Origin of the sequence: Massilia scottii (assembly GCF_030846495.1) — a bacterium.
GTDB lineage: Bacteria > Pseudomonadota > Gammaproteobacteria > Burkholderiales > Burkholderiaceae_D > Telluria_A > Telluria_A violaceinigra.
On record NZ_JAVCWM010000026.1, the window covers coordinates 1 to 56253 of the forward strand.

At 64.0% G+C, this 56253-nt stretch carries 51 protein-coding genes and 1 tRNA gene (1 of these 52 only partly in view); 17 read left to right on the forward strand and 35 right to left on the reverse strand.

Annotated elements, in window-relative coordinates:
- Nucleotides 1-418: transposase (locus RBA41_RS26515; protein ID WP_306627332.1), on the forward strand; the 418-nt coding region annotated here is incomplete at its 5' end.
- 28 nt (nucleotides 419-446) lie between these two features.
- Here RBA41_RS26515 and RBA41_RS26520 read toward each other — a convergent pair.
- Nucleotides 447-878 (reverse strand): DUF29 domain-containing protein, encoded by a 432-nt coding sequence (locus tag RBA41_RS26520; RefSeq protein WP_306627334.1) that lies wholly within the window; start codon nucleotides 876-878, stop codon nucleotides 447-449.
- 151 nt (nucleotides 879-1029) lie between these two features.
- Here RBA41_RS26520 and RBA41_RS26525 point away from each other — a divergent pair, with 151 nt between their 5' ends.
- Nucleotides 1030-1224 (forward strand): hypothetical protein, encoded by a 195-nt coding sequence (locus RBA41_RS26525; RefSeq protein ID WP_306627336.1) that lies wholly within the window; start codon nucleotides 1030-1032, stop codon nucleotides 1222-1224.
- Entirely contained in the window at nucleotides 1221-1379 is a 159-nt protein-coding gene (locus RBA41_RS26530; protein WP_306627337.1) for a hypothetical protein, read from the forward strand. Before RBA41_RS26525 ends, RBA41_RS26530 begins: the two co-directional genes overlap by 4 nt.
- A gap of 87 nt (nucleotides 1380-1466) precedes the next feature.
- Here RBA41_RS26530 and RBA41_RS26535 read toward each other — a convergent pair whose 3' ends face one another.
- Entirely contained in the window at nucleotides 1467-1667 is a 201-nt protein-coding gene (locus tag RBA41_RS26535) for a cysteine-rich CWC family protein (protein ID WP_306627338.1), read from the reverse strand.
- Between the two features lie 253 nt (nucleotides 1668-1920).
- Between RBA41_RS26535 and argB the strand changes: the two genes are divergently transcribed.
- Together argB and RBA41_RS26545 are read left to right on the forward strand one after the other, a co-directional pair.
- On the forward strand, nucleotides 1921-2847 hold the full coding sequence (gene argB / locus RBA41_RS26540) for an acetylglutamate kinase (protein WP_206091089.1): 927 nt from the start codon (nucleotides 1921-1923) through the stop codon (nucleotides 2845-2847).
- Between the two features lie 158 nt (nucleotides 2848-3005).
- Nucleotides 3006-3080 (forward strand) — tRNA-Thr (locus RBA41_RS26545).
- A gap of 42 nt (nucleotides 3081-3122) precedes the next feature.
- Here the strand turns inward: RBA41_RS26545 and RBA41_RS26550 are convergent.
- Nucleotides 3123-4013 (reverse strand): TraB/GumN family protein, encoded by an 891-nt coding sequence (locus RBA41_RS26550; RefSeq protein ID WP_306627339.1) that lies wholly within the window; start codon nucleotides 4011-4013, stop codon nucleotides 3123-3125.
- A gap of 48 nt (nucleotides 4014-4061) precedes the next feature.
- Here RBA41_RS26550 and RBA41_RS26555 point away from each other — a divergent pair, with 48 nt between their 5' ends.
- From RBA41_RS26555 to pabB, 3 genes are read left to right on the forward strand one after another with little or no spacing between them, the layout of a single operon-like run.
- Nucleotides 4062-4790 (forward strand): pyrimidine 5'-nucleotidase, encoded by a 729-nt coding sequence (locus tag RBA41_RS26555; protein WP_306627341.1) that lies wholly within the window; start codon nucleotides 4062-4064, stop codon nucleotides 4788-4790.
- Between the two features lie 28 nt (nucleotides 4791-4818).
- A complete protein-coding gene (gene slmA, locus RBA41_RS26560) occupies nucleotides 4819-5397 on the forward strand; it encodes a nucleoid occlusion factor SlmA (protein WP_306627342.1) in 579 nt (192 codons plus the stop codon).
- Between the two features lie 14 nt (nucleotides 5398-5411).
- Nucleotides 5412-7220 carry an aminodeoxychorismate synthase component I gene (gene pabB / locus RBA41_RS26565; RefSeq protein WP_306627343.1) on the forward strand — a complete coding sequence of 603 codons (1809 nt, stop codon included), beginning with the start codon at nucleotides 5412-5414 and terminating at the stop codon, nucleotides 7218-7220.
- Here pabB and RBA41_RS26570 read toward each other — a convergent pair.
- The gene (locus RBA41_RS26570) at nucleotides 7217-7894 is read right to left on the reverse strand and encodes an ArsR/SmtB family transcription factor (RefSeq protein ID WP_306627344.1); all 678 of its coding nucleotides are present in this window, start codon (nucleotides 7892-7894) and stop codon (nucleotides 7217-7219) included. The genes pabB and RBA41_RS26570 overlap by 4 nt on opposite strands.
- 75 nt (nucleotides 7895-7969) lie before the next feature.
- Here RBA41_RS26570 and RBA41_RS26575 point away from each other — a divergent pair, with 75 nt between their 5' ends.
- The gene (locus RBA41_RS26575) at nucleotides 7970-8608 is read left to right on the forward strand and encodes a DUF6058 family natural product biosynthesis protein (RefSeq protein WP_306627345.1); all 639 of its coding nucleotides are present in this window, start codon (nucleotides 7970-7972) and stop codon (nucleotides 8606-8608) included.
- 25 nt (nucleotides 8609-8633) lie between these two features.
- Here the strand turns inward: RBA41_RS26575 and RBA41_RS26580 are convergent, their stop codons facing one another.
- A complete protein-coding gene (locus tag RBA41_RS26580; RefSeq protein WP_306627346.1) occupies nucleotides 8634-8909 on the reverse strand; it encodes a hypothetical protein in 276 nt (91 codons plus the stop codon).
- A gap of 108 nt (nucleotides 8910-9017) precedes the next feature.
- Nucleotides 9018-9977: a transcriptional regulator FtrA gene (gene ftrA, locus RBA41_RS26585; protein WP_306627347.1), complete on the reverse strand. Its 960-nt coding sequence runs from the start codon at nucleotides 9975-9977 to the stop codon at nucleotides 9018-9020.
- Between the two features lie 94 nt (nucleotides 9978-10071).
- On the opposite strand from ftrA, the gene RBA41_RS26590 reads away from it, so the two are divergent.
- Entirely contained in the window at nucleotides 10072-10461 is a 390-nt protein-coding gene (locus RBA41_RS26590; protein ID WP_306627348.1) for a rhodanese-like domain-containing protein, read from the forward strand.
- Between the two features lie 3 nt (nucleotides 10462-10464).
- Here RBA41_RS26590 and RBA41_RS26595 read toward each other — a convergent pair whose 3' ends face one another.
- From RBA41_RS26595 to RBA41_RS26635, 9 genes are all read right to left on the reverse strand, one after another.
- Entirely contained in the window at nucleotides 10465-12183 is a 1719-nt protein-coding gene (locus RBA41_RS26595; protein WP_306627349.1) for a ShlB/FhaC/HecB family hemolysin secretion/activation protein, read from the reverse strand.
- A gap of 46 nt (nucleotides 12184-12229) precedes the next feature.
- Entirely contained in the window at nucleotides 12230-21178 is an 8949-nt protein-coding gene (locus tag RBA41_RS26600) for a YDG domain-containing protein (protein ID WP_306627350.1), read from the reverse strand.
- Nucleotides 21179-21248: 70 nt separating this feature from the next.
- Entirely contained in the window at nucleotides 21249-21656 is a 408-nt protein-coding gene (locus RBA41_RS26605) for a DUF6916 family protein (protein ID WP_306627351.1), read from the reverse strand.
- A complete protein-coding gene (locus RBA41_RS26610) occupies nucleotides 21653-22165 on the reverse strand; it encodes a GNAT family N-acetyltransferase (protein ID WP_306627352.1) in 513 nt (170 codons plus the stop codon). Before RBA41_RS26610 ends, RBA41_RS26605 begins: the two co-directional genes overlap by 4 nt.
- A gap of 2 nt (nucleotides 22166-22167) precedes the next feature.
- Complete coding sequence (locus RBA41_RS26615) at nucleotides 22168-22692, reverse strand: phage tail protein (RefSeq protein ID WP_306627353.1); 525 nt, start codon at nucleotides 22690-22692, stop codon at nucleotides 22168-22170.
- Between the two features lie 13 nt (nucleotides 22693-22705).
- Nucleotides 22706-23227: a phage tail protein gene (locus tag RBA41_RS26620; RefSeq protein WP_306627354.1), complete on the reverse strand. Its 522-nt coding sequence runs from the start codon at nucleotides 23225-23227 to the stop codon at nucleotides 22706-22708.
- Between the two features lie 18 nt (nucleotides 23228-23245).
- Nucleotides 23246-23758 carry a phage tail protein gene (locus RBA41_RS26625; RefSeq protein ID WP_306627355.1) on the reverse strand — a complete coding sequence of 171 codons (513 nt, stop codon included), beginning with the start codon at nucleotides 23756-23758 and terminating at the stop codon, nucleotides 23246-23248.
- Between the two features lie 50 nt (nucleotides 23759-23808).
- Nucleotides 23809-24093 carry a DUF6916 family protein gene (locus tag RBA41_RS26630; RefSeq protein ID WP_306627356.1) on the reverse strand — a complete coding sequence of 95 codons (285 nt, stop codon included), beginning with the start codon at nucleotides 24091-24093 and terminating at the stop codon, nucleotides 23809-23811.
- A gap of 254 nt (nucleotides 24094-24347) precedes the next feature.
- The gene (locus RBA41_RS26635; protein ID WP_306627358.1) at nucleotides 24348-24947 is read right to left on the reverse strand and encodes a glutathione peroxidase; all 600 of its coding nucleotides are present in this window, start codon (nucleotides 24945-24947) and stop codon (nucleotides 24348-24350) included.
- A gap of 199 nt (nucleotides 24948-25146) precedes the next feature.
- Here RBA41_RS26635 and RBA41_RS26640 point away from each other — a divergent pair, with 199 nt between their 5' ends.
- Nucleotides 25147-26505, forward strand: coding sequence for an HD-GYP domain-containing protein (locus tag RBA41_RS26640; RefSeq protein ID WP_306627360.1), 1359 nt, complete (start codon nucleotides 25147-25149; stop codon nucleotides 26503-26505).
- Between the two features lie 21 nt (nucleotides 26506-26526).
- On the opposite strand, the gene RBA41_RS26645 is transcribed toward RBA41_RS26640, so the two are convergent.
- The 4 genes from RBA41_RS26645 to RBA41_RS26660 all read right to left on the reverse strand — a co-directional run bounded on the left by RBA41_RS26645 (nucleotide 26527) and on the right by RBA41_RS26660 (nucleotide 30217).
- Nucleotides 26527-27363, reverse strand: coding sequence for a PPK2 family polyphosphate kinase (locus RBA41_RS26645; RefSeq protein WP_306627361.1), 837 nt, complete (start codon nucleotides 27361-27363; stop codon nucleotides 26527-26529).
- Nucleotides 27360-27779: a CoA-binding protein gene (locus tag RBA41_RS26650; protein ID WP_306627364.1), complete on the reverse strand. Its 420-nt coding sequence runs from the start codon at nucleotides 27777-27779 to the stop codon at nucleotides 27360-27362. The genes RBA41_RS26645 and RBA41_RS26650 overlap by 4 nt, the downstream gene beginning before the upstream one ends.
- Nucleotides 27780-27840: 61 nt before the next feature.
- Nucleotides 27841-29235, reverse strand: coding sequence for a serine hydrolase (locus RBA41_RS26655; protein WP_306627365.1), 1395 nt, complete (start codon nucleotides 29233-29235; stop codon nucleotides 27841-27843).
- Nucleotides 29236-29401: 166 nt separating this feature from the next.
- Nucleotides 29402-30217, reverse strand: a complete 816-nt coding sequence (locus RBA41_RS26660) for a hypothetical protein (RefSeq protein ID WP_306627366.1) — start codon at nucleotides 30215-30217, stop codon at nucleotides 29402-29404.
- A gap of 249 nt (nucleotides 30218-30466) precedes the next feature.
- Between RBA41_RS26660 and RBA41_RS26665 the strand changes: the two genes are divergently transcribed.
- Together RBA41_RS26665 and RBA41_RS26670 are read left to right on the forward strand one after the other, a co-directional pair.
- Nucleotides 30467-32374 carry a M6 family metalloprotease domain-containing protein gene (locus tag RBA41_RS26665; protein ID WP_306627367.1) on the forward strand — a complete coding sequence of 636 codons (1908 nt, stop codon included), beginning with the start codon at nucleotides 30467-30469 and terminating at the stop codon, nucleotides 32372-32374.
- A 296-nt stretch (nucleotides 32375-32670) separates the two neighbouring features.
- Nucleotides 32671-34932 (forward strand): M9 family metallopeptidase, encoded by a 2262-nt coding sequence (locus tag RBA41_RS26670; RefSeq protein ID WP_306627369.1) that lies wholly within the window; start codon nucleotides 32671-32673, stop codon nucleotides 34930-34932.
- A 103-nt stretch (nucleotides 34933-35035) separates the two neighbouring features.
- On the opposite strand, the gene RBA41_RS26675 is transcribed toward RBA41_RS26670, so the two are convergent.
- The 15 genes from RBA41_RS26675 to RBA41_RS26745 all read right to left on the reverse strand — a co-directional run bounded on the left by RBA41_RS26675 (nucleotide 35036) and on the right by RBA41_RS26745 (nucleotide 50893).
- Nucleotides 35036-37834, reverse strand: a complete 2799-nt coding sequence (locus RBA41_RS26675; RefSeq protein WP_306627370.1) for a type VI secretion system Vgr family protein — start codon at nucleotides 37832-37834, stop codon at nucleotides 35036-35038.
- 234 nt (nucleotides 37835-38068) lie between these two features.
- Entirely contained in the window at nucleotides 38069-38491 is a 423-nt protein-coding gene (locus RBA41_RS26680; protein WP_306627371.1) for a F0F1 ATP synthase subunit epsilon, read from the reverse strand.
- 56 nt (nucleotides 38492-38547) lie between these two features.
- Entirely contained in the window at nucleotides 38548-39948 is a 1401-nt protein-coding gene (gene atpD / locus RBA41_RS26685) for a F0F1 ATP synthase subunit beta (RefSeq protein WP_099873371.1), read from the reverse strand.
- Between the two features lie 32 nt (nucleotides 39949-39980).
- Nucleotides 39981-40856, reverse strand: coding sequence for a F0F1 ATP synthase subunit gamma (gene atpG / locus RBA41_RS26690; RefSeq protein ID WP_099873369.1), 876 nt, complete (start codon nucleotides 40854-40856; stop codon nucleotides 39981-39983).
- Nucleotides 40857-40987: 131 nt separating this feature from the next.
- Nucleotides 40988-42529: a F0F1 ATP synthase subunit alpha gene (gene atpA / locus RBA41_RS26695; protein WP_099873367.1), complete on the reverse strand. Its 1542-nt coding sequence runs from the start codon at nucleotides 42527-42529 to the stop codon at nucleotides 40988-40990.
- Between the two features lie 80 nt (nucleotides 42530-42609).
- On the reverse strand, nucleotides 42610-43143 hold the full coding sequence (locus RBA41_RS26700; protein WP_099873365.1) for a F0F1 ATP synthase subunit delta: 534 nt from the start codon (nucleotides 43141-43143) through the stop codon (nucleotides 42610-42612).
- Between the two features lie 2 nt (nucleotides 43144-43145).
- Nucleotides 43146-43616 carry a F0F1 ATP synthase subunit B gene (locus RBA41_RS26705; protein WP_306627372.1) on the reverse strand — a complete coding sequence of 157 codons (471 nt, stop codon included), beginning with the start codon at nucleotides 43614-43616 and terminating at the stop codon, nucleotides 43146-43148.
- Between the two features lie 79 nt (nucleotides 43617-43695).
- On the reverse strand, nucleotides 43696-43941 hold the full coding sequence (atpE, locus tag RBA41_RS26710; protein WP_038494309.1) for a F0F1 ATP synthase subunit C: 246 nt from the start codon (nucleotides 43939-43941) through the stop codon (nucleotides 43696-43698).
- Nucleotides 43942-44035: 94 nt separating this feature from the next.
- Nucleotides 44036-44875 (reverse strand): F0F1 ATP synthase subunit A, encoded by an 840-nt coding sequence (gene atpB / locus RBA41_RS26715; protein ID WP_306627374.1) that lies wholly within the window; start codon nucleotides 44873-44875, stop codon nucleotides 44036-44038.
- Nucleotide 44876: 1 nt separating this feature from the next.
- Nucleotides 44877-45215: an ATP synthase subunit I gene (locus RBA41_RS26720; RefSeq protein WP_099873359.1), complete on the reverse strand. Its 339-nt coding sequence runs from the start codon at nucleotides 45213-45215 to the stop codon at nucleotides 44877-44879.
- Between the two features lie 367 nt (nucleotides 45216-45582).
- A complete protein-coding gene (locus tag RBA41_RS26725; protein ID WP_306627375.1) occupies nucleotides 45583-46461 on the reverse strand; it encodes a ParB/RepB/Spo0J family partition protein in 879 nt (292 codons plus the stop codon).
- A gap of 19 nt (nucleotides 46462-46480) precedes the next feature.
- Nucleotides 46481-47251, reverse strand: coding sequence for a ParA family protein (locus RBA41_RS26730; RefSeq protein ID WP_289311216.1), 771 nt, complete (start codon nucleotides 47249-47251; stop codon nucleotides 46481-46483).
- A 114-nt stretch (nucleotides 47252-47365) separates the two neighbouring features.
- On the reverse strand, nucleotides 47366-48013 hold the full coding sequence (gene rsmG, locus RBA41_RS26735; RefSeq protein ID WP_306627377.1) for a 16S rRNA (guanine(527)-N(7))-methyltransferase RsmG: 648 nt from the start codon (nucleotides 48011-48013) through the stop codon (nucleotides 47366-47368).
- A complete protein-coding gene (mnmG, locus tag RBA41_RS26740) occupies nucleotides 48010-49941 on the reverse strand; it encodes a tRNA uridine-5-carboxymethylaminomethyl(34) synthesis enzyme MnmG (protein WP_306627379.1) in 1932 nt (643 codons plus the stop codon). The genes rsmG and mnmG overlap by 4 nt, the downstream gene beginning before the upstream one ends.
- A 187-nt stretch (nucleotides 49942-50128) precedes the next feature.
- Complete coding sequence (locus RBA41_RS26745; protein WP_306627381.1) at nucleotides 50129-50893, reverse strand: sulfite exporter TauE/SafE family protein; 765 nt, start codon at nucleotides 50891-50893, stop codon at nucleotides 50129-50131.
- Between the two features lie 143 nt (nucleotides 50894-51036).
- Between RBA41_RS26745 and RBA41_RS26750 the strand changes: the two genes are divergently transcribed.
- Nucleotides 51037-52203 (forward strand): iron-containing alcohol dehydrogenase, encoded by a 1167-nt coding sequence (locus RBA41_RS26750; RefSeq protein ID WP_306627383.1) that lies wholly within the window; start codon nucleotides 51037-51039, stop codon nucleotides 52201-52203.
- Between the two features lie 3 nt (nucleotides 52204-52206).
- Here the strand turns inward: RBA41_RS26750 and RBA41_RS26755 are convergent, their stop codons facing one another.
- Complete coding sequence (locus RBA41_RS26755) at nucleotides 52207-53010, reverse strand: L-iditol 2-dehydrogenase (RefSeq protein ID WP_306627384.1); 804 nt, start codon at nucleotides 53008-53010, stop codon at nucleotides 52207-52209.
- 260 nt (nucleotides 53011-53270) lie between these two features.
- Here RBA41_RS26755 and RBA41_RS26760 point away from each other — a divergent pair, with 260 nt between their 5' ends.
- From RBA41_RS26760 to RBA41_RS26770, 3 genes are all read left to right on the forward strand, one after another.
- Entirely contained in the window at nucleotides 53271-54593 is a 1323-nt protein-coding gene (locus RBA41_RS26760) for an ABC transporter substrate-binding protein (protein ID WP_306627385.1), read from the forward strand.
- A 77-nt stretch (nucleotides 54594-54670) separates the two neighbouring features.
- Nucleotides 54671-55531 (forward strand): carbohydrate ABC transporter permease, encoded by an 861-nt coding sequence (locus RBA41_RS26765; RefSeq protein ID WP_306627387.1) that lies wholly within the window; start codon nucleotides 54671-54673, stop codon nucleotides 55529-55531.
- Nucleotides 55532-55541: 10 nt separating this feature from the next.
- Nucleotides 55542-56253 carry the 5' portion of a carbohydrate ABC transporter permease gene (locus RBA41_RS26770; RefSeq protein ID WP_306627388.1) on the forward strand. 107 nt of this gene lie beyond the right edge of the window, so only the first 712 of its 819 coding nucleotides appear in the window; it begins with the start codon at nucleotides 55542-55544; its stop codon lies beyond the right edge, outside the window.

Here is a 56253-nt window from a genome sequence, read left to right on the forward strand (position 1 = left end):
ACGCTCTTCGCGCTCTGGAACGCACGAACAGCGAGTCAACGTCATGGCGGCATTGCGCCATGACCGATCACTGGTATGGCGCATGCACGACCAGCGCACAACACGCGAGGACGTGATGGCGTTCTTCGATGACTTGGCAAGCGAACCGCACCGCGTGCCGCGTATTGTGGTGCTGGACAACGCGGGCATCCACAAGGGCGAACCGATGCGGATCAAGCGCCAGCAATGGGAGCGGCAGGGCTTGTACCTGTATTACCTGCCGCCCTATAGTCCTGAACTGAACCGTATCGAAATACTCTGGAAGCAAGCGAAGTATTTCTGGCGATGCTTTCGTTACATGGCCGGTGATAGCCTGCGCGACGAAGTCTGCTCCATCATGGAAAATTATGGAAAAGCATTCACGGTAAATTTTGCGTAATTACTTAAAGGGTGAACGTGAGCGTTCCCTATGCGGGGAAAAACGTCGAGTCCAGCACTTGCGCGGTGGTCCATACAGGCATGCGCGGGAACTGGTAGAGCCCCGTGTCATTGAAGGCAATGACCAGCGCGTCTTTCCAAATCTCTACAAACCACGCGTCATCAGCTAAGGTGTGCTTCAGGCTCGGCACTTTAGCGAGCTTTATTGCAATGCTCTCGCGCTGCACGTCGATCGTTGCGCGCCAGCTTTTGCTGCGCAATTGCGGTTGAAACTGCCACTTGAGCAGGTGGGCAATCAGCACGGCCATCCGACTGCCCAGTTCGCGCCGCACGCTATTGCCCACGTCCTCGATCTCCTCGGCAATGTTCTCAATATCGAGCGCGGACCACTGGCGTTCGCGTAACAGCGCCGCCTGTTCGATTGACCAGGCAAGCACGTCCATGTCGTACAGACTAGCCATCATCAACTCCTTGTGACTGCCCCAATATGAAGTAAGCATACCTACCGGACTTCGACACACCTCAATCGTGCGCCAGCGCGAACGGGGAACTTGAACACTCCCGTGAGGTCTATAACTGGAGTGATTCAATTCGATCGAGAGGAGGCTTCCCATGTTCGCATTCCTGACAACTATTTCGGAAGAAGACCTACGACATGTTGTGAAAAAAATATCCAGCAATGTAGAGACCAAATCACCGCTCTCTCCACGCAGCCAGGAAATCCTCAGATCGGTGCGTTTTACCTCCCATGAGATGAAACAGGCGGGAATCGTCGCCGCCATGAAGATCGCTGCGAGAAGCAAATGACGCGTATTGTCGGGTCGATTCTGACGGGCTATGTCGGACTGGCCAAACTGACGGCTACTACCGAGAAGGCGGTGGGCATCGGCGCCAACCCTGCACATAAACCGGCGTTTGGAAAGCCCGTATCGACGCCGTCCACACCTCAGGAAGGGGATTAGCCTCCGCTCGCCCAACCCTCGTACACCAGCACCGAAGGTGCGCGCGCTCCAGCGTTCCCAAGCTGATCCGCGCCTGGCTACCCGCACTTATTCGCGCACCGGCCCGGCCAAACTGGCTCGCTGGGCCTCGATATGCGCCTTCAGGCAAGCCGGACACCAGCAAGCAGCCGCGCCGCCCTCGACCGGCACCGCTACCGCCGGCGGCAATTCCGTGCACCAGCACGGCCCCGCAGTGCCGTCGGCCATGGCGCAGCCGAACTGCGCCCCACAGCGGCTGCAGGTACTCATGGCGCGCCGCTTTCCGGCGAGGTCAGCCACAATGGGAGAAGACACGTGCGGGCGCTGCCATTCATGGACATGTTTCCTGATCAATAGGTGCACTGCGTCAGGCGCCGCGAAACGGGGCTGGAGCGCCGAGGGAATTCATTTAAGGCCAGCCTAACGGATCAAAAATGAAAATACAACAAGATAGCCCTATAATGCCCACAAGCTTCTCCCTGTTGCCTGTAAAATCTCGCAAAATTTCATTTTCGGACCCGCCATGACCGCTCCTTTGCCCAAACTGAAGACCGACCATCAAGACGACCTGACCGCGGTTTCCCCGCAGATCAAGGCGCAGATCCTGGCCGAGGCACTCCCGTATATCCGCAATTTCCATGGCAAGACCATTGTCATCAAATACGGCGGCAATGCGATGACCGACGAACGCCTCAAGCACGGCTTCGCGCGCGACGTCATCCTGCTCAAGCTGGTCGGCATGAACCCGGTCGTGGTGCACGGCGGCGGTCCGCAAATCGACAATGCCCTGAAAAAAATCGGCAAGCAAGGCAGCTTCGTGCAAGGCATGCGCATCACCGACGAAGAAACCATGGAAGTGGTCGAATGGGTGCTCGGGGGCGAAGTCCAGCAAGACATCGTGATGCTGATTAACCACTACGGCGGCCAGGCTGTCGGCCTGACCGGCAAAGATGGCGGCCTGATCCGCGCACGCAAGATGGCCATGCCCGACAAGGAAAACCCGGGCGAGTTCCTCGACATCGGTTTTGTCGGCGAAATCGACGCCATCAACCCGGCCGTGGTCAAGGCGCTGCAGGACGACGCCTTCATTCCGATCATTTCGCCGATCGGCTTCGGCCAGGATGGCCAGGCCTACAACATCAATGCCGACGTCGTCGCAGGCAAGATCGCGGAAATCCTGAAAGCCGAAAAGCTGATCATGATGACCAACATCGCCGGCGTGCAAGATAAAAAAGGCAAGCTCGTGACCGATCTGTCGGCGCGCGAGATCGATGAAATGTTCGCCGACGGCACCATTTCGGGCGGCATGCTGCCTAAAATTTCATCGGCGCTCGATGCGGCCAAGTCGGGCGTGAACACGGTTCACATCATCGACGGACGAATTGAGCACTCTTTGCTGCTCGAAGTCTTGACCGAACAGGCTTTTGGCACTATGATCCGGTCGCACTAAAATTTTTACGGCGGCATCAGCCGCCGCCAGGGGCCTCGCAAAACCGTAGCGAGCGGTGCAAGTTTCGTCAGAGAAGCGCAGCCGTACGAAGGTACGGTGAGCATCGCAGGACGAAAATTGCGCCGCGCAGTAGGTTTGGCGAGGTTCCCGACAGTACCGCCCTTTTAGCTCAGTGGTAGAGCACTCCCTTGGTAAGGGAGAGGCCACGTGTTCAATCCACGTAAAGGGCACCATTCCTCCCGCGGCACCCTCCCCCAAGCCCTGCACTATCCAGATCAGTACACCCGCTCGACCGTCAGCCCGCGCGCGCGCAGCAATGCCGGTACGCTATTCTTGCCGATCAGATGCAATACCCCGATCGCCGCCACGCTCTTGTCCTGTTTGACCAGCAAGGCGGCCAGCTTGTCCGCCAGCGGGCCGTTGCGTTCGTCCAACAGAACTTTTTGCATGAATTTGCCGGATACGCTGGTGTCGTTCTCGACCTTGGCCGCTACCGCGTCGAGCCCGGCCTTGTCCGCCGTGCCCCAGGCGTCGACGATCTGGCGCATTTCGGCGCGCTGCTTGCCGGTCTCCATCATGCCCACGCTCTCTTCCAGGAACTTCCACTGCTCCTCCGCGCCCAGCCGGTCGAACATCGCGAACTGGGCGCCGATCGATTCGAGCTCGATCACCGGCACCTTGCTCGCGCGCGCCATCTGCGCCAGCTTGATGTCGACCGCCAGCTCGGCCTGGTAACCCTCGGCCGCGTACTCGGCCAGGGTGAGGGTGGTCGCCACCAGCCACGGCTTGAAGCGCGCCACCGCGGCCGGATCGATCTTCGCCTTTTTCAAGGCCTGTTCCACGCGCTTGCGAAAGGCCGGCGAACGGTCCTGAAAGCCGGGCTTGCCGGGCGCGAGCAAGGCATGCGCCTGCATCGCCGCACCCAGCTTGGCGGGATCCTGCAGCAGGTCCACTTCCAGCGCCAGCGCCGAGGCATCCTTCACGGCCGCGGCAATGCGCGGTTCGAGCGGATAGAACTCCGGCAAGCCCACATGCATGGTGCCGAACAAATGCATCGTATGGCCGCTGCCGCTGATCTTGAACAGCGCGCCGCGCTCGGCGCCCCAGGCTGCCGGCAGGGCCAGCATCAGCAAACTGAGGAACACCACTATAATCGGACGTCTCATGCCTTATTTCCTTGTTGGTTCGTTACCGCGTTTTTAATCAGGTCCCCTGTGTCCAATCTTACCCGCTCCGCCCCGCTCTGGTTGTTCGATCTCGACAATACCCTGCACAACGCCTCGCACGCGATTTTCCCCACCATCACCGCCAACATGAACGTGTTCATCGCGCGCGTGCTGGGCGACGGCGTCACGCCCGCCAGCGCGGACGTGGTCAACGCCGCCCGCCTCGACTACTGGAAACGCTACGGCGCCACCCTGCTCGGGATGATCAAGCACCACCAGGTCAGCGCCGCCGACTTCCTGCACGAAACCCACCAGGTCGAGCGGCTGGAAGACATGATCCGCTACGAACGCGGGCTGGCGCGCCTGCTCAAGCGCCTGCCGGGGCAAAAAATCCTGCTGACCAACGCGCCGACCCGCTACTCGACCGACGTGATGCGGCATCTGGGGTTGCGGCGCCACTTCAGCCACCACATCGCCATCGAAAACATGCACGTGCACGGCCAGCTGCGGCCCAAGCCGTCCAAGCTGATGCTGCGCCGCCTGCTGCGCAAGCACGGCGTGGCCGCGCAGCGCTGCATCCTGGTCGAAGACACGCTGGCCAACCTGCGCACCGCCAAACAGGTGGGCATGCGCACCGCCTGGGTCACCCAGTACCTGCGCATGGCCGATCCGATCGGTGTTGCGCCGTTGCCAAAAAAGTTAAAACGCCCCGCTTATGTCGATGTCAAAGTAAAATCCGTGCTTCAGTTGCCGAGATGCATGAATCGACTGCGCTGACATCGTCAACCCACCTCATCGAGAACACATGGCAAGCACCAAGCCGGGCCAGCGCAAGCTGCAAATCCTCCAGGCTCTGGCCACCATGCTGGAGCAGCCCAAAGGCGAGAAAATCACCACGGCGGCACTGGCGAAACGGCTGGACGTATCCGAAGCGGCGCTGTACCGCCACTTCGCCAGCAAGGCGCAGATGTTCGAAGGCTTGATCGAATTTATCGAATCGAGCGTCTTCGGCCTGATTAACCAGATCGCCGAAAACGAGCAGGGCGGCGTCGACCAGGCGCACGCCGTGCTGCAGATGCTGCTCGGCTTCGCAGCCAACAATCCCGGCATGACGCGCGTGCTGATCGGCGACGCCCTGGTCAACGAAGACGAGCGCCTGCAGCTGCGCATGAACCAGTTCTACGACAAGGTCGAACTGGCGTGCAAGCAGTCGCTGCGCCTGGCCGTCACCCAGGGACACGGCCAGGAAGCCGACGTCGCCGCGCGCGCCAGCCTGCTGGTGAGCTACGTGGTCGGACGCTGGCACCGCTACGCCAAGAGCGGCTTCCGCCACAACCCGACCGAGGGCACCGCCCTGCAGATTTCCCTGCTGCTGGCGGCCTGACCGCGCGTACACCGATGAACCCCGTGGACTGCTTTGCCCTGCTCGACGACGCCACCGGCGGCGGTTCGCGCCTGTACACGGGCCATGCGGGGGCCTTGCGCTGCGACGATGCCGGCACCTGGCCGGACCTGCTGGCGCAGTTGCAGGCGGCGCTCGGACGCGGCCTGCATGCCGTGGCGGTGCTCGGTTATGAACTGGGCGGGCACCTGCTCGGCATCGGCACGCACCATGCCGCCGGTCCGCTGGCGCAGCTGCTGCTGTTCGACACCTGCACCCGGCTCTCCTCCGACGAGGTGGCGGCCTGGCTGGCCGCGCACGCGCCAGCGCAGGAGGGCCCGGCCGGCATCGCCGGCGTGCGCGCCAACGTCGGCGAAAAAGCGTTCAGCGACGCGTTAGCGCGCATCCACCACTACATTGCTGCCGGCGACACCTACCAGGTCAACTACACCTACCGCCTGCACTTCGACGCCTTCGGCTCGCCCCACGCGCTGTATGCCCGCCTGCGCGCGCGCCAGCCGGTGCCCTACGGCGCCCTGATCGCCCTGCCCGACGGCGGCGCCGTGCTGTCGCTCTCGCCCGAACTGTTCGTGCGCCACCAAGACGGTGAGCTGGTGGCACGCCCCATGAAAGGCACCGCCCCCGCCAGCGATGACGATGCCGAAAATGCGCGCCGCGCCAGCGCCCTGGCGGCCGACGCCAAGAACCGCGCCGAAAACCTGATGATCGTCGACCTGCTGCGCAACGACCTGGGACGCATCGCCGTCACCGGCAGCGTCGAGGTGCCGGCGCTGTTCGACGTGCAGCGCTTTGCCAGCGTGCTGCAGATGACGTCCACCGTGCGCGCCCGCCTGCGCCCGCACGCCACCCTGGCCGATATCTTCGCCGCGCTGTACCCGTGCGGCTCGATCACCGGCGCGCCCAAGCGGCGGGCGATGGAAATCATCCGCGAGCTCGAACCGGCCGCGCGCGGTGTCTACACCGGCGCCATCGGCTGGTTCGATCCAGCTTCCACGCCTGGGGCGATCGGGGACTTTTGCCTGTCGGTGCCGATCCGCACCCTGACGCTGCAGGCGCAGCACGGCGGCACGCGGCGCGGCGAGATGGGCGTGGGCGCCGGCATCGTGTACGACAGCGACGCCGCCGACGAATATGCCGAGTGCCAGCTCAAGGCGCGCTTCCTGACCGGCCTGCAAAATGAGATCGAGGTCTTCGAGACCCTGCACGCCACGCGCGAAGATGGCTGCCGCCACCGCGCGCCGCACCTGGCGCGCATGGCGCGGTCGGCGCGCTACTTCGGCTTCCCGTTCGACCAAGCCGGCGCCCACGCGGCGCTGGACGCCGCCTGCGCCGCGCTGGCGCCCGGGGTGGCCTCGCGCATGCGGCTCGCGCTCGGCCCGTCCGGCGCGTTCGGCGTGCAAAGCGGCGCGCTGGCCGCGCTGGCGCAGCCGGTGCGCGTGCTGCTGGCAGAGGACGCGACGCGCGCCGACGATCTGTTCCTGCGCCACAAAACCAGCGTGCGCACGCGCTACGACGCGGCCTGGCGCGCGGCCGAGGCGCAAGGCGCTTTCGATATGCTGTTCTTCAACGAGCGCGGCGAACTGACCGAGGGAGGCCGCAGCAATGTGTTCGTGCAGGTCGACGGGCGCTGGCGCACTCCTGCCCTGGCGTGCGGCCTGCTGCCCGGGATCATGCGCGCGCTGGTGCTGGCCGATGCCCGCTGGGATGCGGAAGAAGGCATCGTCACGCGCGCCATGCTGGACCGCGCCACCGGCCTGATGCTCTGCAATGCCCTGCGCGGACCGATGATGGCGCTGCTGGCCTAAGCCAGCCAGACGCGCAAATCCTGTTCGCCGGCATCGCTGAACGCGACCACGCGCGAATCGAGCGAGCGTTTGGCCCAGCCGATTTCCTCGAAGCGTGCCAGCAGTGCGTCGCCCAGCGCGCCGGCCAGGTGGTGGCGGCGCTCGCTCCAGTCGAGACAGGTACGGCAAAAGGCGCGCCGCGTGCCGGCCGCCGCTGCCGTGTCGACGCCGATCGCTTTGATCATGGCGCTGCCGGCGCCGGTCAGGCGCAGGCCATCCGCATCGGGAAGGAAAGCGCCATGCGCCAGCAGGCGCTCATACACCAGCACACCGAGTTCGCCGGCCAGATGGTCGTAGCACACGCGCGCCTTGCGCAAGGCCGGCTCGCGCGGGCTGGAACGCAGCCGCACCGCGCCGGTGCGAAAGGCGACATTCATCAGCGATTCGAGCAGCTGCGCCACATCGTCGTCGGCCAGGCGGAAGTAGCGGTGGCGGCCCTGGGCTTCCACCGCGAGCAGGCCGGCGTCGACCAGCTTGGCCAGATGGGCGCTGATGGTCTGCTTGGTGACGCCCGCGATATCGGCCAGTTCGGTAGCGGTAAGGGCCATGCCCGACATGAGGGCGGTCAATACTTCGGCGCGCGCGTGATCGCCGATCAGGGCGGCAATGCCGATAATGTTGGGGCCGTCTTTCATGGTTCGATGGTAGCCGAACCGTGCAGGCCGCACAAGCTTGTATAGTAGGTTGTATCGACTAACGAAAGAGTGGCCATGGAACTGATCCGATACCTGAGCGATTGCTTCTTCACCGAGCAACAGCTGCTGGCGGTGTCCGGCATCGATGCGGAAGAGCTGGCGGCGCTGCAGCGGCGCTCGATGATGCCGCGCGCATCCTACCGCCTGCGCCTCGACGTGAGCTGCGACTCCTTTTTTGGCCAGCACGAGGAGCACAAGGAGATAGCCTACTATGCCAGGGGCTACGCTTCGTGGATCGGGCTGCTGCAGTCGCTGCACGCCGACGCCGACGCCTTCCGCGTGTTCGCCGAGCGTTACCGCGCCCGGCTGACGCAGTTGAAGGCGGCCGGCTTGTGCACCGACAACCCCAAGCTGGGCGCGGGCCTGGATGAGCACCTGCGCGAAGAGTGGCGCCACTTTCTCGACGGCACCTATGGGATATGCACCAAAACCGGGCTGCCGGAGGAAATCGCCTCGAAGGAACTGGCGACGATGATCATCGGCGACATCATCGGCAAGCCCGTTGAGCAGGCACTGTCGACACGCGACCGGGTCTGCCTGACCCTGGCGGTCGACCTGCTCGACACCGCCAGCGGCCAGTTCGCGCCCCATGAAAAAGAGCGCAGCTCGCGGCATTTGCTGATTGACGAGGTGCGCAAGAATTACCAGTTATAAGCGGCGCGGCCGGCGATGATATCGATCAGAGCCGGCAAGGCGCGGGAATGCCGCTGTCGCCGGATGCCATTGCGGCTGCCATCGCCACCAGGACCAAGCCGATGGGGAGGATGCGCGGGAGGTGGCCGAGGATGAACCGGCGCATGGTGTCGGCTTTGCCGAACTGGTCCGCAAATGCCGGTTCCCCGGTTTCCTGCGTAGCGAGCGCAGCCGGTGGCTTGCTGCGATCCCCAAGCCAGGAAACATCAACATTTTCCGCCAGCATGCCTTGGTCTTCAATAAAAAAGTCTCTCGCACTCATTGCATTCTCCTTAAAGATTCCCGCAAACAGCCGCTAGCCGGCTAGTCTAACCTTTTAGATCACAGTCGGCGATGTTGGTTCCGCATCCGCCATCGATAGCGCGGCCTTTCAGGCTGCGACACGCGCGAACTGGCGCCGGTACGCGCCCGGCGTGGTGGCGGCAAGGCGGCGGAAGTGATGCCGCAGCGATGCTTCCGACGTAAAACCGGCGCGCTCGGCCACCTGTGCCAGCGGCAATTCAGGATTTTCGAGCAAGTCCTTGACGATCGCGATGCGCTCGCGGATCAGCCATTCGTGCGCGCCGAAACCGGTGGCGTCATGGAACTGGCGCTGCAAGGTACGCTCGCTCATGGCCGCGCGCAGCGCCATGCTGGCCACCGTATGCGGCTCGGCCGGATGCACGCGCACCCAATCCATCAGCCGCGTCAGGCGTCCTTTCTCGTCATGCGCCATGGGCCGCGGCAGATACTGCGCCTGCCCGCCTTCGCGGTGCGGGGCGACCACCAGCCGCTGCGCCACCAGATTGCCGACCCGGGCCCCGTGATCGCGCCGCACCAGATACAGCAGCATGTCGATGCCGGCCGCCGAACCGGCCGAGGTGATGATCTGGCCGGCATCGGCATACAGGTCGTCCGGCAGCACCTCGACGGCGGGATAGCGGCGTGCCAGCCGGTCGGCATAGCGCCAGTGCGTGGTGGCGCGCAAGCCGTCGAGCAGGCCGGCCGCGGCCAGCACGAACACGCCCGAACAGATCGAACACAAACGCGCACCGCGCGCATGGGCGGCGCGCAGCAGCGCCAGCAAGGCGGCCGGCGGCACTTGGTCGGGATCGCGCCAGCCGGGGATGACGATGGTGTCGGCCCGCTCCAGCAGTTGCGGCGCGTAGGGCGCGCTGATGACAATGCCGCCAGCGGCGCGGATCGGCCCCGGTTCGGCCGCGCACACAGCGAATTCGTACCAGTCCACCTCCAGTTCCGGACGTTCGAGCGCGAACACCTCGACCGTGCAGCCGAATTCGAAGGTGCACAGGCCGTCATAGGCCAGGGCGACGACAAGATGCTTTTTCATGGCGTAATCTTAACGCAGAATGGCTTTTGCGCCACTTAGCAGGGCGCGAACGTCCGCCGATAATGGACGCTCTTTCACAACAAGGAGTCAGGCCATGTCCGCCGTTACCGATGTCGCACCCGCCCCATCCCCCGCCGCGCTGGCGCACTTTGAAGCGCAGTTCGCGTTCGAAACCGATTGCTGGGATGTACACGAGGCGCTGGCCGGCGGCAGAGCGGATTTCGTGCTGCTCGATGTGCGCGGCAGCGACAAATACGGCAGCGGCCACGTACCGGGTGCGCTCGATCTGGCCCATCGCAAGATCATCGGATCGGCCATCGCCCGGTATCCCGAGGGGACAATCTTTGTCGTCTACTGCGCCGGACCGCATTGCAACGGCGCCGCGCGGGCTGCGATCCGCCTCGCGCGGCTGGGGCGCCCGGTCAAGCTCATGACGGGCGGGATCGCGGGCTGGCTCGACGAGGGTTTCGCCCTGAGCGCCTGATGCTCAGAAGTACGCCGCCACCTGCAGCCACGCGCGGGTGCGCGAGCTGCTGCCGTCGGCATCCTTGCCGCTGGCGTTGCGCGCCGGGTTGCTGCCGATTTTACTCGCCACCTGCAGGCGCACGCTCACATTGCCCGGTCCGCGCCAGTTGATGCCCACGCCGACGCCTTTCAGGTCGTAGCTGTTGCCCGGCCCGCCGGCGGCCAGCGCGTTCGGATACAGCTCGCGATTGAGCTTGATGTGGCCGTAGTCGAAGAATGCGCCGACATCGGCCTTCCACGTCGGCAGTTCGTAGCGCGCCTCGATCGCCAGCACATGGCCTTCATCGCCACTGGCTTCGCCGGCCGGATAGGCGCGCACGCGGTCGGGGCCCCCGAGCGACATCTTCTCGCCCGCTTCCAGGTTTTTCGACGCCAGCTGGCCGCTCACGCTGGCCATGACAGACGCCGCGCCGCTGATCCGCTGCACGCGACCGACCTGATAGTTCGCGCGCGTGAAGCTGCCTTCGCTGCGCGGGCCGGCCGCATCAAACGCCTGCGAGGCCGCATTGCCCGACAAATCGACGCGGCCGGGTGTCACTTCCAGCGACGCGCTGGTGAGGCCTGCGCCAACCAGCTGGTCCTGGCGGCTCATGCTCACCGCCAGCGGCAGCACCCGTACCTGCTTGTCGCTGGTCTGCACGCCGTTGGCGCGGTTGACGAAGCGCTTGTCCTCGTAGCCGCCTCGCACTTGCACGCTGGCGTAGCGCGAGCGCAGCAGCGGATGCATCACCAGCAGTTGCGCCACGTTCGCCGTGCCGCGCGCGTCGAGCGATTTAAAATCGGCACCCAGGCGGTAACGCAGGCCGGAATACGCCAGTCCGACGCGGGTGCCCGCACCGCCCACCGGCAGCACCGCACCCACGCGCGCGTAATTGAAGTCCGAGCCGGTGCTGGCCGCCTGCAGCGACAGCTGCGAGCCGCTGCCGGCCAGATCGTTCACATTCACGCCGCCGGTGGCGCGCATGCGGCCGGTGTAGCGGTTCGAGGAGTTGTCGATGCCGGCATTGCCGTTAAAAAGAGCGCCTTCGCTCAGGGCGATGTCGATGGCGCTCTCGCCCAGCGCCGCACCGGGGCCGAGTTGCGCGCGCGCGGTGATGCCAGGCAGGTCCTGCGTCAGCAGCAAGGCGCGTTCGAGCTGCACTTCGTTCACCGGCGCGCCCGGCTTGACGAGCGCATCGAAGTAGCGCCGTGCCAGCGCGGGCGCCAGCCGCACCGAGGCGTCGGGCACGATGCTCACGGCCGACACGCGCCCTTCCAGCACCTGCAAGCGCACCTGGCCCTGGGCCAGGTCCTGTGCCGGCAGATAGGCCGAGGCGAGGAAGTAGCCGCGCGCGCGGTAGTACGCCGTGACCGCGGCGGCGGCCTGGTTCAGCTGCGCGAAGGTCAGCGCGCGGCCGGCATAGGGCGCCAGCAGCTCGCGCAAGGCCGCTTCGGGAAAGGCGCTCACGCCGGCGAACACGAAACCGTTGACCTGCACACGCTGGTCGCCTGCCTGCGCGGCGGCTGGCAGCGGCGCCGCGTCGGGCAGCACCTTGACGCCGGCCGCCGGTGGCGCAATCAGCGCCGGTGGACGGGTCGATTCCAGAATGCGGCCGGCGTCCGGCGTGGTCTGCCCGAAGGCCAGCGCGGGCGCCAGCAGAATGCCGAGCGCGATGCTGTCGGTGGTGAGGCGTTTGTTCACGTTATAACCTTGTTGCGGATGATTCGATCGGTGGCTTTTCATGTTCTTACTGCGCCGTGCGCACGCCGCCGCGGCGCGTGGTGACGGCCGTGCCGCCGCTGAGCGTGACGATGCTGGTTTCGGCATCGCCCTCACGCGCGCCGTTGGCATCGGCCTGCGGCGCCAGTTCCGGCGCCGGTCCGCTCCAGGCCACGGTCCATGGGCTGAAACCGGCGGGTGCGAGCACGTTCTGCTGGCGCTGGCCGGCGCTCAGCATCGAGCCGACAATCGCGTCCACCTGGCTGCTGGCGCCATTCACGGTCAGGGTGCCGCCGACATACTGCGGCAGGTAGTCGTTGAAGACGCCACCCGCCGGCGTGATCGCGTAGCTGCCGGCCGGCGACTGCGGGTTGGCGCCAGTGGTGGCCGTCAGCCCGGCGAGCAGGCCGGCGCCATCGCCGCCCACGAAACCGCTGCCGCTGAAGGTGAAGGCGGGATTCGGCGCACCGCTTGCGCGCACCTTGTCGTCCGCCTTGATGGTCAGCGGCGCTTTGGTGATGACGCCGGTGGTTACGCTCGCCGAGCCGCTGGCCAGCACGTAGTTGGACGCAAGCCCGCCTGCGCCATCGGCCAGGGTGAAGCCGGTTGCGGTCACCAGCTTGCCGTTGCCGGCACTGCGGTTGTGGTACGTGGCGCTGGCCGGTGCCGACAGGGTCAGGGCTTCGCCTGCCACCAGGTTCGACAGCGATCCCGCGCTGCTCAGCACCGCCGCCGCCGTGCCGTCGTAGACCTTGGGAGCGAAGCTCAATCCGCTCACGCCAACCGTGCGTGGCGTGATCGAACCGGCACCGCTGGCGCTGGCGGGCAGCACGTAGTTCGACAGCAGCGTGCCCGCCGCGGCGCTCACGCCGGCCGGCGCCAGCACGGCGCTCACGCTCGACGCATCGCTCACGTTCGCGCTATTGAAAGTTCCGCTGGCGGCGTTGACGGTGGCGCCTTCGCCGGCCACGAATCCAGCCAGCGACACTGCACCGGCATCGATAACGGCCACGCTGCTGCCGTCGTACACCTTGCTGACGCCGCCGCCCAGGCTGGCCGTCAGTGCGCGCGGCGTGATCGACGCGGTGGTGGCCGGGTTGAGCGACGCCAGCGCGTAGTTGCCGGCATCCGCGCCGCCGATCGACAGGCCGTCCAGCGTGATGACCTTGCCCGTGCCCGCGTTCCGGTCGGCGAAGCGCGCGCCCGGCGCATTGAAGGTCAGCGTGTCGCCGGCGAGGCGGTTGTCGCTGATCGAGAACTGGGCGGCGGTGGTGCCGTCGTAGGTCTTGTCCACACCCAGCGCGGCCACGGTCAGGGCGCGCGCGGTGATGTCGGCGGTGGCCGTCGTGGTGGCGGCGGCCAGCACGTAGTTGGCGGCATCGGCGCCGCCGATCGCCAGGCCGTCGACGTTGACCGTCTTGCCCTTGCCGGCGTTCTTGTCGGTGAAAGTGGCCGTGCCGCTGGCGATGGTCAGCGCATCGCCGTCAAGCTGGTCGCCGGCCAGGGTAGCGCTGGCGCGCGTGGTGCCGTCATAGACCTTGCCGGTGGCCGTGGCGATGACGTTCAGCGGGCGCGCGGTAATCGTACCGCTGCCGCTGGTGCTGGTCGCCGCCAGCGCGTAGTTGCCGGCATCGGCGCCGGACAGCGCCAGCTTGTCGACCGTGATGGCCTTGTTGGTGCCGACGTTCTTATCGAGGAAGAACGCGGCGCTGCCGGCGAGCGACAGCGCATCGCCGGCAATGCGGTCGTCGCCCAGGGCGGATGCGGCCGATGTCGTGCCGTCGTAGACCTTGACCGCGCCGCCGATGCTCACGTTCAGCATGCGCGGGGTGATGCTGGCGCTGCCGCTGGCGGTGGCCGATGCGAGCGTATAGTTGGCGGCATCCTGGCCGGACAGGGTCATGCCGCTGGCGGTGATCGCCTTGGCGCTGCCGACGTTCCTGTCGCCGAAGACGGCGTTGCCCGCATTGACGCTCAGGGTGTCGCCCGCCAGGCGGTTGTCGGTCAGCTTGAGCGTGGCGGCCAGGGTGCCGTCGTAGACCTTGTCCACGCCGGTGGCGCTGGTGACCAGCACGCGTGGCGCGATATCGGCGCTGCCGGTAAAGCTGGTCGAAGCGAGCATGTAGTTGCCCGCCCCGGCGCCGGACAGCGACAGGCCCGTTACCGTCAGCGCTTTGGCCACGCCGGCGCGTTTGTCGGTGAAGGCCGCACCGGTGCTTGCCAGCGCCAGCACATCGCCGGCGATGCGGTCGTTGTCCAGCGTGACGGTGGCGGCAGTAGTGCCGTCGTAGGTCTTGCTGGCGCCGACGAGAATGGGGTTGAGCACGCGCGGCGTGATGCTGGCGGTGGCCGACGCGGTGGTCGAGGCGAGCGTGTAGTTGCCCGCATCCGGCCCGGCCAGGGCGATGCCGCTCACCGTGACGGTCTTGCCGGTGCCGACGTTCTTGTCGCCGAAGCTGGCGCTCTGGGTGTAGCTCACGTTATCGCCGGCGATGTGGTTGCCGGTGTAGCTGATGGCGGCGGCCAGGGTGCCGTCGTAGGCGCGGTCCACGCCGGTGGCGCTGAAGGCCAGGCCGCGCGGGGTGATGTCGGCCGTGGCCGTGGTGCTGGTGGACGCCAGCGTGTAGTTGCCGGCATCGGCGCCGGACATGGTCAGGCCGCTGACCGCGATGGTCTTGCCGACGCCGGCGTTCTTGTCCAGGAAGCTCGCGCCGGTGCTCGCCAATGTCACAGCTTCCCCCGCCAGCTGGTTGCCGGCCAGGGTGACGGTGGCGCTGGTGGTGCCGTCGTAGACCCTGTTCACGCCGGTGGCGATGGCGCCCAGACTGCGCGGGGTGATCTCGGCACTGGTACTGGCGCTGGTGCTGGCGATTGCGTAGTTGCCGGCATCCAGGCCCGCGAGCGCGATGCCGCTGACGCTGACGGTCTTGCCGCTGCCGACGCTCTTGCTGTCGAATAGCGCGCTGCCCGACACCGTCAGCTGGTCGCTTGCCACCCGGTTGTCGGTAAAGCCGGCCGTGGCGGCGGTGGTGCCGTCGTACTGCTTGTTGACGCCGGTGGCGGTCAATGTCAGCGCACGCGGCGTGATCGTGCCGCTGCCGGACGCCGTGGTCGAGGCCAGCGCATAGTTACCCGCGTCAAAGCCGTCGAGCGTCATGCCCGTGACCGTCAGCGCTTTGCCCACGCCGGCATGCTTGTCGTCGAAGGTGGCAACGCCGGACACGCTCAGCGTATCGCCGGCCAGGTGATCGTCGCCCAGCGTGACGCTGGCGGCAACGCCGCCGTCATACACCTTGCTGACGCCCGCCGCGGACACGTTCAAGGGCCGTGGCGTGATGTTCGCGGTCGTGGTGGCGGTGCTGGCGTCGAGCGTGTAGTTGCCAGCGTGCGTGCCGCTCAGATTGACTCCGCTGACGCTGATGGTCTTGGCGCTGCCGGCGTTCTTGTCGGCGAAGCTGGCACCCGCGTAGCCGAGCGTCAGGATGTCGCCGGCAATACGGTTGTCGCCAAGCGTGACGGTGGCGCCAGTGGCGCCGTCGTACACCTTGCTGTTGCCGGTCGCGCTGGCGGCAAGGCCGCGCGGGGTGATGTCGGCGCTGGCCGCTGCCGTGGTGGACGCCAGGCTGTAGTTGGCCGCGTCAGGACCGGTGAGCGCGATGCCGCTGATGGTCACCGCCTTGCCCGTGCCGGCATTGCGGTCGGCGAAGGCGCCGTTGCCGGACACCGTCAGCACGTCGTTGGCGATGCGGTCGTCGCCGAACGTCACGCTGGTGGCGACGCTGCCGTCGTAGACCTTGTTGCCGGCGCTGGCCGTTGTCGCCAGCGCACGCTGGGTGATGTCGGCGGTGCCGGTGGCGCTGGTCGAGGCGAGCGCGTAGTTGGCAGCGCTGGCGCCGCCGAGGGTGATGCCGCTGGCGGTGACGGTCTTGCCGGTGCCGGCGTTCTTGTCGCTGAACGCGGCGCCGCTGCTGGAAACGGTGAGCGCGTCGCCCGCGATGCGGTTGTCGCCCAGGGTCGCGCTGGTGGCGGTGGTGCCGTCGTAGACCTTGCTGGCGCCCGCAAGGGTGGCGGTCAGCGCGCGTGGCGTGATGTCGGCGGTCGTTGTCGCGCTGCTGCTGGCCAGCGTGTAGTTGCCGGCGTCCGCGCCGGACAGTGCGATGCCGCTGACATTGACCGTCTTGCCGGTGCCGGCGTTGTAGTCGGCAAAGGCGGCGCTGCGGTTCAATGTGAGCGTGTCGCCTGCCACGCGGTCGTCGTTCAGGGTCACCGTGGCGGCCGTGGTGCGGTCGTATTGCTTGTTGACGCCAGTGGCGCTGACGGTGAGGTTTTTGGCGGTGATATTGGCCGTGGTGGTGGCCGTGGGTGACGCCAGCGCGTAGTTACCCGCGTCGGCGCCGGACAATGCCAGAGCGCCTACCGTAACAGCCTTGCTGGCGCCCACGTCCTTGTCGGCGAACATCGCCGCGCCGCTGGCGACAGTCAGATCGTCGTTGGCGATGCGGTTGTCGCCCAGCGTGACGGTCGCCAGCATGCTGCCGTCATATACCTTGTTGCCACCCGTGGCGCTCACGGTCAGGCTGCGCGGCGTGATGTCGGCGCTGGTGGTGGCGGTCGTCGATGCCAGGCTGTAGTTGGCCGCGTCGGCGCCGCTCATGCCGATGCCGCTGACGGTAATGGTCTTGCCGGTGCCGGCGTTCTGGTCGGCGAACGATGCGCCGGTGCCGGCCAGCGATACGCTGTCCCCGACCAGGTAGTTGCCGCTCACGGACGCGGTGGCGGCGGTAGTGCCGTCGTAGGCGCGGCTGTTGCCGGCCGCACTGGCGGTGATGGCGAACGGCGTGATGGTGGCGCTGGCCGTCGCAGGCGTGCTGCCCAGGGTGTAATTGGACGCATCGGCGCCGGACAGCGCGATCCCGCTCAGGTTGATGGTTTTGCCGGCGCCGGCGTTCTTGTTGGTGAACACGCCGGTGCCGCTGACGGTGACGGCGTCGCTGCCGATCTTGTTACCACTGAAGGTGACGGTGGCGGCGGTGCTGCGGTCGTAGATCTTGTCGACGCCCGCCGCGCTCACGTTCAGCGTGGCCGGGGTCACCGTGTAATTGGCGCCGGTGTAGTTCAGGGTGTAGCCGAGCGCACTGGCCAGGCTGCCCTTGCCGATGGCGTAGCTGCCCACGTTCTTGCCCGCGCCGGCGGCGCTCAGCGCGCCGGTGAAGCCGCTGGCGATGCCGTCGCCATCGATGAAGCCCGTCGCGCCATAGGTCAAACCCGGCACGGCGGCGCTGCCGTCGTAGACACGGGTGGCGCCATCGGCACTGACGTTCAGCGTTGGCGCCAGCGAATACAGGAACCAGTTGCCGCTGGCCGCGTACGACGGCGTGCCGCCGGCGACGTAAGGCTGGTTGTAGTGCTTGTTGTAGCCGCTCACGCCTTCAAGCGTGTCGGCCGGAGCGCTGGAGTACACCATGTAGCGGCCGGCCGGCGCGCCGATGCCGCCCGCGCCGCTCTGGTTGGAGAGATTGCCGCCCGTGGCAGCGATTTCCACCGCGGTTCCGCTGCCGGTACCGGTCACGCTGCCGCCGTCCAGGATCGTCACATTGCTGGTGGCCAGGCCCTGGTTGATCAGCTTGACCGTGGAACCCGTGAGCGCGCCGCCGACCACGATGTTGCCGGCGCTCGTATCGCCCAGCGTCATGCTGATGCTGCCGCTGCCGGCGTCGAGGATGGTACCGGCGGCGGTGGTGATGGCCGCGCTGCCCGCATCGCGCAAGGCGGGATCGGCGCCCACGGTCTCGTTGGCGACCACGGTCAGGTTGGCGTTGCCGGTGCCGATGCTCGAATTGAGGGTGACGTTGCGCCCGGCCTGCAGGGTCAGCGCACCGTTGCCGCTGGTGGCATTGCTGATGATCAGGGGATTACCGGCCAGCAGGGTGATGTCGTTGTTCGCCTGCAGGGTGATCGACACGCCGGAATCGAGTGTGCTCAGGAGCGTCGGTGCGTCGATCGTGACGTCCAGGCCTGGTTTGGGCTTGACCGCATTGAACGGCACGTCGCTGCTCGATGGCGGCGGCAGCAGCGCGAACGCGTGCACCGCGCCGACTTCGGGCGCGCTGCCGTTCGACGAGTTGGCGTATGGCGCGCCCACCACCAGGCGCTCGCCTGCCCGGTTCAACGCTGCCGCGAAACCGAAGTTGTCTCCGTCGCCCAGATCGACGTCGGCGTTGGCGCCGACCGTGTAGTCGCGTCCGAGCGTGGCGGCCACGCCTGGTGCGCCGAAACCGGTGGTGCTGAAGTCGACGATGCGCACGCTGCCCGGGCCATTGGCCGTTGCGCCGAAGGCGCCGTCGCCGGTGGCGCCGATCGCGAGGCGCTTGCCGTCGGCCGTGAGCGAGACCGAGGAGCCGAACAGATCATTCTCGCGCAGGGGCAGGTTCAGGTCCTTGGCGCCGTTGTAGCCGGCGCCGATGGTGCCTTCGTGCTGCATGGTGCTGCCCGTGCCGCTGAACAGGTACACCGCGCCCTTGCCGGCGCCGGTGCCGACCGCGCCCACGGCCAGCAGATTGCCGCTGTCGTCGAAGGCAACCGAGGTGCCGAACTGCTGGTCGGCGGCCAGGGCCAGGTTGGTGCTGTAGCCAGCGCCGATCGCGCCGGCATAGGCCGCGTTCGCGCCGGTTCTGGTGTAGAGGTGCACGGCGCCGCAGTTGCTGCAGTCGCCGTTGAAGCCTTGGTCGTACAGCGCACCGACAGCGATGCGGCTGCCGGTGCGGTCCATGCCCACGGCCGAACCGAAGCCGGTGGCCGGGTTGCCGGTACTGGCGGCGGTCAGCGTTTGCGCGATACCCGGAGCGCCGAACTTGGTGCCGAAGGTGATCAGCCGCACCGAGCCGTTGCTGCCGTCGCCGAGGGCGGCCGCGCCCAGCAGGGAGGCGTTGTGGTTGAGGGCCAGCGCGGCGCCGAACTGGTCGCCGTCGTTGAGCGCCAGGTTCAGGTTGTTGCCGCCGCTGTAACCGGCGCCGATGGTGCCGTCCAGCGTCGCGTTGGAAAAGTTATTGTCGCTAAAACTGAACAGGCGGACCGCGCCCTTGGCGCTGCCGGTGCCGTCGAAGCCCTTGTCGAACGGGGCGCCCACGGCCAGGCGGTCGCCGGCTTCGTTGAGGGCCACGCTGAAGCCGAAGCCGGCGCCGGCGGCCAGGCCCGCCACATCCTTGTTCTTGCCGCCGCTGAAGCCCTGGCCCAGGATCGCCTGGTAGGTCCAGACCAGCGGGTAGGTACCGATGGTGATGTTTTTCGGGTCGAGCAGCAGCTGGCCGCCGGCGCCGATGTCGAGGTGCTCCAGGCCGACGTGGCGCAATTCATTCTTGCCCGAGATTTCAACGGTGCCGCCCGCGCCCGCGCCGGTGGCCTTGACCTTGCCCAGCATGGTGGTCTGGTCTTCCGACCACACCACCGCGGTGCCGCCCTGCCCTGCCGCGCCGCTCGCCGCCACGTTGATGCCGGTCGAATCGTTGATGAAGGTTTGCCGCGCCGAGGCGATCGGCGCGCGCTGGCCCCAGCGCTGCGTGAAGCGCGCCAGGTCGGGCGCGTCGGCGCGTTCGCTGCCGCCCTGGAAGGCGCCGCCCACGCGCACCATGCCGCCCTGGGTGGTGCCGGAAGCGTCGAGCTGCGCGCCGAGCAGGCGCACATCGGCGCCCGAGATGTCGATGCGCCCGCCGATGCCGTCGCCCGCGCGCGCGGCGTGGCGGCCGGACGAGAGGACCCCGGCGCCGCCGTGCAGGCCGGTGCTGCCGCCATGGAGAGCGCCGCTGGTGTCGGTGGACGCGCTGCTGGTCTCGACCAGCGATCCGCCGGCGCGATAGGAAACGCTGCCGCCGTCGCCGCCGCGCCCTTGCGCGCTGGTGGCCGCCGCCGCCGACAGGCTGGCGCGGGCGTCGACCGCAATCGAGCCGCCGCTGGCGCCATCGGCGCTGATGGCGCCATCGAGCGCCACCGCGCCGCCATCGACCGCGATGCGCCCGCCCCTGGCCGCGCCGGACGAGGCATCGAGGCTGCCGGCATGCACCGTGTCGCCGGCGAGGCGGATGCTGCCGCCCTCGCCGGCAAAGCCGCGCGCCTGCACCAGGCCCTGGTTGTTGACGCTGGAGCGCGCCAGCGCGTCGGCCGCGGCGGCGCTCAGCACCACCTGGCCGCCGTCGGCCTGCACCAGGCCAGCGTTACCGACCACGGCGTCGAGCGCGGAACGCGCCACGCGCACGGTGATCAGGCCGTCGCCGCGCAGGTCGAGCCCGACCTGGCTGCCGGCCGCCAGTACGGCGCTGCCGCCCGGCGCGGCAATCGTGCCGCTATTGGCGAGCGTGGGCGCCAGCAGCGCGACGTAGCCGCCATTGGCGGTGCGGATGCTGCCGTCGTTGCGCACGGCGCCAGGCGCGCCGGCGGCGGAAAATTCGTAGCGCCGGTCGAGGAAATCCTGGTCCGACAGGCCCAGGCTCGATGCCAGCAGGCCGCCCACGTCGACCTGCGCGCCGGCGCCGAACAACACGCCCTGCTGGTTCAGCAAGAACACCTGGCCATTGGACGAGAGCTTGCCGTAGATGCGCGAGGGATCGGTGCCGACCACGCGATTGAGCGCCACCGCGCTGGCCGAGGGCTGGTCGAAGCGCACCGCGGCCTTGCTGCCGATGTCGAAGCTTTGCCAGTTGAGGATGGCCTGGGCGCTGCCCTGGGTCACCGTCATGTTCGCGCCATTGGTGCTCACGCTGGCCTGGCCGGCGACGAGCTGGACGCCGCCCGGCAGCGCGGCGTCCGGCGGCGGTGGCGTGGCGGCGGCGCTGCCCGCCACGGCCGCGCCGAGCATCAGTGCCGACAGCTTGCGCCTGCCGCTCTTGCCGCGTCCACACGCGCCCTCGGCCACGGCGACCCAGCAGGCGTGCACGTGGCTCCAGACGAGACGATAGAAACGGTTGGCGGAGGCGTGCTTGTGCATTGGTAAATCCGTGTGTAAGGGCGAATGGAAGACGGCGCGCCCATGCGCGCCGCGGGATGCTGGCGCGCGCTCAGGCCATCAGGCTGAAATCGGCGCGGTAGCGCGGCGTGGCGGCGTCCATGCCGGCCGGCGCGACGAACAGCATGAAGCGGCCCAGCGTGGCGTGATCGATATCGTAGGTGCCGGCGCCGAAGCGCGCGCCGTCGCTGGAAAAGACCAGCGAAAACTGCTGCAGGCGCGGGTCGGCGCTGGCGGCCGCTGTTTGCACTTCGGCGAGCGTGAGGCCGATGGCGCGCAGCTCCGGGTGGTTCAGCCAGAACTGCTGGCCGACCAGCGCCAGCGCCGTGGCGTGGCTCCATGCGAAAGCGCTTGCGCCCCCGCTTGCGGCGGCGGCGGCGGCCTGCGGCGCGGCAGCGCCCAACATGCCGGCAAAGGCGATCGAACTGGCGCCGGCCCTGAGTATGTCGCGTCGTTTCATGCTGTGTCTTCTTTATTGGTCAAGGTGGGGGCCACGGGCGGCGCGTCGGCGCGCCACTCCATGAGGCGGTGAAAGCCGGCGCTGCCGATTTCGCGAAATCCGAGGCGCTGGTACAGCGACAGGGCCGGGTTGTTCAATTCGACGTGGATGGTGACGGCCACGCCGCGTGCCGCCGCTTCGCGCAGCAAGGCATCGAGCAGCGCGCTGCCGCTGCCACGGTTGCGGAAAGGCGGCAGCAGGGCGATATCGATCACGTGCAGGCGATCGGCTTCGCGCGCCACATACAGGCGCCCGACCGGCGCGCCGCCATCGAGCACGAGATCGAAGTCGCCGGCCGGATAGCGCTCGCGGTAGAAGCTGTGCTGGGCGTCGAACTGCATGCCGACAAAAGCGTCGGCGGTGGCCGCGTCCCAGCCGGCCAGGGCGATTTCGCCCGCGCGCGTGGCGCCATACACGCGCCGCAGAAATGCGGCGTCGCCGGGCTCGATGGGGCGCAGTGTCAGTGGCATGCTTACTGGCGCGGCGGGAACACGCCCTGCAGCGCGATGCAGAAATTGAACGTCACGTACGGCTGGCGGTTCTGGTGCGGCTGGGTGGAGCCGGCGCTTGCCAGCGCCAGCGGCGACATCGGCGTCAGGGTGCCGGCGGCGGTGGTATAGACCTGGGCCACGCCGGCATTGCCGAACGAGGTCGTCGCGCCGGGGGTGGCCGTGGTGGCGCTGCTGCCGGCATGGTGCAGCTCGTGCTGGTGCGCGGGCATCTGGGCCGTGGTCAGGGTCACGCTGGACACGCCGCCGCTCTCGCCGGGAAAACGCTCGCTCAAGCCGGAGCCCTGGCCCGGATGCAGCGGCGTGCGGTCGGCCAGGTCGGGCAGCGCGAAGGTGCTTTTGCCGTCGCCGCCGTAGGTGGTGCCAAGCAAGGCGAACAATGCCGTGTTTTGCGACAGCGGCAGCATTTGACCATTGCAGGTGGCCCAGCCTTTGGGCGCGAAGTTGAAGGGGAAGATGCGGATTTCAGCAACAAATGGATCGGCCATGGCGGGTTGTCGGTTAGGTCGGGCTTGGGAAAAGGCCGAACAGGGAAATGATGAAATTGATTCCCAGGTAAGGCGCCATGTTGTCATGCGGCGCGGCACCGCCCTGGCTGCCGATGGCGCCGGACTTCATGGCGGCGTGTGCGCCGTTCAGACCGTACACAGGCGTTCCGCCGGTGTGGCCGGGTACCCCGGCGCCGGGGCTGACGGCAGCGCTGGCGGGATTGGCCGAGGCCACCGCGGTGTGGGTGTGGGCCGGCAGCATCGGCACTGTCAGCGTCACCGTTTCGGTACCGGCAGCCTCGGCAATCTGGTACTTGGTGCCGCTGGTGCCGGTGCCCATGTGCACGGGAACGCGCCCGCGCATGTCGGGCAGGACGAAGGTCGACTGGCCGTCGCCACCGTAGGTTGTGCCGATCAGCTGGTAGAGCGTTTCGTTTTCTGAAATCTGCAGGGTCTGGCCGTTGCAGAACTCCCAGCCGGCCGGGGAGAAGTTACCTGCGAACATGCGGATCTCGCCGACATAAGGTTGTGCCATCGCGTGCGTCCTTGCTATTCAGTTAGGGCTGGGGAAGATGCCCTGGAGGGCAATCGCAAAATTGATCGTCAGGTAAGGCTGCATATTGTTGTGCGGCTGGCTGCCGCCGGTGGATGTGACGGCGTCCGGGTTGAGCGCGACCAGGTTGGCGGGGGCGGCGAACACGTCGCGCCCGAGCCGGCCTTTCTTGCCCAGCAGGGCACCGGCCGGCGCACCGCTGGTGGCCAGGGCCGTGGTGGCATGCAGGGCGTGGGTGTGGGCCGGCATCTCGGCCTGGGTCAGCGTGACCGCTTCCCGGCCGCCCGCGGCGCCCAGCGGGCCGGTCAGGGGACCGCTGTGCACCGGCACCCGGCCGCGCAAGTCGGGCAAGGCAAAGGTGGTCTGGCCGTTACCGCCGTACGAGGTGCCGAGCAGGGCGAACAAGGCCTGGTTCTGGTTGATCGGCAAAAACTGGCCGTTGCACAGGGCCCAGCCCTTGGGCGGGAAGTTAAACGACATCATCCGGATTTCAGCCAAAAACGGTTCACTCATGCACGGCTCCTTGCCAGTGGCTTGCCGCGGGCACGCGCGTGCCCGCGAAATTAGTTGAATATTGCCTGGTACTGCATGCCGGCCTGGTCGCGCCCGACCGGGACGATAAACAGCGGGAACGTTCCGGCATCCGCGGTGCCCAACAGGTAGGTCATCTGTTCGAGCTGTGGCTGGAGGGGGCCGCGGAACATCAGCGAAAAGCCGACGTGGCCTGGCGCCTGCGGCGGCAAGCGGTCGGCCGCGGTCAGGGTGAGCGTGACGCCTTCGTGGCCGCCGACGGCAAAAAAGCCGTGCAGGCGCGCCGCGAAGAACGCGTAATCGAGAGTGGGGAGCATCAGCAGGAAACCGACAAACAGAACGAAGGTTCTATTTTAGTATCCTTAATGTCTTTTGAGAAACTGATTACCGGTTGTGCGTTGCTAAGTTGATACAGATGGGGAATCGTCACGGCCGGCGGTGAAGACCTGGGCGCATGCCGCAGGCCGCCTTGCACCGTGGTGGCGGCTCTCGGGTAACGTTCCCCCGCAGGCGGTGGCGCAAGGGCCGGGTTGCGAGCGTTGCCTGCGGCGCGACGATGGTGTTTAGCTGATCAGCTGCCCAGAGCCTGCTCGATCTTGCTGACGAGCTGCTTGTCTTCCGGTGTGACCTTGCTCGGATAGTGTTCGATGACCTTGCCGTTGCGGTCGATCAGGTACTTGGTGAAGTTCCATTTCGGTTCCTTGCCGGTGGCCTTGATCAAGCCCGCGTGCAGCGGATTGGCGGCCGCGCCCGTCACCGAGGTCTTGGCGAACATGGGGAACTTGACCCCGTAGGTGTTGTAGCAGAAATCGGCGATTTCCTTGGCGTTGCCCGGCTCCTGCTTGCCGAAGTCGTTCGACGGGAAGCCCAGCACCACCAGGCCCTTGGCGCCGTATTTGGCGTACAGCTTTTCCAGGCCCTCGTACTGGGTGGTGTAGCCGCAGTAGCTGGCGGTGTTGACGACGAGTACGACCTTGCCGGCGTACTGGCACAGGTCCTGCGGAGCCTCGTCCTGCAGGCGCTTGAAGCTATGCTTGAGCAAGGCCGGGCAACTCGCGGCTGGCGCCGGCGCTGCCGCAGGGGTGGCCGCGGGCGTCTGGGCCTGCGCCGGATCGCTCATCAATACAACAGCGGACAGGCTGGACAGGAGAAGTGCCGAGATCTTGAACATTGTCGTTTCCGTGCAGTGGGAATGGGAACTCATTCTATGCCAATTCGACACCGTCCGTCCGCGCAGCCGGGAGCATCGGCAGGGACGCAAGTATGGCCAAAGCTGCCAGTTTGCTAAATACAGCAGCAAATATTCGATACTTAATATGATGCTGCATGGCAATACTTGCTATCATATGTGCACCGTTACGGAGAAGCCCATGAACCGCGCCAGCCTGAGCACCAGCGTCAACCAGCACTACCTGAACAAATTGATGAAGCTGACCGAGGTGATGGATGTCGCCGCCAGCGAAGACATTGTCGATGTACGCGGCATGAAGCTGGTGGCCAAGGGCGCCAGGCTGACGCGCTCCCAGCAGGACACCTTGGGCGGGCACAAGCTCAAAAAGACCCTGGAATCGTCGCTGAGCGCCGAGGGCGGCGCCGACAACCGCCTGATCCTCGAGACGGCCAGGCGCATCCTCGACACCAGCGTCCCGATCAACCGTATCCTGGGGCGCAACGCCGGGCGCGGTATTTCGCCGCAGACGCTGCTGGCGAACATGCACTTCGGCCACGCCATGCGCATGATGATCACCCTCACCGACCGCGAGAATCCGCGCGCGCTCGAACACAGCGTCACCGTCAGCCTGCTGTCGATCGGCATGGCGAAAAAGTTGCAACTGTCGAACGACGACCAGATGGCGGCGGCCCTGGCCGGCCTGTTGCACGATGTTGGCGAGCTGTACATCGACCCGGCGTACCTGAAGCCGGGCAAGCGCCTGCTGCCGCACGAGTGGGCGCACCTGGTGATCCATCCGCGCATCGGCCAGGTGCTGATCACGGAACTCGAGTCCTATCCGGCCTCGGTGGCGCGGGCGGTGTCGGAACACCACGAACGGCTCGACGGCACCGGCTATCCGCGCCAGTCGGCCGGCGGGATGATCAGCGGGCCGGGGCTGGCCGTGTCGGTGGCTGAAATGCTGGCCGGCGTGCTGCACAAGGATTATCCGCTCGAGCGTGCCGAACTGGCCTTGAAAATCATTCCGGGGGAGCATCCGCACCATTTTCTGTCGGCCATTTCGGGCGCCTTGCGCAACCAGCCGGCCAACCGGCCGATCGCACCATCCCGGCCCGACGAGAACGATGACGCGGCCATCGCGCGGCTGTGGAGCCGCATTGCCGATTCCCTGCAGGCCGGTCAACAGATGCTGCGCGAAGAAACCTTGCGCTCGCCGCGCGTATGGGCCTTGATCGAACGTGCGCTGGCACGCATCAGGAACATCGAGCGCGCCTTCATCAGCACCGGGCTCGATGCGTATCTGAAAAACAATCATGGCTTGCACGACCACGACGACGGCACCCTGCAGTTCGAAAAAGCCGTGGCCACGCGCGAAATCACCTGGCGCCTGCGCGACATCGCGCGCGACCTGGCGCTGAACACGGCCGATGTGGCGACCGACCGCGACATGCTCGCCGGCTTGATCGGCTTGCTCGACGGCGGCCTGGCCGACGCGGCCGTGCCGCAGCCCCAGGCACAGGTGCAGGTGCAGCCGCTGTCGCAAGCGCAAGCGGCCTGAGCTTCGCCGCCCGGCGCCAGGCTAGTCGATCCTCAGCTTCGACAGGCGCGGGTCGGTTTTGGGGAAGGCGAGGTTCAGGTCCTCCATCACTTCCAGCAGCAGCTTGGCGATCAGCAGGTTGCGGTGGGTCTTGGAGTCGGCGGGGATGATGTACCAGGGAGCGTGGTCGGCATCGGTGGCGCCGATCGCCCTTTCGTAAGCGTCGCGATAGTCATCCCAGCGCTGGCGCTGGACGATGTCGTTTTCGTCGAACTTCCATTGCTTTTCCGGGTCGTCCAGGCGCGCCTGCAAGCGCTTGCGCTGCTCATCCTTCGAGATATGCAGGAACACCTTGACGATCACCGTGCCGGTTTCGGCCAGCATGCGTTCGAAGTCGGCGATGTGGGCGTAGCGGCGCTTGCATTCCTTTTCGTCGATCAGCTTTTGCACACGGGTGACCAGCACGTCTTCGTAATGGCTGCGGTTGAAGATGGCGATCTCGCCGGCGCCCGGCACGTGCGGATGAATGCGCCACAAAAAATCGTGCGCCGCCTCGTCCAGGCTGGGCGCCTTGAACTGGCTTGCATTCAAACCCATGGGGTTGATGCGGCTGAACAGCGCGCGCACCGTGCCATCCTTGCCCGAGGTATCCATGCCTTGCAGTACCAGGAGCACCTTTTGCTTGCGCTGCGAGAACAGCATCTGCTGGTGCAGCGCGATTTTCGCGGTCAGCGCATCGGTCAGTGCGCGCTCGTGCGCCTTGATCTGATCCTTCGATGCGGGATGCTTGCCGCCGTTCTCGCGCAGCGGCGTGGCGCCGGCATCCTCATCGCGCAGCGTCAGGTCGGCCGGCGCGCGGAAACGGGTGCGCGCCTTCATGCCTTGCCGCCGCTGTGCGCGTGTTCGATTTTCATGCAGCGGTCCATCACCACGTCGAGCCCGGCCGCAGCGGCCAGGCCGGCCGCTTCCTGGTTGACCACGCCGAGCTGCATCCACAGGCAGCGCGCGCCGGCGTCGATGGCTTCGCGCGCGAGCGCGACCATGGCGTCGGCGCTGCGGAAGCAGTCGACGATATCGATCGGACCATCCAGGGCGGCGGCGGCCTGCGCCAGGGTGGCGTAGACCGGCTGGCCCAGGATCTGCTGGCCGGCATAGGCGGGATTGACGCCCAGGATGCGGTAGCCCTGCTGTTGCAGGTAAGCGGCCACGGCGTGGCTGGCACGCTCGGGCCGGTTCGACAGGCCGACCACGGCGATTGTCTTGCTGTCTTTCAGGATGTCGGGGATGGATCTCATTGGGCTCGCCAGGTGATGTGTCAGGCCAGCGTAGCAGATTTACCAAGCCCTGCCGCGTACGTTAGGGCGCGCCGACGCGCTGGTTGATCATCTCCGAACCCTGGCTGTCGACCACCACATGGCTCACCTCGCCCTTGTCGTTGCGCGCGAACACGAAGGTGGTCAGCGAAGCGGGCATGAAGAAGCCGTCGTTCGCGTACGGCGTCAGGATGACCGGGTCGCGGTTGGTGCGCCGCATGACCAGCTTGCCATCGTCGCGCTTGAAGCTGCGGGTGGCGTTGGCGTCGATACGGTAGGTGCCGGCATAGGCATCCAGCAAGGCGTTGTCGATTTTCACTGCCTTGAAGTCGGGGAAGGGATTGCCGATGGTGATGGCGGCCGCCTGGCTGGCCACCATGTCGGGCTGGACCGTGGGTGCATCGGAATTGCTCAGCACCGCGACATACACTTTCTGCTGCGGCAGCCGCAACGCGGAGGTGGAAAAGCCGTTGATGCCGCCGTCATGCGCCACCAGCGGCACGCCGCGCAGCTTGCCGATCTGCCAGCCGTAGCCATAGTTGGTCGGCTTGCCGTCGGCCAGCACGGCGCTGGTGTGCGCCTTTTGCCAGGTGGCCGGCTTGAGCAGCTTGCCGGCGCTAATGGCCGCATCCCAGCGCGCCAGGTCGTCCACGGTCGACACCAGCGCGCCGGCCGCGTAGGGCTGCGACATGCTCAGCGGCTTGGACGCGGTGACGCCGAACCAGCCCTTGGTGTGGCCGGCCGCGCGCGGACCGGGAGTGCGTTCATGGCCTTCGTACGCGGTGTGCTGCATGCCGAGCGGCGTGAAGATGCGCTCGGCGATAAACGTGGCGTAGCTCTGGCCGGAGATTTTTTCGATCACCGCGCCGAGCAGGAAGTAGCCGGAATTGTTGTAGGAAAAGCGCGTGCCGGGATCGAAATCGAGCGCATCGTTCTTGAAGGTGTCGATCATGCCGGACACGCTCATGTCTTTCCTGGCATTGCTTTCGAAGCCAGCCCTGCTGGTAAAGCTGACGATGCCCGAGGTGTGCGTGAGCAATTGCTCGATGGTGATGCGCTTGGCGCGCGTGGGGTAATCCGGCAGGAATCTGGTGATGTCGTCATCGAGCGCCAGTTTGCCTTCATCGGCCAGCATCAGGATGGCAACGGCGGTGAACTGCTTGGTGATGGAACCGAGCCGCAGGGCCGTGTCGGGCGTCATGGCCTTGCCCTTGGCTACGTCGGCCATGCCGTAGGCCTTGCGCAGCACGGTCTTGCCATCCTGGGTCACGATGACGGTCGCGCCGGGCCCGTCGGCTTTGTAGTACGGGGCGATGGCGGCGTCGATCCGGCCGGCCAGCGCTTGCTCGCTGGCGGGACGCGCAGCGTCCTGCGCGAAGGCGGCGGGCGCGTGCAGCGCAACAAGGGAGGCAAGGCAAAGTGCGGAAAGCTTGAACATGCGGAAGGTCCTGTAGTCTGGGTTGATCGGCAGCGGCAGACCAGACTATAGGCGCGGCGCGCCCGCCTGGGGCCGTCGCTGCGACGAACTGCAAAATAACAATGTCGAACGGTTAATTCGCCCGACGGCCGGCGCGCGCCGTTGCCGCCGCGCGCCGCTGTTTGTCTCAGCGGTCGGTGAACACGTCGTTCCAGCTGGCCCGTTCGGGCGCCGTCTGGGTCTGCAGATAGCCGACGTTGGCGACCTGGATGCGGGCGATTTCGTTGAGCGCTTCTTCCGAAAAACCGGCCCGCTTGACGCCGCGGTCCTGCATCGACAGCGAGTGCAGGTACTGGTGCAGGTGGCGCGGTTCGGTGCAGAACAGGCAGATGCGTTCCCACACGTGCGGATACGAGGTTTTCAGCGCGCCCTGCGGCGCCATGCCGGCCAGCGCTTCGAGCGTCAGGGTGGTGGCCGCGCGCGGCTGGATGATGGTGTCGACGACCGGAATCGCATCGGTGTGCTCGTGCTCGCCCAACTGCGAGGACGGACCGTTGCCGCCCTCTTCCCTGGCCATGTTCTCGGCCGAATAGTCGGCCAGCGCGCGCAGGGTCTGGTCGGTCGACGGCAGGTTGTCCTTGGGCCAGCTGAAACGGCGGATGCCGGCGCTGGCCATCAGGGCCGCGATGGGAATGATATCCGGATTGGCGCCGGGCGCCGGCGGCACCGTCAGTTCGATCACGAACAGCAGGTGCAGGCGGGCGTCGAAGACGGCGTAGTCGACCCTGCGTCCGCTCAGGTGTTGCTGGTGGCTGCTCTTGATCTTGGGATCCGGATTGCTCGGGATCATCAATTTGCTCAGCGGGACGTCGGGGAAGATGTAGCACTTGGGCAAGGCGCGGCGCAGGCGGCCGTAAAACGCTTTTTGCTCAGTGCCGAAAAAGCGCCGCTTCGTAAACGAAGGGACAGCCTCGGGAGGTTTCTTTAACAGGCGGTTCAACATGGCGACAACGGCCCTGGTCGTGGTTCAAGTCAGTAGTGTGTATTTAATAATCCTAATGCACAAGAAGAAAGCCGGTCAAACCGAAAATATAAGCTATCCGCATGGAAACATCGTAGCTGCGGGGATACGGCAGTCGGGTTTGTCCAGGCGTCGCTTGCGCCGATTTCGACGTGTTAATAGCCGAAATATGCCAAGACGGCATTTTATGCCGCATGCATACTTGCCATTTTTATAATGGCGGAGAAGTAAATGAGTGTTATTCGTGCAAGTATTACGCTAGCAGCCGGCATGGTGCTGTCGCTGGCGGCGGTCACCTCCCAGGCGGCCATTCCGTACCAGGGCCACACCTACGAATTTCGTCAACCGGACGGCGAAAAGCTGAAAATTCGCCTCGACGGTAACGATTACTACGCCGAACAGCGCACCGAAGATGGTTCGCTGATCGTTTATGATAATGCCAAACGCGGTTTTTGCTACGCGCGCGTGAACGCCACCGGCGACCAGCTGGTCTCGAGCGGAATACTGGCTACCAATGCCAGGCTGCGCACGTTCAGCACCACGGCGGACAAGCGCGAACCGGGCCTGAGCGCCGCTGCCAAGGCGCGCCTGGCGCAGCAGCGCTACCAGAAAATGCACGGGCGCACGCTGGAAACGGCGCAGCGCAGCAGCGCCGCGATGATGGCGCCGAGCGCCGCGGCCACGGCCGCCGTGTCCGGCCAGATGCGCGGCCTGACCGTGATCATCGATTTTTCCGATGCGCCCGGCACGATTACCAAGCCGCAGGTCGAATCGTTCCTGAACGACGCGGCCTACACCGGCTTCGGCAATGCGCAATCGGTGCGCGGCTATTTCCTGGCGGTGTCGGGCAACAAGCTCGACTACAGTAATACCGTCACGCGCTACTACCGCGCCAAGCGTCCCAAGAGCTACTACGCCGATGCCAGCCTGGACAGCGGAACGCGATCGCAGGAACTGATCATGGAAGCGCTGAACTGGGTCAAGAGCAGCGAAGGCATCGATTTTTCCACCCTCAGCCGCGACAGCACGGGCCACATCCTGGGCCTGAACTTCTTCTATGCGGGTGAAGCGGACAGCCCGTGGTCGAAAGGCTTGTGGCCGCACATGGGCTGGCTGGGCGAGCGTTTCTGCAGCAACGGCGCCTGCACCGGCAGCTACCAGATCAGCAATATGGGCAAGCAGCTGGCGATCGGCACCTTCGTGCACGAATCGGGCCACCTGATCATGGGCTGGCCGGACCTGTACGACTACGACGGCAGCTCCCAAGGTTCGGTGGCCAACTTCTGCGTGATGGGCTTCGGCGGCGTGGGCTACCAGAGCCAGTTCCGGCCGACCCGGCCGGCCGGTTTCCTGCGCTACCTGGCAGGCTGGGACACGGCGATCGAACTCAATCCGGCGATCAACCGCAGCGCGCCGACCGGGCGCCTGACCCAAAATGCGAGCGGCCACTCGCTGTACCGCTGGAGCAATCCGGCCAACGCGGCCGAAGCGTTTTATGTGGAAGCGATCCACAAGAGCGAACAGAACCTGTACCAGCCCGACCAGGGCCTGGCCGTGTTCCACATCGACCCCACCGGCACCAACACCAATGAATGGCATCCGTACATCCAGCTGGAACACGCCGATGGCAAGCGCGATCCGGAAAACAATGTGAACCAGGGCGATGGCGGCGATTTGTTCGACGGCGTAGCCACGCGCGCATTCAACAACAGCGTGCCGAACGCGCTGGCGTCCCGGGGCACCAATTCGCGCTGGTGGAACGGCTATGCGTCCGGCTTCGCGCTGTCGAACATCAGCGCGCCGGGCAAGACCATGTCGTTCGACGTGGGCGTCGCCCCCACCGTGCCGGCCGCCGACGTCTACAACGCCACCCTGGCGCACCAGGCCGAAGCGATCCATCCCAACCCATGGTTCGAGTACAAGGGCGGCACCCTGGGCGCGCTGCTCGTCGGCCCGGCCGGCACCGACTTCGACCTGCGCATCGAAAAGTGGAACAACACGGCGTGGGTCAAGGTGGCTGAATCGGCTGGCGAAACGTCGCAGGAAAAGATCGCTTACGCCGCCGCGGCGGGCTATTACCGCATCATCGTCGCCTCCTACAGCGGCGCCGGCAACTACAAGCTGACCGTTACCAAGTAAGCGAGTGCTCACACTTGCAGGCGATGAACGTGGCGCCCGCCCAAAGTGTGGCTTTTTCGTCATCTCCCGCCCGCCCGCTGTGCTGGAATTGCCGGCCCCGGCGGGGAAATTGAACAAACCCGTTTTTGAAAGCCTTTCAGCAGTATTTACCTATATGCATCCGGGATAGTATCAGCACGCCTGATGGCTTGCAGCACGGCGGGAACCACCCCTTTCCCGCCTCATGACGCCTGCGCCGGCACACAAGCTGACCGGCGCGGCGTCAATCACCGATGATAATTACAAGGAGCGAGACAATGTTTGTAGAACGCAAAATCGTATTACTGGCCGGGCTGGTCAGCGCCTGTTTCAGCAGTGTCACCTATGCAAAGCAGGCCGATGACGGCCATACGCACCAGCGCCTGAACCAGGCGCAAATGCCGCACGCGCGCCAGACCCTGCCGCCGACGGTGGAACAGCAGCGCTTCAACGTGGCGCCGACCGTCAAGCCGCGCACCGACCTGATGCCGAAAGCGACCGAGAACGGCCGCATGAGCATGAACATGAACGTCAATCTGCTCGCGGCCACGCCCGAGTGTAAGAACATGGATACCCTGACCATGTACAACGGCGCCGCGCTGGCCGATTACCTGGTCGCCATGCCCGATTACGAGTGCACCTATCCGCTGTTTTCGCTGACCCCGGCGCAGGCCGCCAAGGCGTATTCGGCCGCCAACCTGAATGCGGTCGCCACTCGCTTCGCACGCGAAGCGGGTACTTACAACGCCAGCAGCCGCGCGCTGGTCAACCTGGCGCTGTACCTGCGCGCCGGCTACTACCTGGGCAGCGGCGGCACCATCGCCACGCCATCGGCGGCATTTACCGCATCGCTGCGGGCCCCGATCAAGAACCTGGTCGAAGGCACCGTGCTGTACAAGAGCAATCCGGTGGGCGGCAGCACGGCGTCGGAAATCATCAAGCTGATCACCAACACGCATGACGAAGCGTATTTCGTGCCGTCGATGAAAAAGCTGGTGCAGCGCTTTACCAATACGCCGGGCAATCCGAACGCGGCCGACGCGCTCAAGCAATACGACGCCGCCGGCGGCATGACCTCGGCCTTGACGGTGCTGTTCTACGCCCATTCGCGCCCGGATGCGCTGCCGCTGCTGCAAAGCGATACCAGCTACCCGATCGCGCTGAATAATTTCGTGGTGCAAAACAAGACCGCGCTGCTGGGCACCTCGACGGCCTACATGCTGACCGATGCCGCCAACGAAGCCTTCCGTTTCATGCAGCATGCGGCGCAAAAGGCCACCGTGAAAACGATGGTGCAAACCACCTTGGCCAGCAGCAGCATGACCGGCGCCGACAGCGCGCTGTGGCTGGCGGCAGCCTCGGCCGTCAAATACTATGACAATGCCAACTGCACCCAGTACGGCACCTGCGGCTACGAGCAAAAGCTGGCCGACACCGTGCTCAAGATCAGCCACACCTGCAGCCCGACCCTGCGCATCCGCGCCCAGGAAATGACGACGGCCCAACTGCAGTCTTCCTGCGCCATTTTGCAGAAAGAAGAAGGCTACTTCCACGACATGCTGCTCACCAAGCGCACGCCGGTGGCCGGCGACAAGAATACCTCGCTGGAACTGGTGATCTTCAACGATTACGCCAATTACGGCAAATACGCGTCGGTTATCTACGATATCCCGACCAATAACGGCGGCATGTACCTGGAAGGCAACCCGGAGTCGTCCACCAACCAGGCGCGCTTCATCGCGCACGAAGCATCGTGGCTGCTGCCGACCTTCGCGGTGTGGAACCTGGAACATGAATACGTGCACTACCTCGATGGCCGCTTCAACATGAAGGGCGACTTTACCGCCTCCGTGGCCAAGCCGACCGTGTGGTGGGTGGAAGGCATCGGCGAATACCTGTCGCTGCGCAACAATAACCAGCCATCGATCGACAAGGCGCGCACCGGCACCTACAAGCTGAGCCAGATTTTCGGCAATACCTACGAGATGGGCGACTACACCGACCGCGCGTATCGCTGGGGCTACATGGCAACCCGCTTCATGATGGAAAAGCACCGTAACGACATCGATACGGTGCTGGGCAAGTTCCGGGTCGGCGATTACGATGGCTACCAGAACTACATGGCGTACATCGGCACCCGCTACGACGCCGAGTTTGCCGCCTGGGCCAAGACCGCCACCACGGCCGGCGAACCGCCGCTGCCGACGGTGACCCTGCCGCCGTGCGCCAACAGCACCCAGCTGGGCAAGAACTGCTCGATCGGCGGCTTCGCGTCCTCGAGCGAGCGCTATGCCTACATCTCGCTGCCGGCCGGCGCCAGGAACCTGCGCCTGTTCACCAGCGGCGGGACCGGCGACGTCGACCTGTATGTGGGCCGCGCCCATTATCCGACCACCAGCTGGTATGACGCGGCATCGGCCACGCCAGGCAACCGCGAGAGCGTCGCCTTCAGCGCGCCGGTGACCGGGCAGTGGTATTACATCATGCTCAAGGCGAAGCAGAGCTATGACGGCGTGACCATCAGCGCCACGTACGACTGATGCCGGTCTGCCGCGCGGGCACTGTTTGCCCACGCGGCATGGCATGAGGAAAGGCCCGGCAACTGCCGGGCTTTCGCTTTGGGTGCGCGCAGCGCACCGCCGTTCAGAACATGATGATGCCGCCGTCGACCTTGAGGTCCTTGCCCTTGGTCGGTTCGCCCGGAACGATAATATCGGTGATGGTCGCGATCGCTTTGGCGGCGGCGGCGTTATCGCCATCGTCGATGGCTTTGATTGTTGCCGCCAGACTCTTCAGCTTATCCAGGGTGGCGAACACCTTGCTGCTCTCGTTCAACAAATTATCCACGGCCGCCTTCAGGATCTCGCCGGTATCCATCCCATCGAACACGCGCGGCGTGGAGCGCGGCACGATCTTGACGTCGCGCTCCCCCGGACCGGGCGCGACGAACGACGATGCCTTGGGTGCGCCGCCGTGCGACGTCCCGTGCCCGTTGCCGGGTGAGGATTTGGACGTCGTGCCGCGCCTGGACGCGGGCGCATTGTCGGATGAGGTGTCGCGCGGCCCTTGCTTCCCGGACTCCTCCTTCTCCCTCTCCTTCTCCCTCTCCTTCTTCTCGTTCTCCTCCCGCTCCTCCTTCGATCCCGGCCGCGGTGGCGGCGCCTTGGCGGCGCCGCAATTGAACTGCATCAAAGCGCCGTCGGCATTGATCGCGGCGCTGCCCAGCATTTCGATATGTGTGCCTTGCAAGAAAATGCCGCCATCCTTGCGCAGCACGATCTTGGCGGCGCCGCACGACAGTTCCAGGTGCTCGCCCACGCTCGTGATCTGGGTCTTGCCCACGTCGCGCTTTTCGGTCTCGCCGACGTAGAAATCGTAGGTCTTGCCGATCCACACGTTGCGCGTGCGCCCGACAAAGAGCCGGTCCATCATGCCCACCGTGGCGTTGCGGAACGTGCCCACCACCAGCGAATAGGCCACGCCGATATTGGTCGCACGCGCCAGGCCGATATTTTCGATATTGGCCACGCCGATGGTTTCGGTCTTCACCTTGTCGACCTTGATCGACCAGTTTCTGCCGATCTTGTCGACTTCATTCTTGCGGATCGTCTTGGTGCGGCTCTGGCGCACCGACACCGTTTCATTCATGTGGACGGTGCGCGAGCGGTTGCGGTGCACCGTGAGGGTTTCGTTCTTGCCGACTTCCTCGGTGCGGTTGTCGCCGATACTGATGCGCTCGTTATGATCGACCCGCTCGGTGCGGTCGCGCCCGATGCGGCTGGTTTCGTCGCGGTCGACCTTCTTGCGCCGGTCGTGGCCCACCCACTTGTCTTCGTCGTGCTCGACCTCGGTCAGCTGGTCTTTTTCGGCGTGCAGCCACAGCTGCTCCTGGCCCTTCTTGTCCTCGAAGCGCAGGGCGTTGGCGTTGTGGTACTGGCCGCCGGGGCTGGAACGGGTCAGGATCCCGCTCTGGGTCTTGTTCGCGGGCAGGCTCCAGGGCGGCATGGTGTCGCTGTTGGGCACCATGCCGGTAATGATCGGCCGATCGGGATTGCCGTCCAGGAACTGCACCAGCACCTCGGTGCCGATGCGCGGAATATGGGTCATGCCGAAGTTGGGGCCGGTCCATGGGGTCGCGACCCGGATCCAGGCCGAACTTTTTTCATCGTTGTGTCCCACCCGGTCCCAGTGAAACTGGACCCGCACGCGGCCGTACTGGTCGGTGTGGATTTCTTCGCCGGCCGGGCCGACCACGGTCGCGGTCTGGATGCCGTGGATCCTGGTGTCGGTACTGTTCAGGTTGCGCGGCGCGCGCCACGGGATGATCCTGCGCAGCGCGGTCAGGCGGTTGTCGTACGCGGACGGCACGCTGTCCCTGGTGTGGTAATTGTTGCTGGCGATGTGGACCAGTTCGGTGATCAGGAATTCGCGGGCCTGCTCGTCGCCGCCGCGCGCATCGGTGTCGAAGTGGCCGCTCAGGCGGAACCAGCGGCCCGGCATCAATTGCCGGTTATTGCCCTTGCCTTCGAATTGCTTGCCGTCCGCTTCCAGCGCTTCCATGCCCAGCTCGGCCTGCACGCGGCCATCGGTGCCATGCTTGAAGCCATAGGCGCCGGCATATTCGTAGCGTTCGATGTTCGGCACCGTGCCTTGCTGCATCAGGGTCGGCAGCGAGGCGTGGGCCGGGCGCGCAACCTTGAAGTCGTAGGAAGAGAGCGAGACCGTGCCTTCGATGACGTGGCGCGTGGGCGACCATTCGGACAAGCCATCCTCCTCGGTGCTGCCGCCGTGGCGCTGGAACGGCAGGTCGGGGCCGTCGTCGATGGCTTCGGTCGCGGTGGAGTCGTCCGACAGCACCAGCTTGTGGCCGCTTTCGCTGTGTTCGAACCAGTAAAAGATGCCGGCCTTGGCCCAGCGCCGCTCCAGGTAGTTGCTGTCGGTTTCATCGAACTGGCAAGCGTCGGTCATCACCTCTTTCGCGCCGCGCACCCGCCAGTCCCAGGCGGCCAGGCCGCTGTAGTCGCCGAAGATGCTGGCGGTCTGGTCGTACAGGCTGGTGTAGTGGAACAGGTAGTTATCCTTGCGCATGGTCAGGTACTGGTACCACGGACCGAGCCGGGCTTCGTAGTACGAGACGCCGCCGTCGACAGTCTTGAGGCGGAAGCCGAAGACGCGGCCGGTGAAGTAGCGCAGGCTGCCGTTGCGCCGCACCAGCTGCACGCACATCATCTTGCCCTGCACATCCTTGAGCGCCAGGTTCGGTTCATCGGACAAGAGTTCGACGATGAATTCGAAGGGGCGCGACAAGCTTTCGCGGGCCTCGATGGCGTTCACGAACAGGGCGGCGGCAGGGCCATCCTTGTCGGGGAACGATAAACGTAACAGACGGTCATGCTGGCGGCTGTTGATCAGCTCCAGTGCGCTTCGAAAACCTTCGCTCATACATTTCCTGTGGGACGATGCAACAGTGAACCTCGTGTGGGTCGGCACAAGACATGAACAATCCGGCTTTACCTTACTTGGCAAAAACGAAAGTATATAACATACTGATAATAGTAAAAAGGCATTGTGAACCAATACTCACAAGTCCGCGCCTTCATTCCGCGCGCGGCCTGCGACTGGGCGGTTAACGGAAAAAGGCAGCCGAAGCTGCCTTTTTGTCTGCTACAGAACGTCTTAACGCTTGTTACGGAAGCGCTGGATTGCTTGCAACTGCGCAATCGCCGCCGCCATTTCGGCTTGCGCCTTGGCGTAGTCGATCTTCGAGACTTGGTTGACCATTGCTTCTTCGGCCGCTTTTTTGGCGGCCAGTGCTTTTGCTTCGTCCAGGTCGCCACCGCGAATCGCGGTGTCTGCCAGCACGGTCACGCCGTTCGGCTGCACTTCCAGGATGCCGCCAGCGACGAAGACGAACTCTTCTTCGGCCTGGCCAGCCACCTTGATCCGTACCGCACCCGGCTTGATGCGCGTGATCAGCGGGGTGTGCTTGGGATAAATCCCCAGCTCGCCTGCTTCACCCGGCAACGCGACGAACTCGGCTTCGCCCGAAAAAATGCTGGCTTCGGCCGATACCACGTCAACGTGAAATGTGTTTGCCATGTGTGTCCTATCGGGTTCCGGCGCCACGCTGGTTCAGCGCGGCGCCCTGGCCTGTCTTAGTTGAGCTTCTTGGCTTTTTCGATTGCTTCTTCGATCGTGCCAACCATGTAGAACGCTTGCTCAGGCAGGTGATCCAGTTCGCCCGATGCGATCATCTTGAAGCCTTTGATCGTGTCTTTCAGCGAAACGTATTTGCCTGGGGAACCGGTAAACACTTCAGCAACGTGGAATGGCTGCGACAGGAAACGCTGCATCTTACGCGCGCGCGCCACCAGCAGTTTGTCTTCCGGTGCCAGCTCGTCCATGCCCAGAATCGCGATAATGTCGCGCAATTCCTTGTAGCGCTGCAGGGTGCCCTGAACGGCGCGCGCGGTGTCGTAGTGTTCCTGACCGACGACGAGCGGGTCCAGCTGGCGCGAGGTCGAGTCGAGCGGGTCGACCGCAGGGTAGATACCCAGCGAAGCGATGTCACGCGACAGGGCAACGGTCGAATCCAGGTGAGCAAAGGTGGTTGCCGGCGATGGATCGGTGTAATCATCCGCAGGGACGTACACGGCCTGGATCGAGGTGATCGAACCGGTCTTGGTCGAGGTGATGCGCTCTTGCAGACGGCCCATCTCTTCGGCCAGGGTCGGCTGGTAACCCACCGCGGAAGGCATACGGCCCAGCAGTGCGGATACTTCGGTACCGGCCAGGGTGAAGCGGTAGATGTTGTCCACGAAGAACAGAACGTCTTTGCCTTCGTCACGGAACGATTCAGCGATCGTCAGGCCGGTCAGCGCAACGCGCAGACGGTTACCTGGCGGTTCATTCATCTGACCGTAGACCATCGCCACTTTGGAGTTCTCCGGATTTTCCAGATCGACCACTTTGGCGTCAGCCATCTCGTGGTAGAAGTCGTTACCCTCGCGAGTACGCTCACCCACGCCGGCAAACACGGATACGCCCGAGTGTGCTTTTGCGATGTTGTTGATCAGTTCCATCATGTTCACGGTCTTGCCCACACCCGCACCGCCGAACAGACCGACTTTACCGCCTTTGGCGAACGGGCACACCAGGTCGATCACCTTGATGCCGGTTTCCAGCAGGTCTTGCGATGGCGACAGTTCGTCGTACGCAGGGGCCACGCGGTGGATCGATGCGGTTTGCTCGTGCGAGACAGGACCGCACTCGTCGATCGGGTTGCCCAGCACGTCCATAATACGGCCCAGGGTCGCTTTACCGACCGGTACCATGATTGGCTTGCCGGTGTTCTGGATTGCCATGCCGCGACGCAGACCGTCGGAGGTACCCAGTGCAATGGTACGGACAATGCCGTCGCCCAGCTGCTGTTGTACTTCCAGGGTCAGCTCGGAGCCTGCCATTTTCAGTGCGTCGAAAACCTTCGGCATTGCATTGCGTGGGAACTCAACGTCCACCACAGCGCCGATACACTGAACGATTTTGCCATCAGCCATGTTCGTTCCTTCAATAGTATTTAAATTCGGGTTTAGACCGCGGCCGCACCGGCGACGATCTCGGAGAGTTCTTTGGTAATCGCAGCCTGGCGGGTCTTGTTATAGATCAGCTTCAGGTCGCCGATGACGCTGCCGGCGTTGTCGCTTGCCGCTTTCATCGCCACCATCCGCGCCGATTGCTCGGACGCGAGGTTTTCGGCCACTGACTGATACACCAGCGCTTCCACATACCGCACCAGCAGTTCATCGATCACGGTCTGCGCTTCCGGCTCGTAGATGTAGTCCCATGCGTGACTGCTCTTGTCGCCTTCCAGCTTGTCGGCGGTCAGCGGCAGCAGCTGCTCGACCATCGGAATTTGCTTCATCGTGTTTACGAACTTGGTGTAGCAGATATAGACTGCGTCGAGCTCACCTTCCTCGTAGCGATCGAGCATGACCTTGATCGGCCCGATCAGCTTGTCGAGGTGAACGGTGTCACCGATCTGGATCGCATGCGACACGACCTTCACGCCAACGCGGTTCATAAAACCCAAACCCTTGTTGCCAATGGCAACCGCTTCAATCTTGTTGCCAGCCGTTTCCAGCTCGCGGGTTTTCTGCGTCAACAGACGCAGGATGTTGGTGTTCATGCCGCCGCACAGACCTTTATCGGTCGTGATGACGATGAAACCAACCGCCTTCGCTTTCACGTCCTTGCCTTGCGCCATGAACGGATGCGTGTATTCCGGATTCGCCGTAGCCAGATGCGAGGTGATGTTACGAATCTTGTCACTGTAAGGGCGGGCGGACCGCATCCGGTCCTGCGCCTTGCGCATTTTGGACGCGGCGACCATTTCCATCGCCTTCGTGATCTTCTTCGTATTCTCTACGCTCTTGATCTTGTTACGTATCTCTTTGCCTACTGCCATGAGTCCTTACTCCTTTTGATTCCAGCCGTTTAGCATGTTGAGGACCGACTTTCGCTACGCTCAAGTCCTTCCCACAACTTATTAATTCTTGAGGACCGACCTACGCTACGCGCAGGTCCGTCCCACAAGCGTTAATACGCGCCGGATTTCTTGAAGTCAGCAACAGCGGCGGACATGGCGGCTTCGCCATCCTTGTCCAGTTGCTTGGTTTCTTCGATCTTGGCCAGGAGAGCAGCTTGCTTGGTCTTCATGTAGCCGTGCAGACCGGCTTCGAACGCCAGCACTTTCTTCACTTCGACGTCATCGAAGAAGCCTTTGTTCACTGCGAACAGCGACACGGCCATCATCGAGATCGACAGTGGGGAATACTGAGCCTGCTTGAGCAGTTCGGTGACGCGCGCGCCACGGTCGAGCTGCTTGCGGGTCGATTCGTCCAGGTCGGAAGCGAACTGCGCGAACGCAGCCAGTTCACGGTACTGGGCCAAGTCGGTACGGATACCGCCGGACAGGTTTTTGATGACCTTGGTCTGAGCGGCGCCACCAACGCGCGACACCGAAATACCGGCGTTAATCGCAGGACGGATACCCGAGTTGAACAGCGAGGTGTCCAGGAAGATCTGGCCGTCGGTAATCGAAATCACGTTGGTTGGAACGAACGCCGAAACGTCGCCAGCCTGGGTTTCAATGATCGGCAGCGCGGTCAGGGAACCGGTCTTGCCTTTGACTTCGCCGTTGGTGAACTTCTCGACGTAGTCGGGGTTCACGCGTGCTGCGCGCTCGAGCAGGCGGCTGTGCAGGTAGAACACGTCGCCAGGGTAGGCTTCGCGGCCTGGTGGACGGCGCAGCAGCAGCGAGATCTGACGGTAAGCAACTGCTTGCTTGGACAGGTCATCGTAGACGATCAGTGCGTCTTCGCCGCGGTCACGGAAGTATTCGCCCATGGCGCAACCGGAGTACGCGGAAATGTATTGCATGGCAGCCGACTCGGAAGCCGATGCTGCGACGACGATGGTGTATTCCATCGCGCCGTGCGTCTCGAGCGAGCGCACGATGTTCTTGATGGTCGATGCCTTCTGGCCGATCGCGACGTAGATACACGTCATGTTCTGGCCCTTCTGGTTGATGATCGCATCGATCGCGACAGCCGATTTACCGGTCTGGCGGTCACCAATGATCAGCTCGCGCTGGCCACGGCCGATCGGTACCATCGAGTCGATCGACTTCAGGCCGGTCTGCATAGGCTGCGACACCGACTGACGGGCGATCACGCCCGGAGCGATTTTTTCGATTGGTGCGGTCAGCTTGGCGTTGACAGGACCCTTGCCGTCGATCGGCTGGCCCAGGGCGTTCACCACGCGGCCCTTGAGTTCAGGACCGATCGGCACTTCCAGGATGCGGCCGGTGGTCTTGACCGTGTCGCCTTCGGAGATGTGCTCGTAAGCACCCAGAATCACGGCGCCGACCGAGTCGCGCTCGAGGTTCATCGCCAGGCCAAAGGTGTTGCCCGGGAATTCCAGCATCTCGCCCTGCATCACGTCCGACAGGCCATGGATACGGCAGATACCGTCGGCTACGGAGATTACCGTGCCCTGATTGCGAATATCAGCCGAACCTTCGAGGCCTTGGATCCGGCTTTTGATCAGTTCGCTGATTTCAGATGAATTAAGTTGCATGCTAACTCCTAATAGTTTCTTGATGCGTAAGGCAAGGGCGTCTGCGCCGGCGTGCTGTGCGGGTCTATACGACGCGGTATTTACGAAGCCAGCGCAACATGCATCTGTTGCAGCTTGGCGCGTACCGAGGTATCGAGCACTTCATCACCGACGACCACGCGCACACCACCGATCAGCGAGGGATCCACTGTCACCGTTGGGTTGAGCTTGCGGCCAAATTTCTTTTCCAGCGTCGCGACCAGTTGCGCAACCTGTGGCTGGGCAATCTCGAAGGCGCTGGTGATGTTGGCGTCTGCGGCACCGGCATTCGTGTTCTTGAGCACCTGGAACTGGGCATAAATTTCCGGCAGCAGCGACACGCGGTGGTTTTCGACCAGCATGGCAACGAAGTTGTTCACTTCCGCGGTGACCGGCGACTTGAGCAGCGACACCACGGTCGCGGCAACGTCGGCGGCGACCACGTTCGGGTTGGCCGCGAAGGCCAGCACATCGTGGTGAGCGCCGAGCTGGGCCAGCTCGGACAACACTTCGGACCAGGCCGCCACGTCGCCTTGCTGGGCAACACGGTACAGGGCTTCGGCGTAAGGACGGGCGACGGTTGCGATCTCGGCCATGATTACAGCTCGACCGACAACTGCGACAGCAGGTCGGCGTGGGCCGCTGCGTTCACTTCGCGCTTGAGGATCTGCTCGGCGCCTTTGACGGCGAGGGCAGCGACCTGGCCGCGCAGTTCTTCGCGCGCACGGTTAACCTGTTGCTCGGCATCTGCCTTGGCGGATGCGATGATGCGGGCCGCTTCTTCAGCAGCTGCTTTCTTGGCATCGTCGAGGATCATGGCGGCGCGCTTGTCGGCGTCGCTGATGCGCTTTTGACCTTCGTCACGGGCAGCGGCCAGGTCTTTCTGGACTTGCTCGTGGGCTTTCTGCATTTCTTCCTTGCCGCGGTCAGCTGCGGCCAGGCCGTTCGAGATCCTCTGGATGCGCTCGTCGAGCGCTTTCATCAGTGGGGGCCACACGAATTTCATCGTGAAACCAGCCAGGATGAAGAAGACCACGAACTGGGCAAACAGGGTTGCGTTTAAGTTCACGGTGTTTTCCTTCTTACAAAAACGGATGCCGAACCCGGAAGGTTCGGCAATTCATAACCAGCGAAGTGCCGAACGAAAATTACTTCGGAACGAATGGGTTGGCGAATGCGAACAGCATTGCGATACCAACACCGATCAGGAACGCCGCATCGATCAGACCAGCCAGCAGGAACATTTTGGTTTGCAGGGTGTTCATCAGTTCAGGCTGACGAGCCGAAGCTTCGAGGTATTTGCCGCCCATGATAGCGATACCGATACAAGCGCCGATAGCGCCCAGACCGATGATCAAACCGCAAGCCAGAGCAACAAAAGAAAGGTCAGTCATGAGAGTTCCTTCAAAAAGTAAATTAAAAACTAGATTAAAAATTACAAACTTTGCCAACTACTACTATGTTTCGATTCTGTTCGAGCTGTGCCGATCAGTGGCCTTCATGCGCCTGGCCCAGGTATACCAGGGTCAGCATCATGAAAATGAACGCCTGCAGGAACACGATCAGGATGTGGAAAATAGCCCAGACCGAACCGGCGATGACGTGGCCGACAAAGCCGAACGTCGTAGCCATCGCACCCAACAAAGCGATCAACAGGAACAGCAGTTCGCCAGCAAACATGTTGCCGAACAGTCGCATGCCGAGCGACACGGTTTTTGCTGCGTACTCGATGATGTTCAACAGCAGGTTGAACGGCGCCATGGCAATGCCGAATGGCGCGGAAAACAGTTCGTGAATCCAGCCGCCGAAACCCTTGATCTTGATGCTGTAGTAGATCATCAGTGCGAACACGCCCAGGGCGATGCCCAGCGAGCCGTTCAGGTCGGCGGTCGGAACCACGCGGTGATACGGGAAGATATGTTCGATGCCGAACAACTTGAACATGGCGGAGAACATATCGACTGGCAAGAAGTCCAGCGAATTCATCAGTGCAACCCAGACGAACACGGTCAGTGCCAGCGGCGCGATGAAGCTGCGGTCGCCGTGCACGATGCCCTTGGCCTGGTTGTCGACCATCTCGAAGACCATTTCGACAGCCGCCTGGAAGCGGGTCGGCACGCCGGAGGTGGCCTTGCGGGCCGCCATCCACATGATCAGGCAGCCAAGAATACCCATGGCGATCGACCAGAACATGGTGTCCATATTGATAATGGAGAAATCGACCACACTTTCCTGATGCTTGGTCGAAAAATGACCCAGGTGGTGCTTGATGTATTCTGATGCGGTCGGCGCGTGTGCTGCGCCGGCTTCAAGTGTTGGACTCGTCATGTCAGTGCCTAAATATTAAGAATATGTAACTTTTCAGCGCCACGATGAAGCCGCCAATCATGGCGAACACATTCAAGTCGCGGTACAGCGAGAAGGTCGCGGCAATCAGCGCCACCGTCAAAGCAATCTTTATGAATTCCCAGATAAAAAACGATATCGGGTCGGCCCCACCTGGTTTTTTCGTATTGGCGAACAGGCGCAACGCGAACACGGCATTGGGCAAGACACAACACAATCCGCCGAACACCGCCGACAACATCGCAGCCCATCCCCCCAGAAGCGCGGCGATGAGGCCAGCAGCGACTGTTACCATCAATTGCAGGGAGACTAAGCGCAACATGTTGTATTCCTTGCGCCAGCCATATAAGTGCCGTGTTTCGGTGTCTGAATTATGTGAATCAGCGGGATTATAAGTGCTTATGCTGGCGTGCGTCAAACGTTGCTGCACTGTGAATGAACGCGAATGTGTTCAAAAACCACGCATTTTTAAGCAATTTGCACTAAACGGGGGCGAACTGGTCCTCCTTGCTAAAAGTTAACTAGAAGAAACGTCTTGCGTGATAATGGTCGGGCGAGCGGTCGGTTCGGCTGATTTCTGGCTGCTGGCGCGGGGTACAGTTATATCGTAGGCGGGAGGTGGGGAGGGGGCAATTACCTGGGAGGTTATAAGCACGTCGTTCCTGGCATTGCCAGAAACGACGCGGGCCTTACGCGCGCAAACGCGCCAGTACACCGTCCAAAATATCGAGATCGGCAAAATCGATGATCATTTGGCCGCGACCCTTCGGTCCCATCTTGAACAAGACCGGCGTGGCCAGCTTGTCGGACAGCTCTTCTTCCAGCCGGGTGATATCCCCCGATTTTTCCTTCTGGCGCGCGCTGCTCGGGTTGCTCTGCTCTTCCAGCTCCCTGGCCACCAGCTTTTCCGTTTCGCGTACCGACAGGCGTTTCGCCACCACCAGGTTGGCCAGGCTGATCTGGCTGGCCGAGTCCACCGCCAGCAGCGCGCGCGCGTGCCCCATGTCGACGTCGCCCGCCATCAGCATGGTTTGCACGGGCGCCGCCAGATTCATCAGGCGCAGCAAGTTCGACACCGCGCTGCGCGAGCGTCCTACCGCCGTGGCCGCCTGCTCGTGCGTGAAATTGAAATCGGAGATCAGGCGGTGAATGCCCTGCGCCTCTTCCAGCGGATTGAGATCCTCGCGCTGGATGTTTTCGATCAGCGCCATCGCCGCGGCGGCCTGGTCGTCCACGTCGCGCACCAGCACCGGAATCTCGTTCAGCCCGGCCAGCTGCGCCGCGCGGAAGCGCCGTTCGCCGGCGATGATCTCGTAGCGCACCGCGCCGGTCAGGGTGTCCTGGCCGATCGGGCGCACCAGCACCGGCTGCATGATGCCCTGGGTTTTGATCGACGCGGCCAGTTCGTTGAGCGCGCCTTCGTCCATGCGCGTGCGCGGCTGGTATTTACCGGGCTGCATCTGGTGCACCGCCAGGACGGACGGCGTGTCGGGCTTGGCGAGCTCGCCATCGCCGCCCAGCAGCGCGTCGAGCCCGCGACCGAGCCCTTTGAGTTTTTTGGTTGCCATAATTCGTGAATGCCTTCGTTTACATTGTTTTGATGCGTTCGACCATCTCGGCGCCAAAGGCGATGTAGGCCTGCGCCCCTTTCGAGGATGGATCGAACACCACGCCCGGCACGCCGTACGACGGCGCCTCGGCCAGGCGCACGTTGCGCGGGATGATGGTGTTGAAGACCTTGTCGCCGAAGTGCTGCTCCAGCTGGGCCGACACCTGCTGCGACAAGGTCATGCGCGGATCGAACATCACCCGCAACAGGCCGATGATCTTCAGATCGGTGTTCAGGTTGGCGTGCACCTTCTTGATGGTGTTGACCAGATCCGACAAGCCTTCCAGCGCGTAGTACTCGCACTGCATCGGGATGATCACGCCGTGCGCGGCGCACAGGCCGTTCAGGGTCAGCATCGACAGGGCCGGCGGGCAGTCGATCAGGATGAAGTCGTATTCCTTGTCGACCGACGCCAGCGCATCCTTCAGGCGCCGCTCGCGGTTTTCCAGCTCGACCATTTCCACTTCGGCGCCGGCCAGTTCGCGGTTCGAGGGCAGCACGTCGAAGCGCCCCGCTTCCGAGCGCGTGCGCGCCGTGCTCACGTCGGCCTCGCCCAGCAGCACTTCATAGGTCGATGCCTTCAGGCCGGCCTTGTTGATGCCGGCGCCCATGGTCGCGTTGCCCTGCGGGTCCAGGTCGACAAGCAGCACGCGCTGATCCAGTTTGGCCAGGCCCGCTGACAGGTTAACGCTGGTGGTGGTCTTGCCTACGCCGCCCTTTTGATTTGCAACGCAAAATATTTTCGCCATGTATGCTCTTATGATAGTTTTGATGCAAACGATTTATACTGTTTTAATCGTATAAACCATTTATTCGATTTATATGGTTTTAACGATATAAATCGTTTATTTGATTTATACTGTTTATTGGTTCTTTTCGATGAAGACGAGGTGGCGCTCCGCCTGCAGCCCTGGAACCTGGATAGCCCGCAATTCGCTCACTTTCCAGTCGCTCGGAAGCCGTTCCTGTTCGTCCGCCGGCGCCGTGCCTTTCAGGGCGATGAATTTGCCGCCCTCTGCCAGCAGGTGTCCCGACCAGTTGACGAAGTCGGACAGGTCGGCGAAAGCGCGCGAGGTAATCACGTCGAATTTGTGCGGCACCTGCAGCTGCTCCACGCGCGCCGTGTGCACGGTGACGTTGGCCAGGCCCAGTTCGGCCTTCACTTGCGTGAGGAAGGCGGTTTTCTTGTGGACGGTGTCGATCAGGGCCACTTTCATGCCGGGCCGGGCGATGGCGAGCACGATGCCGGGCAAGCCGCCCCCTGCTCCCACATCGAGCACGCTGACGGCGCCCTCGAAGGCCGACACCGCGGCCAGCGAATCGAGCGCATGGTGCGTCACCATCTGCATGGGATCGCGCACCGAGGTCAGGTTGTACACAGAATTCCACTTGTGCAGCAGCGCCAGATAGTCGAGCAACTGCACGTGCTGCTGTTCGTTCAAGTCCAGCTTAAGTTCTTTGATGCCATCGGCCAGCACTGGCGCAATGGCGTTACGGTCGAAAAACTTCATCCTGCCAGCTCCTCGTTGAGGGTGGCAAAGCCTTTGGCGCCACGTTTTTTCAGATGCACCAGCAGCAGCGAGATCGCCGCTGGCGTCACGCCCGAGATGCGCGACGCCTGGCCGAGCGTTTCAGGACGCTGCTTGTCGAGCTTCTGGCGCACCTCGATCGACAGCGCGCTGATGTCGAGGTAGTCGAATCCGGCCGGCAGCTTGAGGTTTTCGTAGTGGTCGTGACGCTCCACTTCCTTGGCCTGGCGGTCGATATAGCCGGCGTATTTGAGCTGGATTTCGACCTGTTCCTTGACCGCGGGGTCTTCCACGCCCGGACCGGCCAGCACCTGGCCGTCCATGCCTGACAGGCCCATCAGCTTCTCGTAGTCCACACCGGGGCGGCGCAGCAGGTCGGCCAGCGAGTATTCGCGCTCGATGGCCTGGCCGATCACGCGTTCCGACTCGGCGCTGGCGAGGATGCGCGGGTTCACCCACGTCGTGCGCAGGCGCTCCAGTTCCACGGCGACGGCTTCGCGCTTGCGCTCGAAAGCCTCCCACTGGACGTCGCCCACACAGCCGAGCTTGCGGCCGATGTCGGTCAGGCGCATGTCGGCATTGTCCTCACGCAGGCTCAGGCGAAACTCCGCGCGGCTCGTGAACATGCGGTACGGCTCGGCCACGCCCTGGGTGGTCAGGTCGTCGACCAGCACGCCAAGGTAGGCTTCGGAACGGCCCGGAACCCAGGCCTCGCTGCCCTTGGTCAGCAGCGCCGCGTTGATACCGGCCAGCATGCCCTGCGCCGCCGCTTCTTCGTAGCCGGTGGTGCCATTGATCTGGCCGGCGAAGAACAAGCCCTGCACGGCCTTGGTTTCGAGCGAGGTTTTCAGGCCGCGCGGGTCGAAATAATCGTATTCGATGGCATAGCCCGGACGCAGGATGAAGGCGTTTTCCATACCCTTCATCGAACGCACCAGGGCGATTTGCACGTCGAACGGCAGGCTGGTCGAGATGCCGTTTGGATAGAATTCGTTGGTCGTCAAGCCTTCCGGCTCGAGGAAAATCTGGTGCGATTCCTTGCCGGAGAAGCGGTGAATCTTGTCTTCGATCGACGGGCAGTAGCGCGGACCGACGCCTTCGATGACGCCGGTGTACATCGGGCTGCGGTCCAGGCCGGCGCGGATGATGTCGTGCGTCTGCGCATTCGTGTGCGTAACCCAGCACGGCACCTGGCGCGGGTGCATGGCGGTGTTCCCCATGACCGAGAACACGGGCACCGGATCGAGGTCGCCCGGCTGCTCGGACATCTGCGAAAAGTCGATGCTGCGGCCATCGATGCGCGGCGGCGTGCCGGTCTTCAGGCGCCCTTGCGGCAGCTTCATTTCCTTCAGGCGCGCCGACAGCGAGATCGCCGGCGGATCGCCGGCGCGGCCGGCCGAATAGTTTTGCAGGCCGACGTGAATCTTCCCATCGAGGAAAGTGCCGGCCGTCAGCACCACCGCGCGGGCGCGGAACTTGATGCCGATTTGCGTCACGGCGCCGACCACGCGGTCTCCTTCGAGCATCAGGTCGTCGACCGCTTGCTGGAACAGCCACAGATTCGGCTGGTTTTCCAGGCGCGAACGGATGGCTTGCTTGTACAGGATACGGTCGGCTTGAGCGCGGGTAGCGCGTACAGCCGGGCCCTTGGACGAGTTAAGGATACGAAACTGGATACCGGATTCGTCCGTGGCGATCGCCATCGCGCCGCCCATGGCGTCGACTTCCTTGACCAGGTGACCCTTGCCAATGCCGCCGATGGACGGGTTGCAGGACATCTGGCCGAGGGTTTCGATGTTATGGGTGAGCAGCAAAGTCTTCTGGCCCATGCGGGCAGAAGCGAGCGCAGCCTCGGTGCCGGCATGGCCGCCGCCGACGACGATGACGTCGAATTCAGTTGGAAATAGCATGATGGAGTGTGGAGCGAGGGATATGAGGCCCGATTATAGAGTCTTTTCGGACCCTCGACTCTTTTGCACCCAGAATCACCGTTTTTTACACAACGGAATGTTTCACGTGGAACGTCGAATTTGACGAACGCGCATTGTTTCACGTGGAACGTCAGTCAACCCCTCCACGCTGTTCCACGTGGAACATCTACCACTTCACAATGGCGTCGTAGCTCGTCTTCACGATCAGCAAGCTGACCACGACAAGGAACAGCTTGCGCACGAACGCACTGCCGTGCTTGATCGCCAGCTTGGTGCCGACCAGGGAACCTGCAACCTGGCACGCCGCCATGAGCAAGCCCAACTGCCAAAGGACATGACCGCTGTAGCCGAACCACATCAGCGCAGACAGGTTGCACGCCACATTGACCACCTTGGCGGCAGCCGAGGCGCTGAGGAAATCGAAGCCGAAAAAGCGCACATACAGAAACAGCAGGAAGCTCCCGGTACCGGGACCGAAGAAGCCATCGTAGAACCCGATCGCGGCACCGATGCCCACAGCCACCCAACGCTCGGTCGCGCCGCTGTGCAGCGGCGCGTGGACGCTGCCGAAATCCTTTTTACGGAAGGTGTAGACCGCCACCGCGACCAGCACGAACGGCAGCAGGGTGCGCACGAAATCGGCCGGGACCTTGGTCACCGTGTAAGCGCCGGCGAATGACAGCAGCAAGGCCGATACCGCCGCCGGCGCCGCCGCGCTCCATGCCACCCTCACCTTGCGCGCGTAATTGACGGCCGCCGCGCCGGTACCGAAGATGCCCGCGAACTTGCTCGTGCCCAGCAAGGTCGCCGGTATTTCACGTGGAAACACCGAAAACAGCACCGGCACCTGGATCAATCCGCCTCCGCCAACAACAGCATCTACCAAGCCGGCGAGGAAGGCCGCGCATCCGAGTAAGGCGAAATCGATCATGAATTTTCCAGGGAATATGGACTGAACAGCACAGCCAGATATTGTACGGAAGAAATCTGATCGACGTTTCGCCCCGCCATTTTCCTGCCGGTGACGATGATAGTGTAAGCTTTTGACATCCCCCATCGACCTGCAGGTGCACAATGACCCAGTCCGCCGAGTTCAGTTTCAGTACCGTCCCCCACCTTATTTCCGCCCCCGGCGCCAGCAGCCGGCTGGGTACGCTGGTCGCCAGTCACTTCCCTGGCGCCCGCCGCGCGCTGATCGTCACCGACCCCGGCTTTCTTGCCACCGGCCTGGTGGACGCGCCATGCCGCTCGCTTGAACAGGCAGGCCTTGCCGTTCACGTCTGGTCGGATGTGGTGGCCGATCCGCCGGAGCCGGTGGTACTGCAGGCGGTGGAGGTGGCGCGCCAGCACGGCGCCGACCTCGTCATCGGCCTCGGTGGCGGCAGTTCGATGGATGTGGCAAAGCTGATTGCGGTGCTGGCCGCCAGCGACCAGCCGCTCAGCCAGATCTACGGCATCGGCAATGTGCGCGGCACGCGCCTGCCGCTGGTACAGATTCCGACCACGGCAGGCACCGGATCGGAAGTGACCAACATCGCCATCGTCACCACCGGCGCGACCACCAAGATGGGCGTGGTCGCGCCCCAGCTGTATGCGGACCTGGCGATCCTGGACGCGCAACTGACGCTGGGCCTGCCGCCCATGGTGACAGCCGCGACCGGCATCGATGCGATGGTGCACGCCATCGAAGCCTTCACCAGCAAGCACAAAAAGAACCCGCTGTCGGATAACCTGGCGCGCCAGGCGCTGTCGCTACTGTCGCGCAACCTGCTGCGTGCCTGCGAACACGGTGCCGACCTGGAGGCGCGCCAGGCCATGCTGCTCGGTGCCTGCCTCGCCGGCCAGGCATTTTCCAACGCGCCCGTGGCGGCAGTGCACGCCCTCGCCTATCCGATTGGGGGCATATTTCACGTGCCACATGGTTTGTCCAACTCGCTGGTGCTGCCGCATGTGCTGCGCTTTAACCTGTCGCATGCGAGCGCGCATTATGCCGAGCTGGCCGACATCATCGATCCGGGCGTGAGCGGCAGCGAGGAAGCACGCGCCAATGCGCTGGTCAATGCGATGGAACAGATTGCGGTCAAGACCGGCATCCAGACCACGCTGCGCCAGGTCGGCGTGACCGAATCCGATATCGACAAGCTGGCCGACGATGCGATGCTGCAGACCCGCCTGCTCGGCAATAATCCTCGCGAGCTCACGCGCGAAGATGTCCACAGCATCTACAGCGCAGCCTACTGAACGCTAGCTCATCACGGCGCCGCCGTCGACGTTGAGCGTCTGGGCCGTGATGTAGGCCGACTCGTCGCTGGCCAGGAAAATCGCCGCGCCCGCCAGGTCGCCCGGCGTTCCCATGCGTCCGAGCGGCACCGCCAGCCCGACTGCCCTCTTCTTCTCACCCGGCTGCAACTGTTCGTAACGCGCGAACAGGGCATCCACATGGTCCCACATGGGCGTATCGACTACTCCCGGCGAGATGGCGTTGACGCGGATGCCGTGCGGCGCCATCGCCAGCGCGGCCGACTGGGTGTAACTGATCACCGCCGCCTTGCTGGCGCAGTAGTGCGCCACCAGCGCTTCGCCGCGGCGTCCGGCCTGGGACGCCAGATTGATGATCGCGCCGGTCCGGCCCGCATCCACCATTGCCCGCAGCACCTGCTGCATCACGAGAAACATGCCTTTGACGTTGACGTCGAAGATGCGCTCGTACATCGCCAGGTCGGACTCCAGCAACGGCGCCATGTCGAACACGGCCGCATTGTTGAACAGGATGTCGACGGGACCGAAGCGCTCATTGGCCGCCGCCAGCATGGTGCCCACCGCGCCGGCGTCGCGCACGTCGGCGCCCAGGTAGTGCAGCTGTTCCGGGTAGCGCGCCATCAGCGGCGCCAGCGCTGCCGGCGGCGTGGGGGCCAGGTCGACCACGCTGCAGCGCGCTCCTTCCGTCAGGTAGGCCTCGGCCACGGCCAGTCCGATGCCGCCGCCGGCCCCGGTCAGCAGGGCGTGCCTGGATGCGAGCCGGTTCATGCTTGCGCGCTGCTTGGACATCATCAATCTCCTTGGGTGTGGGTCGTGCTGAAAAGTCTAGCAACGATCACGCGGCAGGCCTGATACGGCGTACGCAATAGTCGATACTATTATCCAAGCCGCATTGGCAGCCCATACAGAGGCAGGCATGCCAGCGCCGGGTGCAAAAAAGTATCGACACTAGGTGTTGCAGTATCAGAAAGTATCGGAGCCCGGTGCTACATTCTGTACACGGTGCAAACCTTGCATTGAATAAAACTAAAAAATCTGGAGACGACAGCATGAAACGTATCGCAAGCAGTGCCTTGTGCACGGCCCTGTCCACGGCCCTCTATTGTGTCAGCAGCGCATCCCTGGCAGCCACCAATCTGGTCATCGCCACCGTCAACAATGGCCACATGATCGAGATGCAAAAGATGGGCAAGTTCTTCGAGCAGGCCAATCCCGATATCAAACTGAAATGGGTCACCCTGGAGGAAGGGGTGTTGCGCCAGCGCATGACCACCGACATCGCCACCAAGGGCGGCCAGTTCGACGTGATGACCATCGGCATGTACGAAACGCCGATCTGGGCCAAAAAAGACTGGCTGATGCCGCTCAAACCGGACGCAACGTACGATATCGACGACCTGCTGCCCTCGATTCGCGACGGCCTGTCGCTGAACGGCAAGCTGTACGCCGCGCCGTTCTACGGCGAAAGCTCGATGATCATGTACCGCAGCGACCTGGTCAAAAAAGCCGGCATGAGCATCGAAGACCGCCCGAGCTGGGCCCACATTCGCGCCGTGGCCGCCAAGATCCACGACCCGGCCAAGGGCGTGTACGGCATCTGCCTGCGCGGAAAACCGGGCTGGGGCGACAACATGGCGCTGATCACCACCATGGCCAATTCCTTCGGCGGCCAACTGTTCGACATGAAGTGGCAGCCGCAGTTCACCAGCAAACCATGGAAGGACGCCGTCACCACCTACGTCGACCTGCTCAAGAACTTCGGTCCGCCGGGCTCGTCCTCGAACAGCTTCAATGAAATCCTGGCGCTGTACAACGAAGGCAAGTGCGGCATCTGGATCGACGCCACCATCGCCGCGTCCTTCGTCACCGATCCGAAGCAGAGCAAGGTGGCCGACAAGGTCGCGTTCGCGCAGTCGCCCATCGCCACGACCGAGCGCGGCGCCAACTGGCTGTGGGCCTGGTCGCTGGCCATCCCAAAAAGCTCGAAACAGCCCGAGGCGGCGCAAAAGTTCATCAACTGGGCTACCTCGAAGGAGTACATCAAACTGGTCGCCAAAGAGGCCGGCTGGGCCAGCGTGCCGACCGGCACCCGCAAGTCGACCTACGCGTCGCCCGAGTTCATGAAAGCCGCCAAATTCGCGGCCGCCGAGGGCACGGCGATTGCCACCAGCCGTCCGAACCAGAGCACCTTGCCGCCGTCGCCGTACGTCGGCGTGCAGTACGCTGCGATCCCGGAATTCCAGACCATCGGCGTGGGGGCGGGCCAGCAGATGAGCGCAGCCCTGCTGGGCAAGGTCACGGTCGACCAGGCGCTGGCGGTCACCCAGCAGGCGGCCGAGCGCGAGATGCGCAAGGGCGGCTACTACAAGTAGTTCATTCCACGCTTGCGTTTTCAGTCGCCGCTGCGCCCGCGCGCAAGCGGCGTTCCTTTGTCGCACCTGGGAACTTTATGACACGACTCCTGCCCCGGACCTTGCTGACCCCTGCGGTGCTCGCCATCGCCATCATCTCCATCGTCCCGCTGTTGATCACCCTGTACTACTCCTTCGTCCGCTACAGCATGCTCGCGCCCGGCGAACATGACTTCCACGGGCTGGCCAACTTTCACTTCTTCTTCACCGATGGCGCCTTCTTGCCGGCGTTGAAAAACACCTTTGTCCTGATGTTTTCCGTCATGGCGATCACGGTCGTGCTGGGCATTGCGCTGGGTCTGCTGATCAACGACGCCTTTCCCGGCCGCGCCGTCGTGCGCGTGCTGCTGATATCGCCGTTCCTGGTGATGCCGGCGGTGAACGCGCTGATGTGGAAGAACATGCTGCTCAATCCCATCTACGGCCTGTTCGCGCACGTCAGCATCTTCTTCGGCGCCACGCCCATCGACTGGCTGTCCGAATACCCGCTGCTGTCGATCGTGATGATGGTGTCCTGGCAGTGGCTCCCATTCGCCTGCCTGATCTTCATGACGGCGCTGCAATCGATGGACAAGGAACAGCTGGAGGCGGCCGGCATGGACGGCGCCAACTACCTGCAGCAGCTGCGCTACCTGTACCTGCCGCATCTGGGACGCGCGGTGTCGGTGGTGCTGATGATCGAAATGATCTTCCTGCTGTCGGTGTTCGCCGAGATCTTCACCACCACCGGCGGTGGCCCCGGCTTCGAGACGACCACCATCACCTTCATGATCTATCAGCAAGCCTTGCAGTCCTACGATATTGGCGCGGCGTCGGCCGGCGCCCTGTTCGCGGTGCTGCTGGCGAACATCGCGGCCTTCTTCCTGATGCGCGTCATCGGCAAGAACCTGGCGAAATAGGGAGACACCGATGAACAACAAACTCGCACTGCACACCCGCACGGCCGCCGCCTGGTTTTTCGCGCTGCTGCTGTTCTTCCCGATCTTCTGGCTCGGCCTGATGGCCTTCAAGACCGAGGCCCAGGCCATCGCCACGCCGCCGCTGATGTTCTTCGAGCCGACCCTGCAAAGCTTCCAGGAAGTGATGGCGCGCGACCACTACGCCGGCTACGCGTTCAATTCGCTCATCACCAGCGTGCTCTCGACCGCGTTCGGGCTGGCGATTGCGATTCCGGCGGCATACTCGATGGCGTTCTTTCCGACCGGCGGCACCGTCGGCCTGCTCAAGTTCATTCTCAGCTCGCGCTACATGCCGGGCGTCGGCGCGCTGATGCCGATCTACGTCTCCTTCCAGTATGCCGGCCTGCTCGATACGCGCGTCGGCCTGACGATCATGTTCATGCTCATGAACCTGCCGATCATGATCTGGCTGCTCTACACCAGCCTGCGCGAGCTGCCGCGCGACATCCTGGAGGCGGCGCGCATGGACGGCGCCACCGTCTTCCACGAGTTCCGCTACATCGTGCTGCCGCTGTCGGTGGGCGGCATCGCCTCGACCGCGCTGGTGTGCATGGTGTGGGCCTGGAACGAATCGTTCTGGTCGCTCAACCTGGGCGCCTCGAATGCCGGCACCCTGGCCTGGCTGATCGCCTCCTATTCCAGCCCGGAGGGGCTGTTCTGGG

Excerpts from the sequence above, each read along its gene's own strand:
- atpE (WP_038494309.1), bottom strand. The coding sequence starts at position 43,941 with ATGACTGACCTTTCTTTTGTTGCTCTGGCTTGCGGTTTGATCATCGGT.
- RBA41_RS26525 (WP_306627336.1), top strand. The coding sequence starts at position 1,030 with ATGTTCGCATTCCTGACAACTATTTCGGAAGAAGACCTACGACATGTT.
- RBA41_RS26700 (WP_099873365.1), bottom strand. The coding sequence starts at position 43,143 with ATGGCCGAGATCGCAACCGTCGCCCGTCCTTACGCCGAAGCCCTGTAC.
- RBA41_RS26765 (WP_306627387.1), top strand. The coding sequence starts at position 54,671 with ATGACACGACTCCTGCCCCGGACCTTGCTGACCCCTGCGGTGCTCGCC.
- atpB (WP_306627374.1), bottom strand. The coding sequence starts at position 44,875 with ATGACGAGTCCAACACTTGAAGCCGGCGCAGCACACGCGCCGACCGCA.
- RBA41_RS26590 (WP_306627348.1), top strand. The coding sequence starts at position 10,072 with ATGTCCGCCGTTACCGATGTCGCACCCGCCCCATCCCCCGCCGCGCTG.
- argB (WP_206091089.1), top strand. The coding sequence starts at position 1,921 with ATGACCGCTCCTTTGCCCAAACTGAAGACCGACCATCAAGACGACCTG.
- RBA41_RS26615 (WP_306627353.1), bottom strand. The coding sequence starts at position 22,692 with ATGGCCGATCCATTTGTTGCTGAAATCCGCATCTTCCCCTTCAACTTC.
- atpG (WP_099873369.1), bottom strand. The coding sequence starts at position 40,856 with ATGGCAGTAGGCAAAGAGATACGTAACAAGATCAAGAGCGTAGAGAAT.
- ftrA (WP_306627347.1), bottom strand. The coding sequence starts at position 9,977 with ATGAAAAAGCATCTTGTCGTCGCCCTGGCCTATGACGGCCTGTGCACC.
- RBA41_RS26550 (WP_306627339.1), bottom strand. The coding sequence starts at position 4,013 with ATGAGACGTCCGATTATAGTGGTGTTCCTCAGTTTGCTGATGCTGGCC.
- RBA41_RS26760 (WP_306627385.1), top strand. The coding sequence starts at position 53,271 with ATGAAACGTATCGCAAGCAGTGCCTTGTGCACGGCCCTGTCCACGGCC.
- RBA41_RS26675 (WP_306627370.1), bottom strand. The coding sequence starts at position 37,834 with ATGAGCGAAGGTTTTCGAAGCGCACTGGAGCTGATCAACAGCCGCCAG.
- RBA41_RS26680 (WP_306627371.1), bottom strand. The coding sequence starts at position 38,491 with ATGGCAAACACATTTCACGTTGACGTGGTATCGGCCGAAGCCAGCATT.
- mnmG (WP_306627379.1), bottom strand. The coding sequence starts at position 49,941 with ATGCTATTTCCAACTGAATTCGACGTCATCGTCGTCGGCGGCGGCCAT.
- atpA (WP_099873367.1), bottom strand. The coding sequence starts at position 42,529 with ATGCAACTTAATTCATCTGAAATCAGCGAACTGATCAAAAGCCGGATC.
- RBA41_RS26720 (WP_099873359.1), bottom strand. The coding sequence starts at position 45,215 with ATGTTGCGCTTAGTCTCCCTGCAATTGATGGTAACAGTCGCTGCTGGC.
- RBA41_RS26620 (WP_306627354.1), bottom strand. The coding sequence starts at position 23,227 with ATGGCACAACCTTATGTCGGCGAGATCCGCATGTTCGCAGGTAACTTC.
- RBA41_RS26575 (WP_306627345.1), top strand. The coding sequence starts at position 7,970 with ATGGAACTGATCCGATACCTGAGCGATTGCTTCTTCACCGAGCAACAG.
- RBA41_RS26635 (WP_306627358.1), bottom strand. The coding sequence starts at position 24,947 with ATGTTCAAGATCTCGGCACTTCTCCTGTCCAGCCTGTCCGCTGTTGTA.
- RBA41_RS26530 (WP_306627337.1), top strand. The coding sequence starts at position 1,221 with ATGACGCGTATTGTCGGGTCGATTCTGACGGGCTATGTCGGACTGGCC.
- RBA41_RS26535 (WP_306627338.1), bottom strand. The coding sequence starts at position 1,667 with ATGAGTACCTGCAGCCGCTGTGGGGCGCAGTTCGGCTGCGCCATGGCC.
- RBA41_RS26520 (WP_306627334.1), bottom strand. The coding sequence starts at position 878 with ATGGCTAGTCTGTACGACATGGACGTGCTTGCCTGGTCAATCGAACAG.
- RBA41_RS26645 (WP_306627361.1), bottom strand. The coding sequence starts at position 27,363 with ATGAAGGCGCGCACCCGTTTCCGCGCGCCGGCCGACCTGACGCTGCGC.
- RBA41_RS26670 (WP_306627369.1), top strand. The coding sequence starts at position 32,671 with ATGTTTGTAGAACGCAAAATCGTATTACTGGCCGGGCTGGTCAGCGCC.
- RBA41_RS26665 (WP_306627367.1), top strand. The coding sequence starts at position 30,467 with ATGAGTGTTATTCGTGCAAGTATTACGCTAGCAGCCGGCATGGTGCTG.
- slmA (WP_306627342.1), top strand. The coding sequence starts at position 4,819 with ATGGCAAGCACCAAGCCGGGCCAGCGCAAGCTGCAAATCCTCCAGGCT.
- RBA41_RS26605 (WP_306627351.1), bottom strand. The coding sequence starts at position 21,656 with ATGAAACGACGCGACATACTCAGGGCCGGCGCCAGTTCGATCGCCTTT.
- rsmG (WP_306627377.1), bottom strand. The coding sequence starts at position 48,013 with ATGAAGTTTTTCGACCGTAACGCCATTGCGCCAGTGCTGGCCGATGGC.
- RBA41_RS26630 (WP_306627356.1), bottom strand. The coding sequence starts at position 24,093 with ATGCTCCCCACTCTCGATTACGCGTTCTTCGCGGCGCGCCTGCACGGC.
- RBA41_RS26655 (WP_306627365.1), bottom strand. The coding sequence starts at position 29,235 with ATGTTCAAGCTTTCCGCACTTTGCCTTGCCTCCCTTGTTGCGCTGCAC.
- RBA41_RS26750 (WP_306627383.1), top strand. The coding sequence starts at position 51,037 with ATGACCCAGTCCGCCGAGTTCAGTTTCAGTACCGTCCCCCACCTTATT.
- RBA41_RS26625 (WP_306627355.1), bottom strand. The coding sequence starts at position 23,758 with ATGAGTGAACCGTTTTTGGCTGAAATCCGGATGATGTCGTTTAACTTC.
- RBA41_RS26745 (WP_306627381.1), bottom strand. The coding sequence starts at position 50,893 with ATGATCGATTTCGCCTTACTCGGATGCGCGGCCTTCCTCGCCGGCTTG.
- RBA41_RS26570 (WP_306627344.1), bottom strand. The coding sequence starts at position 7,894 with ATGAAAGACGGCCCCAACATTATCGGCATTGCCGCCCTGATCGGCGAT.
- RBA41_RS26640 (WP_306627360.1), top strand. The coding sequence starts at position 25,147 with ATGAACCGCGCCAGCCTGAGCACCAGCGTCAACCAGCACTACCTGAAC.
- RBA41_RS26755 (WP_306627384.1), bottom strand. The coding sequence starts at position 53,010 with ATGTCCAAGCAGCGCGCAAGCATGAACCGGCTCGCATCCAGGCACGCC.
- RBA41_RS26650 (WP_306627364.1), bottom strand. The coding sequence starts at position 27,779 with ATGAGATCCATCCCCGACATCCTGAAAGACAGCAAGACAATCGCCGTG.
- RBA41_RS26610 (WP_306627352.1), bottom strand. The coding sequence starts at position 22,165 with ATGCCACTGACACTGCGCCCCATCGAGCCCGGCGACGCCGCATTTCTG.
- RBA41_RS26600 (WP_306627350.1), bottom strand. The coding sequence starts at position 21,178 with ATGCACAAGCACGCCTCCGCCAACCGTTTCTATCGTCTCGTCTGGAGC.
- pabB (WP_306627343.1), top strand. The coding sequence starts at position 5,412 with ATGAACCCCGTGGACTGCTTTGCCCTGCTCGACGACGCCACCGGCGGC.
- RBA41_RS26660 (WP_306627366.1), bottom strand. The coding sequence starts at position 30,217 with ATGTTGAACCGCCTGTTAAAGAAACCTCCCGAGGCTGTCCCTTCGTTT.
- RBA41_RS26725 (WP_306627375.1), bottom strand. The coding sequence starts at position 46,461 with ATGGCAACCAAAAAACTCAAAGGGCTCGGTCGCGGGCTCGACGCGCTG.
- atpD (WP_099873371.1), bottom strand. The coding sequence starts at position 39,948 with ATGGCTGATGGCAAAATCGTTCAGTGTATCGGCGCTGTGGTGGACGTT.
- RBA41_RS26580 (WP_306627346.1), bottom strand. The coding sequence starts at position 8,909 with ATGAGTGCGAGAGACTTTTTTATTGAAGACCAAGGCATGCTGGCGGAA.
- RBA41_RS26730 (WP_289311216.1), bottom strand. The coding sequence starts at position 47,251 with ATGGCGAAAATATTTTGCGTTGCAAATCAAAAGGGCGGCGTAGGCAAG.